Below are 57671 nucleotides of genomic sequence, written 5' to 3'. Positions count from 1 at the left end.
GCGCGTTCGGCCAGCTGGATCACCATCGTCTTGTTGGCCTGGTGCGGCACGATCAGGTCGACGCTCTCCATGAGCGAGCCGGCCCGGCCGTCCGGGTCGGGCAGCGCCGAGAGCTCCTCGATCATCTGCGCCAGGTACCGGCCGGCCAGGGCCTTCACCTGCGGCCCGAACACGGTGATGTTGTTGTCGAACTCCGGGTTGGGCCACAGGATCGAGTTGACCTCGCTGGCCGGCCCGCTGGCGTAGGTCTTCATGGTCAGCAGGTCGGGGTCGGCGCCCTCGGGGGCGGGGCCGACGACCATCCCGGCCGCGCCGTCCCCGAAGATCATCCGCGAGGTGCGGACGTTGCCGATCTTGTCGGAGAACTTCTCGACGCAGACCACGAGCACCGGCCGCTCGACCTCCTGCAGCAGCCGGGTGGCGTCGGCCAGGCCGTAGGGCATGCCCGCGCAGGCGGCGATGAGGTCGTAGGCCGCGGCGACCTGGTACATGCCCAGCTGGCCGCACAGGTACGTGGCCAGCGACGGGATGAGCCGGGAGCTGGTGCAGGTGCACACCAGGACCCCGCCGATCTCCTCCGGCTCGCGGCCGGCCTTGGCCAGGGCGGCCTCGGCGGCCTGCAGCGCCAGCTCCTCCACCGTCACCGAGCTGTAGCGGCGCTGCTCGATGCCGGTCTTCTGGCTGATCTCCTCCGCGCTCATCGGCGACCAGTTGTAGGCGGTGTTGCGGATCAGGTCGTCGTTGCTGCAGACCTGGTCGCCGTGCACCGCGGCCAGCGACTCCAGCCGCGGCATCACCCGGAAGTCGCGGCGGACGTCGATCTCGCGGAAGGGCCGCACCGGCTGCCGGGACTCCCGCGGCTGCGGTGCCGGGCGGCTCTGGGCGCCGTCGTCCAGCCGGCGGAGGAAGTCGCGCACCGCCTTGTCCCGGGGGGTGAAGACCACGACGTAGTCGTCGTCGGACAGCTGGCTGGCGTCGGCCAGCTCCACCTGGGTGCGATCCCACGGGTACTGGTTGTGCAGCACCATCGCCCAGCGGTGCAGCGCCTCCAGCTCGGGCACGTCCTCGTCGCAGTCGAGGATGTCCTGGTAGCCGTAGACCGGGTAGTCGGGGTCGTAGGAGGGCAGCCGGAAGGTGAGGCTGCCGGGCTTCTCCAGGAACTCCGCCACGGTCGGCTTGATCGCCGGCAGCGTCGTGGCGTGGTGCTTGCGGTTGCCGAAGACGTCGAACAGCACCCCGAAGATGCGGTCCTCGACCTCGGCGTCCCACTGCGCGGGCAGGGTCGCGTAGGCCTCCTGCACGGCGGCGACCTTGGTCTCCCCCTCCTCCCACGGCTCGACGACGGGGAGGAAGACGTCCTTGCGGTTGCGGGGGACGTCGGCCCAGCGGGTGGGCCGCTTCTCGTACATGGTGATCGAGAACCGGTTGGCCCAGAACAGGTTCAGGGCGAGGTCACGCATGAGCGCGTACCGCGTGGCGTAGCCGCCGGTCCGCACCTTGTCCAGGATGTCGGTCCCGCTCGGCGCCTTGGTCTCGAAGTCGCGCCGGATGACGCTGTCGAGCTGCTCCAGCGTCTCCACCGTCGAGAAGTCCAGCTCCGGGACGATGTTGGACGGGAACACCATGCGGCCGTGCCGGTTCAGGACGAACGCGTTCATGCCTGGTCCTCTCGGGGGCTACGGGGACGGCTGGGTGCCGGCGCGCTCCATCCCCCGCTCCACCGCCTCGATGAGGCGGGGGCGGAGCTCGGCGGCGGGGATGATCGCGTGCACGGAGCCCACCTGCTGGGCGCGCTCGATGTTGTGGATGGCCTCGAACTCGGCGGCGACCTCACCGAGCTTCTCGGAGCGGACCGCGGTGCGCAGCTCGGCCAGCTGCACCCGCAGGTGGGCGGCCTCCACGCCGTCGGCGGCGGCGATGGCGGCCTCGAGCTCGCGCACGCGGGGGTCCTTCGCGGTGCGCTGGTCGACGTCGCGGGTGAAGACGACCGCCGCCGCCGGCGCCCCGCCGAGCACCGAGGCGTAGGAGCCCTCGACGGCGAGGACCTCCATGTTGTCGTTGAGGACGCCGGAGAAGACCACGAAGGCGCCGCCGTGGTACCGGGAGACCACGCAGAAGACGATCGGGCCGTCGAAGTTGGTGATGGCCCGGCCGATCTCCGCGCCGTACTCCAGCTGCAGGTTGCGCAGCGACTCCGGGGAGCCGTCGAAGCCCGACAGGTTGGCCAGCACGACCAGTGGCCGGGTGCCGCTGGTGGCGTTGATCGCCCGCGCGGTCTTCTTCGACGACCGCGGGAACAGCGTGCCCGCCGTCCACTGGTCGGGCCCGTCGGCCGGGTAGCTGCCGCGCCGCGGGATGGGCCGGGACTCGATGCCCAGCAGCGTCACCGGGTGGCCACCGAGGTGCGCGTCGTAGACGACGGAGGTGTCGGCGTCGGCCATCCCGGCCCAGCGCTCCAGCGGCGGGTGGTCGGCGTCGGCCACCGCGCGCATGACCGTGCGGATGTCGAAGGCCTTCTTCCGGTCGGGGTTCGTCTCCGGCGAGAAGATGTCGCCGACCCGCGTGAAGTCGCTGGCCGGGTGGGTGTGCGGGAAGTCGCGCACGTCGCGGTCGCGCGGGTCGGTGGTGCGGGCCGGCCGCGGCCACCGCTCCCCCGGCGCCCGGTAGGTGTGCTCGTAGTGCTGGGTGAGCAGCTGGCAGGCGGCGGTGAGACTCGGCGCCCAGTACTGCGCCTGGCCGTTGGGGCCCATCACCCGGTCGTAGCCGCCGATGCCGAAGTTGTCCTCCGCCGACACCCCGCCGGAGTAGTCCAGGGAGTGCTTCCCGGTGAGCACCATCGCGCTGTCCGGCGTCATGACCAGGATGCCCTTGGTGTGCATGAGCATCGTGGCCTCGGCGTTCCAGTAGGGCTGGGCGCCGACGTTGATCCCGGCGACGACGACGTTGATCTCGCCGCCGGCCTGGGTGAACTCGATGATGCGGCGCAGTGCCCGGGAGACCCAGTCCATGTTCTCGGTGCCGCTGTCCATGGAGATGCGCGCGCCGGAGGACAGCGCGAACCACTCGACCGGCAGACCCTGCTCCTCGGCCAGGTCGAGGGCGGCCACGACGCGGGCGCACTCGGGCTCGGAGACGGTGCCCAGCTGCTTGGTGGGGTCGCCGAACAGGGCCACCCGGGTGACGCCCTCGGGGTAGCGCTCGGTGGGCGTGGTCACCACGCCGACGACCAGCCCGGCGCGGTTGCGGCCCGGCGGCCGCTGCACCGGCACCAGCCGGCCGCGGTCGTCCAGGTCGTGCTCGACGAAGCTGCCGTCGGGCCCGGCCAGGTACGGGGCCAGCTCGTAGGGGTAGGGAGCGCCGCGGGCCCGCGAGCTCAGCACCTTCTCGGTGTACTCGTCCAGCGGGCGCATGGGCTCGGTGGGGCGGTCGGTGACCTCCATGCGCACCCCAGTGCCGGGCCGGGCGGAGAAGCGCAGCGCCACGTCGCGGGGCGGGCGGCCCTGCTCCTCCTGCAGCCGGGCCAGCAGCACGATCTGGTCCAGCCCGGCGCCGACGGTCAGCGGCGCCGCGGTGCGGGCGAAGGCCGCCACCTGGGACAGCGGCACCTCGATCGACGGCCAGGCGTAGAGGTAGACCCGGTTGTGCTGCAGCGGCCGCCGGGAGCGGCGCAGGGACTGGGCCCGCCGCAGGCTGTCCAGGCACGAGGTCAGCTGCCGCTCGATCGTCGGGAAGCCCACGACCTCGCCGGCGTCGTCCCGGACCGGGGTGAGGTCCCGGACCTCGGCCATCGCGATGAACCGCTCGTCGTTCGGGTTCTCCCTGCCCGTGATGTGGAACAGGTAGGTGTCCTCGGCCGAGGGCGCCCGCTCGCCGTCGAAGTTCTTCAGCCGCCACAGGTTCAGCCGCTGGGCGGTCAGCGGGTGCAGGCCGCGGACGATCCGCTCCTCGGCCAGCCCGCCGCCGTCGGCGCCCTCCGGCGCCGGGCGGAAGGTGAACACCTCGACCTCGCCGTCGGGCGTGCACACGCTGACCGTCACCCGCCGGCCGCCCCGCAGCGCCGCGCTGCCGACGAGCTGCTCGCGCAGCCGCGCGGACACCTCGTCGTCGTCGGTGGGCCGGTCGGGCCAGGACAGGTACAGGTCGACGACCAGGCCGGCCGGGTCGGCGACGCCGGCGAACACCGGCTCCAGCGAGGCCAGGGCGGCGGGCAGGCCGCCGTCCTCGACCATGAGCGCGACCAGGTGCAGCCGGGAGCCGGCCAGGTCGTAGTCGGCGGTGACGCAGGAGCGCCCGTCGAGCAGCGTGCTGTGGACGTCCTGGAGGGCGCGGCTGCGGTAGTAGCGCCGGGTGAGCACCTCGAGCACCGGGTCGGGGACGGTCGTCTGCCGGCCGAAGCGCTGCGCCAGCAGGGTGATCAGCGGCTCGGGGCTGGCGACCAGCGCCTCCATGCGGTCCACACCGGCGCTCGGGTCACCCCGCTCGCCGGCCTCGTCGAGCTCGGTGAGCAGCCGCCGGGCCTCCTCGAGCACCTGCTGGCGGGCCTGCCGGACGACCGGCTCCTCGAAGTGCCGGTAGCGGACGGCGCGGGCCAGGTCGCCCACCGAGGGGTAGCGCAGCTGGGTGGCGACGACGAGGCGGTCGAGCACCTCGCCCACCTGCGACCGCACCGGGTCGGCGGGCAGCTCGGCGGTGAGCCAGCGGTCCAGCAGCGCGAGGACGGCGGGCAGCTGGTCGGCGACACGCTGCTGGCCGAGGAAGACCCGGTGCACCGCCTCCTGCAGCGCCGGCCCCGGCTCGAGGTCCTCGACCCCGTAGTGCCGCAGCGCCCGGGACAGCCGGTCGCGGAAGCTGTCCGGCAGGCCCTCCCGCTCGACGTCCAGCGAGTGCAGGTAGGCGTGGAAGTACTCGCGCGGGCTGTGGACCTGCTGGTCGGCCTCCTCCTCCTCGCTGGCCGGCCGGTTGCGGGAGAGCTCGGCCAGGTCGGCGAACGTGGTGAGCACGGCGAGCTCCCGCTGCACCAGCTCGGGGTCGTCGGCGGGCAGCTCGCCGCGGACCCGGCCGTACTCGGCGACCAGCGCCCGGGCGTGGGCGGCGCCGACGTCGTAACCGGTGAGCAGCGCCTGCATGCCGGCCAGCAGCGCCTCGGCGCGCTCGCGGGCGTCGGCGGCGGTGCCGGCCACCTCGCCGTCGGGCAGCTCCACCCGGTCGCCGGTGGCCTCCGCGGCGTCCCCGCCGGCCCGGTCCAGGCTCAGCAGCGCGGCGCCGGCGTCGACCTGGGCGTTGACCGCGGCGAGCACCTCGCGGACCCGCCCGGCGAAGGGCGCGCGCACCGCGGTCTCCATCTTCATGCTCTCGAGGACCACGATCGTCTGGCCGGCCTCGACCTCCTCGCCGGGCCGGGCGCGGACGGCGACGACCACCGCGGGGGCCGGGGCCCGCACGGTGCCGCCGGCGTCCCGGCTGACGCGGTGCGCGACGCCGTCGACCTCGACCAGGTGGGAGCCGGGTGCGGTGACCGCGACGATCGCGTACCGCCGGTCGCCGACGGCCAGCCGGCTCTCCAGCGGGCTGAGCCGGTCCAGCTCCACGTCGACCGACCGGCCGTCGAGCGTCACGCGGTAGCGGTCGGGACCGGTGCGGGCGACGGTGAGCCGGTAGACCTGGCCGCGGTAGCCGAGGTCCATGGGGCGGCCCACCCCGTGCGGTGCCCGGGGCCGGCCGCCCCGCGCCGAGGCCAGGAAGGCGCTGCGCTCCCAGGCCTCCTCCTCGTCGGCGACGTCGATGGCCACCTGTACCAGGGCCACCCACGCCGACGCGGCGTCGGGGACCCCGCCGCCGGTGCCGGCGCGGTCCAGCCAGGCGGTGTCGGCGGTGCCGGCGACGACCTCGGGCCGGTCGAGCAGGTCCAGCAGGAAGGACTTGGTGGTGGTGCCGCCGCGCAGCACGACGGTGGTCTCGCGCAGCGCGCAGCGCAGCCGGGCCAGCGCCTCGGGGCGGTCCCGGCCCCAGGCGATCACCTTGGCGACCATGGAGTCGTAGGCCGGCGGGATGACGTCGCCGACGCTCATCCCGGTGTCGACCCGCACGCCCGGGCCGGTGGGCAGCCGCATCAGCTCGACGCGTCCCGGGGCGGGGGCGAAACCGGCCTCGGCGTCCTCGGCGTTGAGCCGGGCCTCGATGGCGTGGCCCGACGCCGGGGGCGGCTCGCCCTCCAGCCGCCCGCCGGCGGCCACGTGCAGCTGCAGCTTGACGATGTCCAGGCCGGTGACCTCCTCGGTCACCGGGTGCTCGACCTGCAGGCGGGTGTTGACCTCGAGGAAGGTGAACAGCCGCTCGTCGGGCTGGTACAGGAACTCCACCGTGCCGGCGCCGACGTAGCCGGCGGCCTTGACCAGGGCGATCGCCGAGCCGCGCAGGGCGGCGTCCTGCTCCTCCGACAGCGCCGGGGAGCTGGACTCCTCGATCACCTTCTGGTTGCGCCGCTGCACCGAGCAGTCGCGGACCCCGGGCGCCCACACCGTGCCGTGCTGGTCGGCGATCACCTGGACCTCGACGTGCCGGCCGCCCTCGACCAGCCGCTCCATGAACACGACCGGGTCGCCGAAGGTGCGCTGCGCCTCGGCCTGGGTGCGGGTCAGCGCCTCCTCGAGCTCGGCCTCGCTGCGCACCACCCGGATGCCGCGGCCCCCGCCGCCGCTGCGGGCCTTGACGATCAGCGGGTAGCCGATGGTCTCGGCGTGCCGGCGGCCCTCGTCGAGGGTCTCCACCGCGCCGCCGCTCCACGGGGCCACGGGGACGCCGGCCTTCTCCGCCAGCACCTTGGCCTCGATCTTGGCCCCCAGCAGCCGCATGGCCTCCGGCGACGGCCCGATGAAGGTCACCCCGAGGTCGGCGCACAGCTCCGCGAAGGCGGGGTCCTCGGCGACGAAGCCCCAGCCCACCCACGCCGCGTCGGCCGCGCAGGCGCGTAGCGCGCGGGCCAGCTCGGCGTGGTCGAGGTAGGGGTTGGCCTCGCCGGTCTCCCGGAGCAGGACCGCCTCGTCGGCGGCGCGGACGAACGTGGCCCGCCGTTCGGCCTCGGTGTGCAGGGCGATGACGCGGGTCCGTGACCCGTGCTCGGCGTCGAGCTCGCGGACGGCGCGGATGAGCCGCATGGCGGGCTCGCCCCGGTTGACGACGGCGATGCGGCTGAACACCCTGCACCCCTCCCGGTTCGGATCGGTCGGCTCGCCTCTCCCGGGCGGCTACATGTCCAGGCCGCCGTTGACGCCCCAGGTCTGCCCGGTGATGTAGGAGGAGGCGTCGGCGGCGAGGAAGTGCACGACGCGGGCGATCTCCTCGGGGCGGCCCAGCCGGCCCAGCGGGATCTTCGCCTTGAGGCCGTCGAGGACCTTCTCCGGGACGGTGTCGAGCATCTCGGTGGCGATGTAGCCCGGGGTGACGGCGTTGACGGTGACACCGACGCCGTCGGTGATGCCCTTGCGCTGCAGCTGCATCGCCGCCTCGAGGGCGAGGGTCTTGGTGAGGCCGAGCAGGCCGGCCTTCGCCGAGGCGTAGTTGGCCTGGCCGATGCCGCCGGTCTCACCGATGACCGAGGAGATCATGACGATCCGGCCGCTGCCGCGCTCGAGCATGTGGGTCAGCGCGGCCTGGGAGAGGTAGAAGGCGCCGGAGAGGTTGACGTCGATGACCCGCCGCCAGTCGTCCGCGGTCATCTTCAGCGCCGTCTTGTCGGCGGTGATCCCGGCGTTGTTGACCAGGATGTCCAGCCGGCCGTGCTGTTCGATGACCTCGCCGATGGTGCGCTTGCAGTCGTCGGTGGAGCCGATGTCGCCCCGGTGGATCGTGGTGCGGGTGTCCGGGTAGGTCGCGCCGACGTCCTGGCAGAACTGCTCGGCGGCCTGCGTGTTGCCGCTGTAGCCGGCGGCGATGTCGGCGCCCTGGGAGGCCAGGCTGCGGCAGATGGCGGCACCGATGCCGCGGGTGCCGCCGGTCACGAAGGCCACCTTGCCGAGGAGCTTGTCGCCGGCTCGCGTCAACCGTTCCTGCGTCGCTGTCACGGAGTCCTCCTCGGCCGGGGGCGTGCCCCGTCGTTCCAGGTCGGAGACGGTCCGTGGGTGCGGGCCGTGGGCTCCGGCGTCGGTACGTCGGCAGCCTCCCGCGCCTCCCCGACGCCGTCAAACCGAGGTGTGATGTGCGTCTCAACCGGTGGACACCGGCTGGTCAGGAGGGTGCCGGAGGTGCCCTCGAACAGGGCCGCGGGGCGGTGGGGAGGTCCCCGCCGGGTTGCCGGACGGCCGGCCGTCGGGCTCACTGGGCAGGCCCCGCGCCCGCCGGACCTGGAGGACCGATGCACGCACCGCCCCCTGCCGCCCGACCTGCGCAGCAGCGGTCGTGAGCGGGGTGGCGGACCTCGAGTTCGGCCTCTTCGACTGGGTCGACGCGCGCCCGGGCCGCACGGTGGCCGAGACCTACGACGACCGGCTGCGGGTGCTGGCCGAGGCCGACCGCGGCGGGTTCAGCACCTACCACCTGGCCGAGCACCACGGGACGCCGCTCGGGCTGGCGCCGTCCCCGGCGGTGTTCCTGGCCGCCGCGGCGCGGGTGACCTCCCGGATCCGGCTGGCGCCGACGACGTTCATCGTGCCGCTGTACGACCCGCTGCGGCTGGTGCAGGAGATCTGCATGCTCGACCAGCTCAGCCACGGCCGCCTGGACGTCGGCGTGGGCAAGGGCTCCTCGCCGATCGAGGCGGCGATGTACGGGCTGACCCGGGAGGACACCGCGGCGCGGTTCGAGCAGGTGCTCCCGGCGGTGGTGGAGGCGCTGGAGACCGGGGTGTTCCGGCGGCCGGGCTCCGACGCCGCGCCGGTGGAGCTGCACGTGCCGGTGTACCAGCGGCCGCACCCGCCGTTGTGGTACCCGACGTCGAACGCCGACTCGATCCCGCGGCTGGGCGACGAGGGCTACGACGTCCTGTTCGGCTTCGCCTTCACCTCACCGCCCCTGGAGGTGGTGCGGGAGCAGAGCCGGGTCTTCGCCGCCCACCACCGTGCGTCGGCCGCCCGTGGCGGCTCGCGGTACGGCGTGCCCGGCCGTGAGCCGCGGTTCGGCGTGCTGCGGCACGTCCTGGTCGCACCGACCGACGACGCGGCGCTCGCCCTCGCCCGGCCGGCGTTCGCCGACCACCACCGCAGCTTCACCCACCTGTGGCGCCGGGCCGGCAACGAGCGGTTCAGCGGCCCGGTCGACTTCGACCGGCTGGTCGCGGAGCGGAAGCTCTTCGTCGGGTCGCCGGAGACGGTGACCGCGCAGGTGGCCGAGACGGTCACGACCGGGGAGGTCGACCACCTGGCCGGCGCCTTCGCGTGGGGCTCGCTGGAGCTCGCGCCGGTGCTGGAGTCGGTGCGACTGTTCCGCGACGAGGTGGTCCCCGCCGTCCGCGAGCTCGTCGGGGGCCGGCGGTCCGCGGTGGGCGCGCCGTGACGGTGCCGCAGAACACCGTCGAGCCGGGCACCGTGGTCCTGGTGACCGGGGGTGCCCGCGGGATCGGGGCCACGCTGGCCCGGTCGCTGGCGCGTCAGGGGGCGGCGGTGGTGGTCGCCGACGTGGCCGACGCCGGCCCGCTGGTGGCCGAGCTGCGCGCGGAGGGGCGGACGGTCGACGCGGTCCCGACCGACGTCGGCGACGAGGCGGCCTGGGCCCGGCTGGTCGAGGCGGCCGTGGCGCGGCACGGGCGGGTCGACGCGCTGGTGAACAACGCGGCGGTCTACCAGGGGCTGGGGGCGAAGGCGCCGTTCACCGAGATCACCGTGGCCGAGTGGGACCGGGTGATGACGGTCAACGCCCGCGGGGTGTGGCTGGGCATGCGCGCCGTGCACCCGGTGATGAAGGCGCAGGCGTACGGCCGGATCGTCAACATCGCCTCCTCGACGGTGCACATGGGCGTGCCGTACTTCGCGCACTACACCGCGTCGAAGGGCGCGGTCATCGCCGTGACCCGCAGCGTGGCCCGCGAGGTGGGCCGCGACGGCATCACGGTCAACGCGGTCTCACCGGGGCTGGTGGAGACCGAGGCGACGTTCGCGCTCAACGAGCCCGGCTACGTCGCGACGGCGGCGCAGGGGCGCGCGGTGCCGCGCGGCATGCTGCCCGACGACCTGTGCCCCGCGGTGTCGTTCCTCTGCTCCCGCGGCAGCGGCTTCGTCACCGGGCAGACGGTGGTCGTCGACGGCGGCGTCACCTTCCTCTGAGCCGCCGCTCAGGCGGGCGCCACCGGCAGCCGGCCGGTCGCCCGCTCCACCGTGCCGACGACCACCACCGCCACCACTACCGCGGCCAGCGCCCCGACCACCACCGCGGCCGGCAGGTCCAGGAGCGCGTCCAGGCCCGCGACGACGGCTCCGGCCAGCGGCCACCACCAGCCGCGGCGGGTCCGCCGGGACATCCCGGCGTCGGTGACGGTGACCGACAGCAGGTAGACCACCACGCCGCCGGCCAGGAGCAGCCGGGTGCCCGCGGGGACGTCGCCCTCGCCGCTCTGCACGACCGCGAGCTCCAGACCCGCGCCGACCGTGGCCAGGGCCAGGGTCAGGGGCAGCTGGGCGAAGACGTAGACGTCGTGGGCGTGGTCGCTGTTGGCCTCGCCGGCCTCGTCGAGCAGCCGCTTGGCACGGGCCCCGGCGAGGTCGAACCAGCTCCACCACAGCGCGGCGGCCAGCACGAAGCCCAGCACCGCGACCGGCACCGCGGACGACGACCAGTCCGCGTCGGTCAGCCCGTGGGCGATCGCGGCCACCGACTCGCCGAGCACCAGGATCACGAACAGGGCGAAGCGTTCGGGCAGGTGGTCCACGTGCAGCGGGACGTCGGCCGAGGAGCGCGTGGCCAGCAGCGGCACCAGCGCCTCGGCCAGCAGGGCGGCGGCCCACAACCCGTACGCCACCGGCTGCGGCACCAGCAGCGAGACCGCCCAGAGCACCGCGCCCGCGGCCGTCCCGGCCAGGTACAGCCGCGCGACCGGACGGGCCTCGGCCACGTGCCGGTACGCCCGGTGGTACTGGAGCAGCAGCATCGCCCGCAGCAGCAGCTGACAGCCCACGAAGACCGCGAACAGCTCCCCCGTCGCCCCGGTGGCCGACGCCGCCAGCCCGACGACGGCGGCCATGCTGCCCAGCTTGAGCAGCCGGTAGACGACGTCGTCGTGGTCGAACCGGTTCGCGTAGAGGGTCGAGCTGACCCACGCCCACCACACGGTGGTGAACAGGCCGGCGAACAGCAGCTCCCCGTGCCAGGTCACGTCCTCCCGGAGCGCGGTGGCCAGCTCGGCCACGACCAGGACGAAGGCGAGGTCGAAGAACAGCTCCAGGCGCGAAGCACTGCGGCCCTCGCCGGTCCGCAGCTCGGGCCGGCGCAGCGCGCCCGACCCGGTCAGCGCACGCCGCACGCGTCCGGCCACCCCGTCGTCGCCCACGGCTCTCCCCCGGTCGGGTGCGCCGGGGCTACCCCGTGCCGCCCTCGTCATGCCCGGCCCGCTGACGGTCGTCGGACGCCTCCTTGTCGAAGGCGACGTCGACGCGCTGGTGCCGCACCGCGCGCTGGGCGCGGGCCGCCTCGGCGAACACCCGCTCGTCGCCCTCGGTGAGGTCGTCGTGGTCGACGAAGGGGGTGAGCAGCGCCCGGGGGTGCAGGTGGTCGACCCGCACGACGTTGACCTCCGCGCACAGCACCAGCGCGGTGGCGGCCAGGTAGATGAACGCGACCAGGCCCAGGACGAGGGCGAACACCGCGTCGACGGCGTTGGCGTTGGCGACCACCCGCGCCACGTACACCCCGCCGAAGGACTGCAGCAGCTGCCACAGCACCGCGGCGGCCAGCGCGCCCGGCAGCACCTCGCGGGTGCTCAGCCGGCGCGCGGTGGTGATGCGGAAGCCGAGCACGAACACCGCGGCGTTGGCGAGCACCGAGGCCACGGTGACCAGCACGTGCACGGCCCCGCTGAACCCGCCGCCGTACGCCGCGGCGCCGCTGCCCAGCGCGGACAGGACCGTCGAGGCGAGCACCAGCACCCCGAGGGTGCACAGCAGCAGCAGGCTGCGGCCGCGGGAGGTGATCGGGTCGGGCCGGCTGTGCCGGGGCACGGCCCAGACGGTGTTCATCGTGTGCTGCATCGCCTGCCCGAGCCCCAGGGCGCCGTAGAGGGCGACCAGCCCGCCGACGACCACGCCGGTGAACCCGCCGCCGAGGGCCTCCGGCGTACCCAGCTGCGGCCCGATGACGGGGAACTCGGCCAGCGCGGAGTCCAGCAGCCGCCGCTGCAGCTCGGGGTCCCCGGCCAGGACCAGCCCCAGCACCGTGGCCAGGAGCAGCAGCACCGGGAACAGCGCGAGGAAGCCGTAGTAGGTGATGAGTGCGGCGAGGAAGTGCCCGTCGTCGTCGAAGTACTTGTAGACCACCGCGATCGGGAACCCCGCCGCGGGGTGCCGCCGCTGGAACCGGTCCACCCGTTCGGTGATCGTCATCGCGCACCCCTGTCGGCTCGGGTGCTCCACCTCTACCCCGTCCGGCCGGTGCCCGCGCGCGGACGGCGGGTAGGAAGGGGGGATGGCCGACGTCTTCCCCTCCCTCGCCGAGCTCGCCGCCGAGGAGCAGCAGCTGCAGTTCGCCGGCTTCACCAACGACGACGCGTGGGACCTCGGCGCCGCGCTCGTGGCGGCCGGCCGCCGGGACGCCGCGCCGATCGCGGTCGCCGTCGTCCGCAACGGCCACCGGCTGTTCTCCGCCGCGCTGACCGGGGCGACGCCGGACAACGACGAGTGGATCGCGCGCAAGACGCGGGTCGTGCACCGTTTCGGGCACAGCAGCCTCTACGTGCGGCAGGCCTCCATCGAGCGGGGGACGACGTTCGAGGACGAGTTCGGGCTGGACCCGGCCCGGTACGCCGCCCACGGCGGTGCCTTCCCCGTGCTCGTGCGGTCGGTGGGGCCCGTGGGCGCGGTCGTGGTCTCCGGGCTGCCCCAGGTCGAGGACCACCACATGGTCGTGGCCGCGATCCGGGCGCACCTGGCCCGCTGAGCGTCCACCGGTCACCACGCGACTCCGGGGGCCTGCCGCCCGGGGGCCGGCCCGGGCCGCACGGCCCCCGGGTCGCCGCTCAGCGGCTGCGGTAGAGCCGGGTGGTGACCGGCAGGAACACCGCGGCCAGGGCGGCGGCGACCGCGAGCGACACGCCGATCGCCACGCCGTCGGGCTGACCGGCCATCAGCGAGCGGGAGGCCGTCGCCAGCACCGAGATCGGGTTGACCTCGACGAACGCCTCCAGCGGCCCGGGCAGGGTGCGCGGGTCGACGAAGACGTTGGACAGGAACGTCAGCGGGAAGATGCCCATGAACCCGGCGTTCATGACCGCGTTCGGCGAGCGCATCAGCAGCCCGAGCGCCGAGAAGACCCACGACAGGCCGAACGAGAAGACGACGACCAGCGCGAGCGCGGCCACGGCGCCGAGCGGGCCCCCCTCGGGGCGGTAGCCGAGGAGGACGCCGACCCCGATGATCACGGTGCCGGCCACGACGTACCGGACGCTGTCGCCGAGCAGCGACCCGAGCAGCGGCGCCGGCCGCCAGATCGGCAGGGAGCGGAACCGGTCGACCACGCCCTTGGTGAGGTCGGTGTTGAGCGAGACGCCGGAGTAGACGGTGGTGAACAGCACCGACATCACCAGCAGGCCGGGCAGCGTGTAGTCCAGGTAGGCGCTGGTGGAGCCGGCGATGGCGCCGCCGAACAGGTACGTGAACATCAGCAGGAACATCACCGGGGTGACGGTCACGTCGAGCAGCTGCTCGGGGACGTGCTTGACCTTGAGCATGCCCCGCCAGCCGAAGGTCAGCGCCGCCGAGAGCGGCCCGGGGCGCGGCGGCCGGGCGGTGGTGGCGATGGCCCGGCGGACGGCGGCGGTGTCGGCCGAGTCGGGGACGACGGTGGTGGTCATGACGCACGCTCCTGGGCGGTGGTCGCGGGCTCCCGGTCGGCGTCCTCGGCGGCGTGGCCGGTGAGCGCGAGGAAGACCTCGTCGAGGCTGGGCTGGTCGAGGGAGAAGTCGGCGATGCCGACGCCGGCGCGGGCCAGCTCGGCCAGCCCGAGGGCGGCCGTGGCGGCGTCGCCGCAGGCCGCCGACAGCGCGACCGGGTCGTCCCCCGGCGTCACCGGGCCGACCGCCCGCTGCAGGACGGCCGCCGCCCCCGCGCGCTGGCCGGGGTCGTGCAGGCGCACGTGCAGGGCGCCGGTGCCGACCGAGGCCTTGAGCTGCCCGGGCGTGCCCTCGGCGATCACCCGCCCCCGGTCGATGACCGCCAGGCCGTCGGCGAGCTGGTCGGCCTCCTCCAGGTACTGGGTGCAGAGCAGGATCGTCGTCCCCTCGGCGACCAGGGCCCGCACGATCTCCCACACCTGGTTGCGCGAGCGCGGGTCCAGGCCCGTGGTGGGCTCGTCGAGGAACAGCAGCTGCGGCGTGACGACGAGGCTGGCCGCGATGTCCAGGCGGCGGCGCATCCCGCCGGAGTAGTGCTTGACCAGCCGGCCGGCGGCCTCGGCGATGCCGAACGCCTCCAGCAGCTCGTCGGCCCGGGCCCGGGCGGCGGCGCGCCGGTGGCCCAGCAGCCGCCCGAGGAGCACGAGGTTCTCCCGGCCGGTGAGCTCCTCGTCGACCGAGGCCAGCTGGCCGGTGAGGCTGACCAGCCCGCGGACGGCGTCGGCCTCGGTGACGACGTCGTGGCCGAGGACGCGGGCGCGGCCGGCGTCGGGCTCGATCAGCGTGGCCAGCACGCGGATCGTCGTCGTCTTCCCCGCCCCGTTGGGCCCGAGGACGCCGTAGACGGTGCCGGCCGGGACGGCGAGGTCGACGCCGGCCACCGCGCGGGTGGCCCCGAAGGACTTGGTGAGACCGGTGGCCTCGATGGCGAGTGCGGAGTGTGCGGTCATCGTGCTCCCTCAGCCGGGTGTGGGGCGCAGCGTCCCCGCTCCCTCTGACGGGATCGTCGCGCCCGGCTCATCGCCCGCCAACGGATTTCTCGGGCGGGCCCAGCGTCGGGGTTCGAGTGCACTGGAGGTCAAGGGGCCGCACGGGTCAGCGCCAGCGGTACTCCAGCTCCGGGCGGCCGGCGCCCCCGTACCGCGGCGCGCGGTCGACCAGGCCGGTGTCGGCGAGGTACTCCAGGTAGCGGCGGGCGGTGATCCGCGAGGCGCCGATCAGCTCCGCGGTCTCGGCCGCCGAGAGGCCCGCGGAGGTGCGGACGGCGGCCACGACGGCGTCCAGCGTCTCCCGGCCCATCCCCTTCGGCAGCGGTGCGGGCCGGGCCGGGCGGACGGCGCCGAGCACCCGGTCGACCTCGTCCTGGCCGGCGGCGTCCCCCGCGGCCGACAGCCGCGCGCGGTACTCGGCGTAGGCGGTCAGCCGCTCGCGCAGCGCGGGATAGGTGAACGGCTTGAGCAGGTAGCCGACGACGCCGTGCGCGGCCGCGGCGCGCACGGTGGCCAGTTCCCGGGCCGAGGTCACCGCGAGGACGTCGACCGGTGCGCCCGCCGCCCGGATCCGCCGGCACAGCTCGATGCCGTGGGTGTCGGGCAGGTTCATGTCCAGCAGCACGAGGTCGACCGGCACGCGGGCCAGCGCGTCGAGGGCGGCGGCCCCGGTACCGGCGACGGCCGCGGTGCCGAAGCCCGACGTCCGGTCCACGTAGGCCCGGTGCGCCTCGGCCGCGACCGGCTCGTCCTCGACGACGAGCACGCGGATGACCGGGCCGCTCACCGCGGCGCCCCGACGGGCACCTGCACCGGCAGGGAGACGAGGAACTGCGCGCCCGGGCCGGGGCGGACGGTCACCGAGCCGCCGTGCCGGCGCACCGCCTGCGCGACCAGGGCCAGACCCAGCCCGCGGCCGAGCCCGGCCGGCGCGGCGCTGGTCTCCTTGGTCGACCAGCCGCGCTCGAAGACCCGCGGCACGTCCTCCTCGGCCACCCCGGGGCCGGTGTCCTCCACCCGGATCTCCAGCCGGCCGCCGGTCACCTCCGCGGCCAGCTGCACCTCCCGGGGCGGGTCCCCCGCGAGGGCGGCGTCGATGGCGTTGTCGAGCAGGTTGCCCACGATGGTGACCAGGTCGCCGCCGGGCAGCCCGGTCTCCCCGACCGCCGTCGCCGGGTCGATCTCCAGCAGCACGCCGCGCTCGTGCGCGGTCGCGGCCTTGCCCAGGAGCAGCGCGGCCAGCACCGGGTCGCCGACGGCACCGACCACCCGGTCGGTCAGCTGCTGGGCCGAGGCGAGCTCGGCGGTGGCGAAGTCGACCGCCTCCTGGGTGCGGCCGAGCTCGACGAGGGAGACGGTGGTGTGCAGCCGGTTGGCGGCCTCGTGGGCCTGGGCCCGCAGCGACTCGGCGAAGGCGCGCACGCTGTCCAGCTCGCCGGTCAGCGCCTGCAGGTCGGTGTGGTCCCGCAGCGTGACCACCGTGCCGGCCGAGCGGTCACCGGCCCGGGGCGGCGCCTGGTTGACCACCAGCACCCGCGTGCCGGTCACGTGCACCTCGTCGACGACGGTGCGCTGCTGGGTCAGCACACCGGTCAGCTCCGCGGGCAGCCCGAGGTCGGCCACGTGCCGGCCGGCCGGGTCCTCGTCGAGGCCCAGCAGCCGCCGCGCCTCGTCGTTGACCAGCTGCACCCGCCCCTCGCCGTCCACCAGCAGCAGGCCCTCCCGGACCGCGTGCAGCACCGCGTGGTGGTACTCGACCATCCGCGCCAGCTGCGCCGGGCTGAGCCCGTGGGTCTGCCGCTGCAGCCGCCGGCTCAGCGCCCAGCTGCCGAGCCCGCCGACGGCCAGGGTGGCCAGCGCCGTCCCCGCGATGCCGGGGACGGCGGCGGCGAGGTCCTCCCCGATCGCGGCGACGGTGATGCCGGCCGACACCAGCGCGACGACGTCGCCGTCGGCGTCCACGACCGGGCCGGTGGCCCGCACCGAGGGGCCGAGGGTGCCGGTGTAGGTCTCGGTGAACGTCTCCCCGGCCAGCGCCGGGGCGATCGTGCCCCGGAAGGGGCGGCCGATCTGCTCCGGGTCGGGGTGCGTCCAGCGGGTCCGGTCGGGCGCGAGCACGGTGATGAACGAGGTGCCGGTGTCGGCGCGCACCTCCTCGACGAAGGGCTGCAGCACCGCGGTCGGGTCCGGACCGGTCACCGCCCCGAGCACCAGCGGCGAGTCGGCGAGGCTGGCCACGATCGCCGTCGTCTCCTGCTCGGCGGTCTCCTGCACGGCCTGGCGCGCGTCGAGGTAGGCCACGGCCGTCGCGGTCAGGACGACGACGCCGACGACCAGCGCCTGGAGCAGCAGCAGCCGGCGCGCCAGGCTCGCGTCGCGGCGGTGCGGCAGGAAGGCGGGCACGCGCCGAGTCTGCCGCCTGCGGCCGGGCGGGAGCAGGGCGCAGTGGCCGTCCCCGGGGCGCACCGCGAACGCAATGAACACATGGGTGACCGGGGTCACCACACCCGGGAGTGTGACTGGCGTCGCCCCCACCGGGGCACACCCCGACCCGGAACCGGGAGGCAGGTCGCCTCCGGCCGACGACAGGAGACGTCATGGCGTCAGGCACCGAGCACGCGCAGCCCCCGGGTACCGCCCGGCGGAAGGACCGCACGCACTGGCTCTACATCGCCGTGATCGGCGCGGTCCTCGCCGGCATCGCGGTCGGCTTCCTGTTCCCGGGGTTCGCGACCGAGCTCAAGTGGCTGGGCACCGCGTTCGTGGGCCTGATCAAGATGCTGATCGCGCCGGTCATCTTCTGCACGATCGTGCTGGGCATCGGCGCGATCCGGCAGGCGGCCAAGGTGGGCCGGATCGGCGGCCTGGCCCTGGGCTACTTCATCCTCATGTCGACCGTCGCCCTGGCGATCGGCCTGGTCGTCGGCAACGTCATCCACCCCGGCGACGGGCTGCAGCTGTCCGACGAGCTGGCCGGCCAGGGCGCCCAGCTGGCCGGCGAGGCGCACGAGAGCGGCGGCACCGTCGACTTCCTGCTCGGGCTCATCCCGACCACGCTGCTGTCGGCCCTGACCGCGGGGTCGGTGCTGCAGGCGCTGCTGGTGGCGCTGTTGGTCGGTTTCGCGATCCAGGCCATGGGCCGCTCGGGTGAGCCGCTGCTGCGCGGCATCGGGCACCTGCAGAAGCTGGTGTTCCGCATCCTCGCGATGGTCATGTGGCTGGCCCCGATCGGTGCCTTCGGCGCGATCGCGGCGGTGGTCGGCGAGACCGGCATCGACGCGCTGAAGAGCCTCGCGGTCATCATGATCGCCTTCTACGTGACCTGCGCGCTGTTCGTCTTCGTCGTCCTCGGGCTCATCCTGCGCCTGGTCGCCCGGGTCAACGTCTTCTCCCTGCTGAAGTACCTGGGCCGCGAGTTCCTGCTCATCGTCTCGACCTCGTCGTCGGAGACCGCGCTGCCCCGGCTGATCGCCAAGATGGAGCACGCCGGCGTCAGCCAGCCGGTCGCCGGGATCGTCGTCCCGACCGGCTACTCCTTCAACCTCGACGGCACCGCGATCTACCTGACGATGGCCTCGCTGTTCATCGCCGAGGCGCTGGGCGACCCGCTGAGCCTCGGCGAGCAGCTCGGGCTGCTGGTCTTCATGATCATCGCCTCGAAGGGCGCCGCCGGCGTCACCGGTGCCGGGCTGGCCACGCTGGCCGGTGGCCTGTCGGCGCACCGCCCCGACCTGCTCGACGGCGTCGGCCTGATCGTCGGCATCGACCGGTTCATGTCCGAGGCCCGCGCGGTGACCAACTTCGCCGGCAACGCGATCGCCACCGTCCTGGTCGCCACCTGGACCAAGGAGCTCGACCGCGAGCAGCTGTCGGCGGCGCTGTCGGGCCGCAGCCCCTTCGACGAGGAGACGATGCTCGACGACCACGGCTCCGACGACCTGCCGGAGTCCGGCACCAACGCCGGGCCGGGCCAGCGGGACGCCGGGTCCGCTCAGCGGGAGGTCGCCTCGGCCTCGGTGCACTGACCGACCGCACCCCGCGACGACGGAGCGCCCGGACCCCTCGTGGGTCCGGGCGCTCCGTCGTCGGCCGCAGGGGACGTCGCCCGGGTGGTCGACCTCCCCCGGCCCGCCGCCCGACCCCGCGCCGCCCCGGGTGCGCCGGTCCCCCCGGTGCGACAGTGGCGGCATGCACCTGGTCCTGGAGTACCGCCTGGCCGAGGACTACCTGGAGCGCCGGGCGGCGCTGCGCGACGAGCACCTCGCCCTGGCCCGCGCCGCCCACGAGCGGGGTGAGCTCCTGCTCGCCGGCGCGCTCCCGGACCCGTACGACCGGGCCCTGCTGGTGTGGACCGCGCCCCGCGAGGTGGTCGAGCGGTTCGCCGGGAGCGACCCCTACGTCGTGCAGGGCCTGGTGACGAGCTGGACCATCCGCCCCTGGCACGTGGTCGTCGGCGGCTGAGCGGGGGCCGGGGACGCAGGAGCGCTGCGTCCCCGGCCCCGGTGTGGGTCAGCGGCCGAGGATGCTCCGCAGCGCCGTCGACAGCCAGTCGCGCGCCTGCTCCGCCGAGGACGGCGCACCGAGCTGCCGCGCCCCGACGTAGAGGTCCGGCCGCACCAGCAGGACGCCGCCGTCCTCGATCTCGCGCAGCTCCGCCCACGTGCCGTACGGGTCCTCGACCGGCCGGCCGGGGCCGATGGACACGGGGGTGATGGTCAGCCCCAGCTCGGCGCCGACCTCCGCGGCCGCGGTCAGCCAGGCCTCGCCGCCGATCCCGGTGACGACGGCGAAGCGGCCACGCCCGACCAGGTCCAGCGTGGAGGTGCGCACCCCGCCGACGGTCACCCAGGTGTGCGGGATCTTCGCGCCGGGCCAGGTGGTGGCCTGGGCGTAGAGCACCGGGTCGCGGCGGTACTCGGGCATCGGCGTCCCGTCGGGGACGACCGCCGAGGAGGCGTAGCGCTGGTTGTGCTCGACCCCGTGCGCGTCGAACTCGTAGGCCTTGTAGGCGATCGCCTCGCGCAGCGCGGTCCGGATCTTCTCCCCCTCCGGCCCGGGTGACTTCCACAGCGACAGCTGCTGCTCCAGGTGGTCGGCCTCGGTGTGCTCGAGGTCGAGGGCGGACAGGATCTTGCCGGTGTCGGCGATGCTCTGGTTGGCCCGCTCGACGATCTGCCGGGCGATCGGCGCGCGCTCGGCGTCGTAGCTGTCCAGCAGCGACGGGTCCGCCGTCCCGGCCACGACGTGGGCCAGCTTCCAGGCCAGGTTGTAGCTGTCCTGGATGGAGGTGTTGGACCCCAGGCCGTTGGTCGGCGGGTGCCGGTGGATCGCGTCGCCGGCGCAGAAGACCCGGCCCTTGGCGATCGTCGTGGCGAAGTGGTGGTTGACCGTCCACGGCGAGCGGGACTTGACGTGCATCTCGAAGTCGTCGGTGCCGACCAGCGCCACGGCCAGCTCCCGGACCACCTCGTCGGTGAGCTCCGGCGGGCCGGCGGCGACCTCGTAGCCCCACATGAGCATCCACTCGTGCCAGGGCTTGATCATGCGCAGCACCCCGAGGCCGACGCCCTCCTTCTCCGCACCGGGCTGGAGCATCCAGTAGAGGACCGAGGGCCGGTGCGCCACGAACCGGGACAGGTCGGCCTCGAAGACGATGCTCAGCGCGCCGGCGACCGCGCCGGGGCCCTCGTAGGGCAGGTCGAGGTCGGCGGCGACCTTGCTGCGGGCGCCGTCGGCACCGATCAGGTACTTCGAGCGGATCGTGTACTCCACGCCGGAGAGCCGGTCGCGCACGGTCGTGGTCACGCCGTCGTCGTCCTGGACGTGGGAGACGTACTCGGTGTCGAAGCGGATCCGCGCGCCGCGCTCCTGGGCGGCCTGGACCAGGATCGGCTCGGTGATCGTCTGCGGGGCGTCGAGCATCGTCGTCGGGCTGGCCAGCTCGTAGTCGGCGTGCCGGACGGTGTCGGTGCCCCACGAGGGGATCCGCCCCAGCTCCTCGCCGGCCAGGCTGGTGCAGAACGTCGTGTTGCCCATGTACTGCCACGGCGTCGCCTCGCGCATGAGGCGCTCCTCGACGCCCATGTCGCGCATCGTCTCCATCGTGCGCTGGTTGGTGATGTGCGCCCGGGGGGTGTCCGACAGCCGCCCGTACTTGGTGACCAGCAGCGTGGAGGTGCCGTAGGTGGCCAGGAACAGGGCCGCCGACGCGCCGGCCGGCCCGGACCCGACCACGAGGACGTCGACCGCGACGGCCGCTCCTCCCGAGGTGGGGACCGTCGTCGCGGGTGAGCTCATGGACTGCCTCTTCTCGCACGGGGGATGACGCGGACACCTGTCCGCAGCACGGCCACCCGATTCCAGTCGGTACCGACCCGGTGTGTCAACCGTCACAGGCCCCCGCAGGGCCGGGCGTCCGACTGTTCACCTTTCGCACAGTCCGCCTCCGTGTGAGCTGGGACATACTCGCTGGGCCGCGGCCCGCCCGGAACGGCGGGCGCCCGGACACCGACAGGAGGTGGGCGTGTCGACCGTCGCCGCGTGGGACTCCTTCCAGGCCGGCGCCGAACCCGCCGGCGTCCGCACCGAGGTGCTGGCCTCGTGGCGGCGCTCCCGGTGGAGCGGGGTCGACCCCGGCCTCGACGTGCCCCCGCTGGGAGCGGCCGACGACGACTCGCCGTTCATCCGCGCCGCCGCGCCGGTGCTGCTGCGCATGGCCGACCTGCTCGCCGACAGCCGCACCTGCCTGGCGCTGGCCGACCCCGACGGGCACGTCGTCTGGCGGTGGGTGTCCGACCGCGTCCTGGGCGCCGAGTGCGACCGGTCGGGCATGCGCTTCGGCGCCACCTTCGACGAGGAGCGGGTCGGGACCTGCGGCATCGGCACCGCCCTGGAGACCGGCCGGATGGCGACCGTCCTCGGCAGCGAGCACTTCGTCGAGTCCTTCCACCGGTGGGCGTGCGTGGCGGTGCCGGTCGTGTCCCCGGTGAGCGGCCGCACGGTCGGCGCGGTCAACGTGACCAGCCGGGCCGCCGAGGCCGGGCCGTTCCTGCAGGTGGCCGCACGGTCGCTGGCCGACGGCGTCCGGACCGCGCTCGCCGAGGCCGCCACGGACGCCGAGCACCGGTTGCTGCGGGCCTTCCTCGCCGCCCGGGAGCGGACGACGGCGCCGGTGCTCACCCTCACCGCGGACCTGCTGCTGGCCGACGCCTCCGCCGCGGCCCTCGGCCTCGACCACGCCGCGGTCTGGGCCGCCGTGTCCGACGCCGGACCCGGCGCGTCGGCGGTGGCCCTCGGCGCGGGCGTCGTCGCCGACGTCGTCCCGGTGCGGCCCGGGTCCCTGCGCGACGGCGCCGTGCTGGTGCTCCGCGCGGCCGCCCCCGCCACACCCGTACCGCCGGCCGGGGGCGCCCCCGCCGGACGGCGGCTGACCCCGCTCGAGCAGGCCGAGTCCGACGTCATCGCCGCCACCCTGGCCGAGTGCGGCGGGAACAAGTCCGCCACCGCCGCGCGGCTCGGCATCTCCCGCGGGACCCTCTACCAGAAGCTGCGTCGCTACCGCCCGCTCACCACGTAGTCCCGATCCCGCAGCCGACCCCGGCTGCGTCCCCTGGTCCACCGCCGCACCCGGAGGAGATCCGCCCATGACCAAGATGCGCTTCGGCCTGTTCATGCCGCCGTTCAACAGCCCGCCCACCCAGAACGCGACGACCTCGCTGCAGCGCGACGTCGAGACCATCCAGCTGCTGGACCGGCTCGGGTTCGACGAGGCCTGGATCGGCGAGCACCACTCGGCGGCCACGGAGATCATCGCCGACCCGCTGACGTTCATCGCCCACGTCGGGGCGCTCACCCGGGACATCAAGCTGGGCACCGGCGTGGTCTCCATCCCGTACCACAACCCGCTGTGGGTCGCCGACCGCGCGATCCTGGTCGACCACCTGCTCCGCGGCCGGTTCATGCTCGGCGTGGGGCCCGGCTCGCTGCCCACCGACGCCGCGATGATCGGCCTCGAGCCCGCCCAGCTGCGCCCGGCGCTGCACGAGGACCTCGACGTGCTGCTGCGCCTGCTGACCACCGAGGAGCCGGTGACGGTGGAGACCGACCGGTACCGGCTGGTCGACGCCCGCTGCCAGCTGGCCCCCTACCAGGACCCGTGCTTCGAGGTCGCGGTCGCCGCCACCGCCTCGCCGACCGGGCCCACCCTCGCCGGCAAGTACGGGCTGGGCATGCTCTCGGTCGGCGCGACCACCAAGGAGGGCTTCGACGTCCTCGCCCACCACTGGAACGTGCTGGAGGCCGAGGCGGCCGCGGCCGGACGGCCCACCGACCGGTCCCGGTGGCGGCTGATGGGGCCGATGCACATCGCCGAGACCCGCGAGCAGGCCGTCGAGGACATCCGCTACGGCTTCGACGCCTTCGTCGACTACACCCAGAAGACCCTCGCCCTCCCGCCGGTCCGCATCCCCGGGGACACCTTCGACGAGCGGCTGGCCTGGCTCGACGAGAGCGGCTGGGGCGTGGTGGGCACGCCGGACGACGCGATCGCGCAGATCCAGCGCCTGGTCGACCAGTCCGACGGCGGGTTCGGCTGCTACATCCTGCTGCAGCACGACTGGGCCAACTGGCAGGCCACCCAGCGCAGCTTCGAGCTGTTCGCCCGCCACGTCATCCCGGCCTTCCAGCCCTCCCAGCGGCGGCTGCTGGCCGCGGAGTCCTGGGCCCGCGGCAAGCACGCCGAGCTCGACGCCAAGAACGGCGCCGCGATCCAGGCGGCGTCCGACCGGTACGCCCAGGAGCGGGCCGCCGCCGGTCAGGCCTGACCCGTGCGGGGTGCCGCCGGACGGGCTCCGGCGGCACCCCCTCCCGACCTCCCGAGGAGGCACCCGTGAAGGCAGCCCGCTTCCACGCCCGCGAGGACGTCCGGATCGAGGACGTCGAGGAGCCCTCGCCCGGGCCCGGCCAGGTCAAGCTGCGCAACGCCTACGCCGGCATCTGCGGCTCGGACCTGCACGTCTACTACACCCCGGAGAGCTCCGGCCTGGACTACACCACCCCGCACCCGCTGACCGGCTCGATGCCGCCCCAGGTGCTCGGCCACGAGTTCTCCGGCACCGTCGTGGAGCTCGGCGACGGCGTGGACGGCGTGACCGTCGGCGACCGGGTCGCGGTCTGGCCGGTCTACCACTGCGGGCGGTGCGCGGCCTGCCGCGCGGGCATGGTCAACACCTGCCGCAGCTTCGGCTTCCACGGCCTGACCAGTGACGGCGGTGGCATGGCCGAGTTCACGACGGTGCCCGCCACGATGCTGCACCGGTTGCCCGAACAGGTCGACCTGCGCATGGGGGCGCTCGTCGAGCCCATGGCGGTGGCCTGGCACGCCGTCGACACCAGCGGCATCCGCCCCGGACAGACGGCGCTGGTCGCCGGCGCGGGGCCGATCGGCATCGGTCTGTGGTTCGCGCTGCGCGCCCGCGGCGTCGAGACCGTGGTCGTCTCCGAGCCCAGTCCGTCCCGGCGCGCCGCGGTGGCCGGGCTCGGCGCGACGCACGTCGTCGACCCGACCGGCGGGGACCTCGCCGCGGCCGTCGCCGACGTCACCGGTGGCGACGGGGTGGACGTGGCGTTCGACGCGGCCGGCGCCGGGGCCGCGGTCGTGCAGGCGATCGGTCTGCTGGCTCCCGGCGGTCGGCTGGTCGTCGTCGCCCTGCACGAGAAGGGGTTCGAGTTCAACCCGACCGTGCTCGTGTTCGGCGAGACGTCGATGACCGGCGTGCTGGCCTACCTGCCGCGGGACTTCGACGCGGTCATCGCGGCGATGGCCGAGGGCCGCTACGACACCACCGGGTGGGTGGAGGAGATCGACGTGGACGACCTGGTCGGCGCCTTCGGCCGGCTGCGCACCGGATCGGGGATGAAGGTCCTCGTGCGGGTCTGACCCGCTCACCCGGGCGGGACGAGCCAGCGGGCCGCCTCGTCGGCGATCTCCGGGGGCACCGTGTGCCCCCCGGCGAACTCGCGGTACGTGACGTCGTGACCGGCGTCCCGCAGGGCGGGGACGATCCGGGCGCTGGTCCGCCGCAGCGGCAGGACGTCGTCGGCGACGCCGTGGGAGACGAAGACGGCCGGCCGGCCCGAGGGCCGCGCCGGGGGCACGAAGCCCGGTGAGAAGGCCACGACGCGGCGGAACAGCCCTCCGTTGGCCAGGCCGACCCCGAGGGCGTAGGAGGCCCCGTCGGAGAACCCGGCGACCGCCACGCGCCCCGGGTCGACCGGGCCCAGGGCGAGGACCCGCGCCAGCGCGCGGTCCAGGAGCTCGGTGTCGGCGCCGTAGCCCCCCTGCACGGCGTCCCAGGTCGCGCCGCGGGAGGCCGGGGCGAGGAGGACCAGACCCACCCGGTCGGCCTGCTGCCGCAGGAGGTGCAGCCCTGCGGCGGCGTCGCCGCCGGCGCCGTGCAGGGTCACCACCAGCGCCGCCGGTCTCCCTGGTGACAGGCCGGGCGGCACGTGCAGGAGCACCTCGCGGGGAGCCCCGAGTCCGAGCGGACGGGTGCCGGCGGCGGGGAACGACCCGGACGCCTCCGCCGCCGGCCGCGCCGACAGGACCGCGGCGCCGTCCGCGGGCGCGCCGACGTCGGCCGGGCCGCAGCCGGCCAGGAGCCCCCCGAGGGCGAGGCCGCCCCCGGCGGCGAGCACGCTGCGACGGGTCGGCACGGGGGTCCGGTACCCCGGCCGGACCGACCGGCCGCAGGACACCCGGTGTCACAGCCGCCGGACGTCGGCCTCCACGGCGTCGAAGGCCTTGCGTGCGGCGATGAGCACGGGGTCCCAGACCGGGGAGAACGGCGGGGCGTAGGAGAGGTCGAGGGAGAGGATCTCGTCGACGCCCATCTCGTTCCAGATGCAGATGGCGAGGGCGTCGATGCGCTTGGCCGACTCCGCCCGGCCGACGATCTGCGCCCCCAGCAGCCGTCCGCTGCGCCGTTCGGCGATCATCTTGACCCGGATGGGCTGGGCGCCGGGGAAGTAGCCGGCCTTCGTGGTGGAGTCGACGACGGCCGTGACGAAGGAGTAGCCGGCCGCGTCGGCCTCCTCCTCGGACAGGCCGGTGCGCGCCGCCTCCACGTCGCAGATCTTGGTGATCGCGGTGCCGATGACGCCGGGGAAGGTGGCGTACCCGCCGGCGATGTTGATGCCGGCCACCCGGCCCTGCTTGTTGGCGTGGGTGCCGAGCGCGACCACGACCCGCTGGCCGGAGAGCCGGTGGCGGGACTCCACGCAGTCCCCCGCCGCCCACACCCCCTCGACGTCGGTGCGCATGCGGGCGTCGACGGAGACCCCACCGGAGATGCCCAGGGGGATGCCGGCCTCCTGCGCCAGCCGGACCGCCGGCCGGACCCCCAGGCCCAGCACCACCAGGTCGGCGGGCAGCTCGCGGCCGCTCGCGGTGACCACGGCGCGCGCCCGGCCGTCGGCGCCGGTCTCGATCGCGGCGACCGGGTCGGAGAGGACCAGCTCGATCCCCTCCTGGCGCACCGCCTCGGCGATGAACTCCCCGACATCGGGGTCGAAGGTGCCCACCGGGGTGGCCGACCGGTCGACGACGGTGACGTCGAGGCCCCGCACCCGGCAGGCCTCGGCGATCTCCAGCCCGATGTAGCCGCCGCCCACCACGACCACCCGGCGGACGTCACCGGCGTCCAGCGCGGCGCGCAGCGCCACCCCGTCGTCGAGCACCTGCACGCCGTGCACACCGGGGGCGTCGATGCCGGGCACCGGCGGGCGCATCGGGACGCTGCCGGTCGCGTAGACCAGGTCGTCGAACGGCTCGACGCCCGACCCGCCGCCGGCCAGGTCGTGCCAGTGGACGACCCGGCGGTCCAGGTCGATCCCGACGACCTCCGTGCGCATCCGGACGTCGATGCCGGCGGCCCGGTGCTGCTCCGGCGTCCGGGCGACCAGCGCCGCCTCGGACTCCACCGCGCCGCTGATCCAGTACGGGATGCCGCACGCGGAGTACGACGTGGCCCGGCCCCGCTCGAACACGACGACGTCGAGGTCCGGCCGCCGCTTGCGCGCCTGCGACGCCGCGCTGGCGCCGGCGGCGTCCCCACCCACCACGACCACCCGCTTGCCCACGAGCGCACGGTAGGGGCAGCCGGGCCGCGGCGCCGGGTGTGCGACGCGATCGGAGGATCCGGGCCGGGGCGGGGGAACCGGGTGCCGGGTGGGTAGGGCACCCTGGGCGTGGGTGACGGGACCGACCCGTCGCGCCGGACGACGCAGGAGCAGGTACATGCCGCAGGGCACGGTGAAGTGGTTCAACGCCGACAAGGGCTTCGGGTTCATCGAGCCCGACGACGGCAGCCCGGACGTCTTCGTCCACTTCTCGGCGATCGCCGACACCGGTGGTTACCGCAGCCTGGACGAGGGTCAGCGGGTCGAGTTCGAGACCAGTCAGGGGCAGCGGGGGCCCCAGGCGGAAGGGGTCCGGCCGGTCGGCGGGGCGCCGGGCGGCCGCGGCGGGGACCGCGGCCGGGACGCCGGCTACCGGGACCGCGAGGGCGGCCGCGACCGCGGCCGGTCGCCGTCCCGGGGCGGGAGCCGCAGCACCGGCACGGTGTCGTGGTTCAACGCCGAGAAGGGCTTCGGCTTCATCACCCCCGACGACGGCAGCGCCGACGTGTTCGTGCACTTCTCCGCGATCGCCGACACCGGGGGCTACCGCAGCCTGGACGAGGGCCAGCGGGTCGAGTACGAGGCCACCCAGGGGCAGCGGGGTCCGCAGGCCGAGGACGTCCGCCCCGAGGGGGGCGGCGGACGCGGCCGTGACTCGGGGCCCCGCGACTCCGGCTACCGCGACTCGGGCTACCGCGACCAGGGCTACCGCGACCAGGGCTACCGGGACGCCGGTCCGCGCGGCGGCGGCCCCCGCGGCGGTGGCGGTGGTGGCGGCGGCCGGGCCCGCGGCACGGTGAAGTGGTTCAACGCCGAGAAGGGCTTCGGCTTCATCGAGCCCGACGACGGCGGCCCCGACGTCTTCGTGCACTTCTCCGCGATCGCCGACCAGGGCGGGTACCGCAGCCTCGACGAGGGGCAGCGCGTGGAGTACGAGGCCAGCCCCGGCCAGCGCGGCCCGCAGGCCGACTCCGTCCAGGGCATCTGACCCTCCGGCCCGGCGCGGCGGTCGGCCGCGCCGGGCCCCGGGGTCAGCCGGGGGCGCCACCGCCGGCTGACGGGGTGCCGGCCGCGTGCTGCGGAGGCGCACGCTGGAACAGGACGTAGAGGTACACCAGCGCCGGCACCAGCAGCACCGAGCCGGCCAGGAGCGCCACGAGCATCGCGACGAGGGTGGGCCGCCCGCCGGCGGCCTGCTCGATGGTCAGGTCCGGGACGAGCACGTACGGGTACTGGGCCACGGCCCAGCCCACCAGGATCGCGGTGACCGCCAGCGCCGACGCCGCCCGGGCCGGCACGTACCGCCGCGTGGCGAGCAGGCCCAGCGCGGCCAGCCCGGCCACCACCGACAGCGCCACCACGGGCAGGGCCCGGCCGGTCAGCCCCTCGAACAGCTGCGGCGCGTCGGCACGCAGCACGAACAGCCCGGCGATGCCGGCCGCGCCGGTGACGGCGGCGGTGCCCAGCGCGCGGGTCCGGAACTGCCGGACCAGGTCGTCGGCGCCCTCGCGCCGGGCGTCCGCGCAGAGGAAGACCGCCGCGAGGTGGGCGCAGACGAGGACCGCCAGCACGCCGCCGAGCGCCGACGTCGGGTTGAGCCAGCTGGTGAGGACGTCGCCGGCCGCGATGCCCGGCGGCACCCGCCCGGAGGCCACCCCGCCCACCACCGCCCCGAGGAAGTACGGCGTGGCCAGCGACGACAGCGCGAAGCAGGCCCCGAGGAAGCGGCGCAGGCCCAGGGTGGTCACGCTCTTGCGGAACGCGAAGGCCGCACCGCGGGCGATCATCCCGAACGCGGCGAGGGTCAGCGGGATGTAGAGGGTGGTCACCACGGCCGCGAACGCCCCGGGGAACGCCGTCCAGAGGACGACGAGCACGAAGATCAGCCAGACGTGGTTGGCCTCCCAGATCGGGGCGATGGACCGCTCGATCAGCCCCCGCTGCGGGCCGCCGCGCCGGGTGCCGCCGGCCAGCAGGTCCCAGATGCCGGCGCCGAAGTCCGCGCCGCCGAACACCCCGTAGGCGACGAGGCCGACGAACATGACGCTGAGCACCACCTCGGCCAGCGTCATCGCAGCGCCACCTCGCCCGCGTCGCGGTCCGGCGGCGGGGCGTCGCGCTCCTGCGGGGCCGGGGTCGCGGAGCTGCGCGCCAGGCGGCGCAGCACCACGACGGTGAGCGCGGTGAGCGCCACGTAGACGACCACCACGGCGTAGAAGCCGAGGTACAGGCCGGGCGCGGGGCTGACGGCGTCCGCGGTGCGCAGGATGCCGTACACCGTCCACGGCTGGCGGCCGACCTCGGTGGTGATCCAGCCGGCCTCCATGGCGACGACGGCCGCGACGCCGGAGACCGCCACCGCCCGCAGGAACCACGGCGTGCCGGGGAGGCGCCGGCGCCGCCACCACACGAGGCCGAACCACAGCGCCAGCAGCAGCAGCGCCGTGCCGAGGCCCACCATCGTGTCGAAGGCCAGGTGCACCACGTTCACCGGTGGCCGCTCGTCGGGCGGGAACTCGGCCAGGCCGGTCACCACCGCGTCGGGGTCGTGGTGGACGAGCAGGGACAGGCCGTTGGGGATCTCCAGCGCGTAGCGCATCTCGTCGTCGACGAAGACCCCGCCGATCGACAGGGGCGCGCCGGCGGTGGTCTCGTAGAGCCCCTCCATCGCGGCCAGCTTGGCCGGCTGGTTGTCGGCGACGGTGTTGGCGATCCAGTCACCGACGACCAGCTGCACCGGCGAGGCCACCGCCGCGAACGTCAGCGGCAGGAGCAGCCCGGCGCGGTGCCGGGCGTCGCGGCGGCCGCGGAGCATGCCGACGGCGTACACCGACGCCACGGTGAACCCGGTGACCATGTAGGCGGCCAGCAGCATGTGCACCACCTGCGGCCAGGTGGACGGGCCGAACATGGCCGCCCACGGCTGCGCGTCCACCACCCGGCCCTGCTCGTCGAGCCGGAACCCGGTGGGGTTGTTCATCCACGCGTTGGCGGCGACGACGAAGAACGCCCCGGCCATGCCGGACACGACCATCGGGAGGGCGCTGAGCATGTGCACCCGGGGCGGCAGCCGGTCCCAGCCGAACAGGTAGACGCCCACGAAGATCGCCTCGATGAAGAAGGCGAACCCCTCGAGCACGAAGGGGAAGCCGTAGACCTCGCCGAAGCGGTCCATGAGGCCCGGCCACAGGATGCCCATCTCGAACGACAGCAGGGTGCCCGACACCGCGCCGGCGGCGAACAGCACGCCCATCGCCTTGGCCCACGTCCGGGCCAGCCCGCTCAGGACGGCGTCCCCCCGCCGGTGGCCCAGCCACTCGGCGACGACGGTGATCAGCGGGAAGGCGACCCCGAAGCAGGCGAAGACGATGTGCCAGCCCAGCGACAGGGCCATCTGCATGCGCGCCGGGTAGAGGTTCTCGGCCGCGTCGGCCAGCAGTACCGAGGGGTCCACGCCACGGCTCCGCTCTGGTCGCCCCCGCCGCGGGGCGGGGGACGGGTACCCGCGCGGACGGCGTCCGCACCCCGCGCGCGGGAGGGCACACGCGGGGCGTCCCGGGTCTAGCGTCGGGTGATGACGATGCCACCGCCTCCCGCGCCCCAGCCACCCTCGCCGTCACCGTCGCCCGTGGACCCGGTCTCCCCACCCGGCCCCGCGCCGGTGCCGCAGCCCGGCCCCACGGACCCGACGGCACCCCCGCCGGAGCAGCCCCCGGCGGTCTGAGCGCGGCCGGCCGCGGCCCGCGCGGCGGCCGCCGGCCGCGTGCCGGGGGTCAGGTCCGCTGCCGGGGCGGCTCCGCCCCGGCCCGGGCGGCGGCCGCACCGGTGCTGCGGGGCTCGACGGGCAACCGGAAGGCCAGGACGACGAGCGCCACGGCGGCCAGCGACACCAGGCTGAGGGTGACCGTCTGCAGCACCTCGTCGCTGGTCGTCTCGAGGACGTGCACGTGCTGCTGGTGGTAGAGCTGGTGCGGCAGGTTGGCCACGACGGCGGCCAGGCCGGTGGCCCGGGCCAGCCACACGCCGCCGGTCAGCAGCGCCACCAGGGCCACCACGCCCACGGCCAGGTTGCCCTGCCCGACGTCGCGGAGCAGGTGCTCGTTGTACGGGCCGTCCACGTCGACCCAGTGCCGGCCGAAGCCGGGGAAGTCGCGGAAGAAGCTGGCCGGGGCGAGCACCTGCCACGCGCCGACGGCGAGACCGAAGAAGGCGAACCAGGCCAGCAGCCCGGCGACCGCGCGGCGCACGGGGCGTCACCCGCCCGGCGCGGCCGCCGCGGCGGTCCGCGCCCGGGCCCCGGGGGGTGCGTGCTCGGGCAGCACGCCGATGCCGATCACGCGGGCCGGCAGGCCCTGCAGCACGGGGTGCCGGGCGAGCACCCGCAGCACGCGGGGCGTGCCCACCGGCCGGTCGCCGGCCAGCACCCGCTGGAGGAAGCGGGCCTGGATCTGCCGCTGCAGGAACTGGGTGAGGACCGTCGGCAGCAGCCGCCGCAGCCGCACCCGGGCGAGGTCCCGGGGGCTCACCGCGCCGCGGCGCAGCGGGCCGGCGAGCAGGCGGGCCGCGGCGGCGGCGTCCTGGACGGCGAGGTTGATGCCCACCCCGCCGATCGGGGACATCGCGTGCGCGGCGTCCCCGACGAGCAGCAGCCCGGGCCGGTGCCAGCGCCGCGACCGGTCCACCCGCACGGTCAGCACCCGGACGTCGTCCCACCCGCGCAGTGCGGCCACCGCCGCGGGCATCGCCGGCAGCAGCGTGGCGAGGTCGGCGCGGAAGGCCTCGAACCCGGCCGCCTGCAGTCCGGCGAAGCCCCCCTTGGGCACGAGGTACGCCGACTGCCAGTAGTCCCCGCGGTCGAGCAGGATGAGCAGCCGGCCGCGGGTGACCCGGCCCGCGCCGCCGAACTGCGGGCCCCCGTCGCCGGGGAGCTTCGGCAGCCGGGTCCACAGCACGTCCATCGGTGCGCCGAACTCGCGCAGCCGCAGGCCGGCGGCCTCGCGCACGCGGGAGTGCCGGCCGTCGGCGGCCACGGTCAGCGTCGCGCGGACCTCGTGCTCCTCCCCGTCCGGGGTGCGGTACCGCACGCCGCGCACCGCGCCGTCCTCGCTCAGCAGCCCGACCACCTCGGCGTCCATGCGCAGGCCGAACGTGGGCAGCTCCCGCGCGCGGTCGGCGAGGAAGTCCAGCAGGTCCCACTGCGGCACGAACGCCACGAAGGGGAACCGGCCGGGCAGCCGGCCGAAGTCGGCGAGGACGAACGTGCCGTCGTCGGTGGTCACCCCGAGCCGGGTCACCTCCGAGTGCGGCAGCTGCAGGAACTCGTCGGCCAGGCCGAGCTCGTCGAGCAGGCGCAGCGTCGAGGGGTGCACGGTGTCACCGCGGAAGTCGCGCAGGAAGTCACCGTGCTTCTCCAGCACCAGGACCTCGACCCCCTGCCGCGCCAGCAGCAGGCCGAGCACCATCCCCGCCGGGCCGCCCCCGGCGATGCAGCAGGTCACCGACTCGACAGCCATCGCCGCCTCCCCTCGCCCCGACAGCGTCGACCCGCGACCGCCGCCGGGGCAAGGCTCAGCGGCCCGGCGGCAGGACCAGCCGGGTGCCCTCGGCACGGGTGAAGCTCGCCGCGTCGTCCGGGTCGCCCTCACCGGTCCAGCGGGCCACCCCGGGGTAGGCGTAGACCGGGCGGGCCGAGGCGACCGCGCCGTCCTCCGTCGTCCGGACCGCGCGGATCTCCTCCGGGGCGGTGCCCTGCTCCACCCACGCCACCAGGGCCTCGAACTGCCCGGTCGGCTGCGGCCCGGCCCCGCCGCCGCAGTGCCCGACGCCCGGTGCGAGGAACAGCCGCAGGACCTCGTCGGTGCGCTCGGCGCCCATCCGCGCCCGCACCCGCTCGTAGTAGTCGACGGTGCCCTGGAACGGGATGCCGAAGTCCGCCGCCCCGTGCCACAGCAGCGCCCTGCCACCGCGGTCGGCGAACGCCGACAGGTCCGGGTCGTCGGCGGCGAGGACGGCGGAGTACATCTCCACCGACCGGTCGAAGTGGGCCTCGAACGCCTCGCGGGTGAGGGTGCGCCAGTCCCAGGAGGGGTCCTGCTCGAGGAACAGGCCGATCCACCACAGGTCGAAGACGAACGGCTGCCCGACCAGCTCCCCGTCGACGACCGCGGTGTCGTGCAGCCCGGCGAACGGGGCACCCGGCGCCAGCCCGTACCAGAGGAACCCGCCGTCCCGGCGCCGCGGGCCCTCGCCGATCCGGCGGACGACCTCCACCTCCGCGGCGGTCAACCCGCCGTCCGGGGTGGGCAGTCCGACGAGCGCGTCGAAGTCCGGCCGGGCGGCCAGCGGGTCGCCGACCACCCGGTCGCGGACGCCGTCGCCGACCGTGTCGCACTGCTCCACGATCGCGTCCAGCGCCGCCGCGAACTTGGCCGCCGACACGAACGTCCCCGACTCGAGCATGACCAGCTGGCCCCAGATCTGGCCGACCTGCATCCGCGGCCAGTTGATGGCGGGGGCACCGGAGAGCACGCCGTCGTAGTCGGCCGGGTACCGCTGGGCCTCCATCAGCCCCTGCCGGCCGCCCGTGGAGCAGCCGGTGAAGTACGAGTAGGCGGGGCCCTCGCCGTAGTACGCGGTGACGACGGCCTTGGCCGCGACGGTCATGTCGTGGATGCCGACGTGGCCGAAGTCCCGGATGGCCTGCCAGTCCAGGCGCCCGCGGGCGTCGAGGGCGAAGGACGCGGTGGCGTCGGGGTGCCCGGCGTCGGTCGCGGCGCAGGCGTAGCCGGCGCGCAGCGGGTCGAGCAGGGACTCCGGCGAGCCGCCGAGGAAGCCGCCGCCCCCGACGCCCTGGAACCGCCCGTTCCAGTCCTCGGCGGGCAGGTGCACCCAGACGGTCACGCGGTCCCGCGCCGGAGGGTGGGTGACGGTCAGCTGCACGCGGCAGGAGGCGGGCGTCGTCGCGTCGCCGGGGTGGTCGACCACCGAGTCGACGGTCGTGTCGGGGAGCGACAGGGCGGCGAGACGGCGAGGGTCCCCGGAGGCCGGCATGCCCTCGACCCTGTCAGCGGCCCCGGACCGGCGTCACGCCGGCTTCCGCCCGCGGGAACGGTCAGCCGGAGGGCACCCGGGGCACGGGCCGCACCTCGCGGGCGCCGGAGAGCTCGTGCCCCGCGGCGCAGACCAGGGTCAGGTGCACGGGCTCGCCGCAGTCGCGGTGCCGCAGCTCCAGCGGGGGCTCGCCGTCCTCGGTGAGGTACCGGTCGCCCCACTCCATGAGCGCAACCAGCGCGGGGTACAGGTCGACGCCCTTGCGGGTCAGCCGGTACTCGTGCCGTTGCCGCTCCCCCTCGGCCTGGTACGGCACCCGGCGCAGCACCCCCTGGTCCACCAGCGTGGCCAGTCGGTCGGTGAGCACCGCGCGGGGGGCGCCCAGCACCCGCTGGAAGTCGGCGAACCGGCGCACGCCGAGGAACGCCTCGCGCAGCACCAGCAGGCTCCACTTCTCCCCGACGACGGCCAGCGTGCCGGCGACCGAGCACCGGGACCGGTCCCAGACGGCGTCGCTCACCACGTCAGGGTACCGCGCTGGGTTCACTTGACGAACTCACTCATGGGGAGCAGAGTTCGCTTCACGAACTCAGGAGGCCGGCATGGACATCCCCCTCCCCACCCGGCCGGTGCGCGCCGACGACGCGCCCCGGTTCTGCCGGCTGTGGAGCCGGCTGTCCCCCGAGACGGTCCACCGCCGCTTCCACGCCCCGCTGCACCGGCCGCCGTCCGACGCGCTGCCGCACCTGGTCGAGGTCGACCACGACCTGCGCGAGGCCCTCGTCGCCGTCGTCGGCGACGAGGTCGTCGGTGTGGCCCGGTACGACCGGTCGCCCACGGCACCGGCCACCGCCGAGGTCGCCGTCGTGGTCGAGGACGGGTGGCAGCGCGCCGGCGTCGGCCGCCAGCTGCTGCGCGACCTGCTGGACCTGGCCGCGCGCCGCGGCGTCACCACCGTCGTCGCGGACGTCCAGGCCGACAACGACCGCGTCGTCGGCCTGGTCCGGCGGCTGCTGCCCGGCGCCAGCCTCACCCCCGCGGACGGCGTGTACGCCGTCTCCGCTCCGCTCCCCCGCGTGCCGGCGCCGGCCGGCACCTGACCCGAGGAACCCGCCATGTCCCGTCTGCGCACCCGCCTGGCCGAGCACCGGCGGACCAGGGCCCTGCGGCGCGAGGAGCGCGCCTTCGCCCGGCTGCTCGACACCGCCCCGACGCCGGAGGCCGCGCACGAGCTGCGCTCGCTGGCCACCCGCCGCTGAGGCCGGCTCAGCCGGTGGCCGGCGGCCGCAGCTGTCGGTAGATCCGCGCGAGGTCGGGCAGCTGGTGGTGGGCGTTGAGCCCGCTCGGGTTCGGCACCACCCAGGTGACGGCGCCCCCCAGCCGCTCCTCCTGCCGCCCGGCCACCGCCCGGGGCCGGCCGAACGCCTGCCGCCAGGCGGTGATGCCCAGGACGGCGAGCACCCGCGGCCGGTGCCGGGACACGAGCTCGGCCAGCGCCGCCGCGCCCGCCCGCAACTCGTCGGGGCCCAGCTCCGCCGCGGTGCGGGTGGGCCGGTCGACCAGGTTGGTCACGCCCAGCCCGTGGCGCAGCAGCTCGCGGTCCTCCTCGGGGGCCAGCCGCCGCGGCGTCAGCCCCGCCAGGTGCAACGCGGGCCAGAACCGGTTGCCGGGTCGGGCGAAGTGGTGCCCGCGCGCGGCGGAGACCAACGACGGGTTGATGCCGCAGAACAGCACGTCCAGGTCGTCGGCCACCACGTCGGGGAGCGGCTTGGCCGGCACCCGGCGGAGCCTAGCCTCGGTCGGACCGGCCGCCGGCGGACCGGGGAGACTGGCCGGGCCCGTCCCCTCCCCCTGGAGCGCCATGTCCACGTCCGTCACCCGCGACCTCGTCTACGCCCGGCCCGACGGCGTACCGCTGCACCTGGACCTGTACGTCCCGGCCACCCCCCGGCCCGCGCCGGTGGTGGTCTACCTGCACGGTGGCGGCTGGCTGCGGGGCTCGCGCACCGACCGGGCGGCCGAGCGGCTGCAGCCGGTGGCCGCGTCCGGGGTGGCGGTCGCGGCGGTCCAGTACCGGCTCAGCGGGCAGGCGACCTTCCCCGCCCCGCTGGACGACGTCCGTGCCGCCGTCCGGTGGCTGCGGGCCGAGGGCCCGCGGTTCGGTGTCGACGCCGGCCGCGTCGGCGTGTGGGGCGCCTCCGCCGGCGGGCACCTGGCCGCGCTCGCCGCCCTGTGCCCGGACGCCCGGGACGCCGAGCTGGGCGACAGCTCCGTGCAGGCCGCGGTCCCCTGGTTCGCCACCACCGACCTGCTGGCACGCGCGACCGACGTCCCCGAGGGGCCGCTGCCGCCGTTCGTCAGCGGCCCGCCGCTGCAGCCGTCCTTCGAGGCCCGGCTGCTCGGGCTGCGCGATCCCTCCGACGACCCGGAGCGGGCCCGGGCCGCCAGCCCGCTGACCCACGTGCGGGCCGGCGCCCCGCCGTTCCTGGTCGTGCACGGGGACGCCGACGGCCTGGTGCCGGCCACGCACAGCCGGCGACTGGTGGCCGCGCTGCGCGACGCGGGGGTGCCGACGTCGTTCCACCTGCTCGGCGGGGCCAACCACGAGGACCCGGCCTTCGACGGCCCGGCCAGCCTCGGCGCGGTGAGCGGCTTCCTCCGCGCCACCCTCGCCCCGGGGGACTGACGCGGGGAGGGGACGCCGGCGGCGGCCGGCGTCCCCGCCCGACGCGGCGGCTACCCCGCGGACCCGAAGCTGTCGGCCCCGACGCGGACGACCTCGCCCCGGTCGGGCAGGCCGAGGAGGCCGGCGATGCCCCACGCCGAGGCGTAGAGGGTGCCGTCCTCGACCAGCAGGCCGGTCGGCATGGTCACCTGGGCGGTGGTGCGCTCGTGGCCGTCGACGCGGACGACCTCCCCGACCGTCGCCGGGTCGAAGTCCGGCGGTGGCGGGCCCTCCCCCATGGGGGCGCCCTCCAGCACGTTGGACACGTAGACGACGCCGTCGTCCACGGCGACACCGGTCGCGGAGGTGAGGCCGTCGATGACGTCCACCTGCTCGCCGCGGCGGTCCAGCACGTACACGCGGGCGGCGCCGGGCACCTCGGCGCCGAGCGTGCTGACGTAGACGGTCCCGTCGGGCCCCTGGGCCAGCCCGGTGGGCACCGGGTCGCAGCCCACCGTGCCGGGGTCGTTCGGGGCCTGCCCGCAGGCGGCGACCTCGTCGGGGCCCACGACCGGGGGCACGAAGAATGTGCTGACCTCCCCGTCGGACCGGTCCACCGCCAGGACGGCGTTGGCGCCGGCGTCGGCGACCAGGAGCCGCCCGCGCTGGGCGAGCACCGCGAAGGGGTTGGACAGCGCGTCCACCGGCACGCCGTCGACGAACTGCTCCTGACCGTCGGGGCTGGTGTCCAGCTCGTACCGGAGCAGGTCGACCTCGGACACGAGGTCCCCCTCGGTGTCGTACACGAGCACCCCGGGGCCGCCCTGGCCGATGGCCGGCGGCTGGGGCGGCGGTGCGGCGCCCCGTTCGGGTGCCGCGGCGCCCACGGCGACGTAGAGGCGCCCGTCCCGGTGGTCGGCCCCCTGCACGAACTGCAGGCCGGAGACGACCGTCTCCACCGTGCCGGTCCCCGGGTCGACCGTCGAGACCTCGCCGGAGTCGGACTCGGCGACCAGCAGCCGCCCGTCCTCGTACGCGCTCACCTGGCGCGGCCCGGACAGGCCGGACGCCACGGTCTCGATCCCGGCCTCCTGGGCACCGGCCACGCCGGCCGGGGTGGCGAGCAGCGCCACGGCGGCGGCACCGACGACGGTGCTCCGACAGGTCCTCATGGGTCCCCCTCCACTCGTGGGCGCAGGGGACGCCAGGCCCGCGCCGGACGCCGCGGAACGGCGCGTTCCGGGAACCGCTGCCCCGGGCGCGTGCCGTCGCCGGTGGTGGTCGCAGCGGGTCGTCGGGGTCCGCGGCCGCCGCCTCTCCCGCGTCTCAAGGTGAGACGATCCGGCTGCCGATCTCCCCTAGCGTCGCCCCGGGACGACCCGCGTGCTCCGAGGGCGGGCGACCGGACGACCAGGAGGCGGACGCAGTGCAGCTGGGCATCGGGATCAACCTCGGCTTCGGGAAGCTCGACCCCGACCTCACCGACCAGGAGATGTACGCCGGCGAGGTCGACCTCGCCGTCCGGGCGGAGACGCTGGGCTACGACGCGGTCTGGGCCGTCGAGCACCACTTCGAGGACTACTCGCTGTGCCCGGACAACCTGCTGCTGCTGGCCCACGTCGCCGGCCGCACCCAGCAGATCAAGCTGGGCACCGGTGCGGTGATCGTGCCCTGGAACGACCCGCTGCGGGTGGCCGAGAAGGCGCTCATGCTCGACACCCTCTCCGACGGGCGGCTGCTGCTGGGCCTGGGCCGCGGGCTGTCCCGCAGGGAGTACGTGCCCTTCCGCGTCCCGCTGGACGAGACCCGCGACCGCTTCGACGAGGCCGCCCCGATGATCTTCGAGGCGCTGGAGACCGGCGTCATCGAGGGCGAGGGCCCCTTCTACCCGCAGCCGCGCGCCGAGCTGCGCCCGCGGCCGCGCGCCTCCTTCCGCGGCCGCCGCTACGTCGTCGCCGGCTCGCCGGACTCGCTGGTCATGGCCGCGCGGCTCGAGGCGCAGATGATGTCGTTCATCGTCCGGCCGGTGCCCGCGCTCATGCCGAACTTCACCCGCTACCGCGAGCTGTTCGAGGCCGAGCACGGCCGGGTGGCCCCGCCGATCTCGCTGAACGTCAACATGTACTGCCACGAGGACGACGAGCTGGCGCGCGAGCGGCACTTCCGGTACGTGAACCGCTTCTTCATGTCCAACGTCGACCACTACGAGATGGCCGGCACGCACTTCGCCACCACCAAGGGCCACGAGCGGTACGCCGAGAGCGCGGCGTACTTCCGCGAGATCGGGCTGGAGAAGGCGGCGGACGACTACGCGGCGACGGCGCTGTGGGGCAGCCCCGAGCGGGTCCTCGGCCAGATCGAGGCGATCCGCGACGTCCTCGGGGACTACGAGCTGGTCGTCGCGCCGTGCTTCGGCGGCATGCCCTACGAGCAGGCGCAGGCCAGCCTGGAGCTGTTCGCCCGCGAGGTCATGCCGAAGGCGCGCGGCATGCGGCGCGCCCCCGTCGCCGAGGCGGCCTGACCCGGTGACGGCGTCCCCCTCCCCCGGCGGTCCGCGGGTGCCGCGGACCGCCGCGGAGTGGGACGCCGTCCGCGCGGCCAAGGCCGACCTGCTGGCCCGCGACCCGTTCACCCTGCGCCCCGCCGACGCCCCCGGCGTCCGCCCCGAGGTCGTGCGGTCGTGGCGCCGCTCGCTGCTGGCCGGGGTCGACCCGGCGGCCACCCGCTTCCCCGTCGACGAGGGCCCCGCCCCCGGCACGCGGCTGGCCGCGGTGGCCCAGCCGATCCTCGACCGGCTCGCCGACCAGATCTCCGACCTGGGCTCCTGGGGGTTCCTCACCGACCGCGCCTGCCGGCTGCTCACCACCGTCGTCGGCGAGCTGCCGCCGCCGGGCCGCTTCCAGGAGATGGACCTGCGGCCGGGCACCGTCTTCGCCGAGGACGTCATCGGCACCAACGGTCTGGGGTGCGCGCACGAGGAGCAGCGGCCGTTCCTCATCTCCGGCACCGAGCACTTCCGCACCGACAGCGAGGTGCTCACCACCACCGGCGTGATCATCCGGGACCCGTTCACGCGGCGGTACGTGGGCACGCTGGGGGTGCACTGCCGGCGGGAGTACGCCTCCGCCGCGGTGCTCCCGCTGGTCGTCGAGCTCGGCCGCTCCATCGAGGCGCAGCTGCTGGCCAGCCGCAGCGACGGCGAGCGCGAGTTCTTCGACGCCTACCTGCGCGTCGCGCGGCGCAGCCGGGGCGCCGTCGTCGGCGTGACCTCGCGGCTGTGCGTGGTGGGCACCCGCGCCCGCGAGCTGGTGCACGAGGCCGACGAGGAGCTGTTGCGCCGCCTCGCCGAGGAGACCGGACCGGCCGGCCGCACCGTGCGGCGCCGCTTGGCCGGCGGGACCACCGTCGAGGTCTCCGTGCTGCCGGTGGCCCAGCCGCGCGGGGAGTACGCCGCCGTGCTGGTCCTCGAGCCGGTCGGCGCGCCGTCGGACCGGGTGCCCGACGGGCCCGCCCGGGAGCCGGCACCGGCCGACGTCCCGGGCCGGCTGGCCCGCGCGCTCGCCGCCGGCACGCCGGTGCTGCTCACCGGCGAGCGCGGCACCGGCAAGCGGCACGAGGCGCGGACGGCACTGCGCGCGGCCGGGGGGGACGTCGTGGAGCTCGACGGTGCCCTGGCCGTCCTGGACCCCGACGCCTGGCTGCGCGCCCTGGTCGCCGCGGCGGACGGCGGGCGGCCGGTGCTGCTCGGCCACGTGACCGACCTGCCCGCCGCCCTGGCCCCCGCGGTCGCCGACCTGGTCGCGCGGGCGCGCGGTCCCCTCGTCGGCACCGCCCCCGAGGACCGCGAGGGCGGCGCGGTGCGGCTGCGCGAGGCGTTCCCCGTCGTCCTCACCGTGCCGCCCCTGCGCGACCGGCCCGGGGAGTTCGCCGGGCTGTGCCGGGCGCTGCTGGCGTCCCTGGCCGAGCGGGACGGCGGGCCGGCGACGCTGGCACCGCGGGCCGAGGCGGCCCTGCTCGCCGGCGACTGGCCGGGCAACGTGCGCCAGCTGCTCCAGGTGCTGGCCACCGCCCGCGTGCGCGCCGCCGGGCCGGAGGTCGGCCTGGAGGACCTGCCCGCCCACCACCGCCGGGCCCCGGCCGGGCGGCCGCTCGGGGAGCTCGAGCGGCTGGAGCGCCAGGCGCTGGCCGTGGCCCTGCGCGAGGCCGGCGGCGACCGCAACGCCGTCGCCGCCCGGCTCGGGATCTCCCGGGCCACCGTCTACCGCAAGCTCAAGCGCTACCAGCTGCACTGACCCCCAGGAGAGGACGACGCGTGACCCGCACCGTGGAGTTCGCCGGCACGACCGCCGTGGTGACCGGGGGCGCCTCCGGCATCGGCCGGGGCCTGGCCCGGGCGTTCCTCGACGCCGGCTGCTCGGTGGTGATCGCCGACGTCGACGAGGCCGCGCTGGCCGCCACCGCCCGGGAGCTGGGGGTCCTCGGCGTCCGCACCGACGTGACCGACCCCGACAGCGTCGCCGCCCTCGCCGACCGGGCCGTGGCCGAGTACGGGGAGGTGCACGTGGTGTGCAACAACGCCGGGGTGGGGCCGTTCGGGCCGGTCGCCCGGCTGGGCCTCCAGGACTGGCGGTGGGTGCTCGACGTCAACCTCTACGGGGTCGTGCACGGCATCCAGGCGTTCCTGCCGGTGCTGGAGCGCAACCCCGACTGGGGGCACATCGTCAACACCTCGTCCCTGTCGGTGCTGGTCACGCCCCCGGACGTGGCGCCCTACGTGGCGAGCAAGGCCGCCGTGCTGGGCATCAGCGAGGTGCTGGCCGGCGAGCTGGCCGCCGCCGGCTCCCGCGTCGGCGTCACCGCCCTGCTGCCCGGCGCGGTGCACAGCAACATCAAGGCCAGCCTGCGGACCCGGCCGGCGACCGAGGGCAGCGGGCTCTACGACGTCGACCTGGAGGAGACCGGCCGGCTGCGGTTCATCGAGCCCGAGGAGGTCGGGGCCATGGTGGTCGAGGCGGTCCGTGCCGGCGAGCTCTACGTCGTCACCCACGGGGAGTTCCGGGACCGGGCCGCCGAGCGCGCCGCGCGCCTGCAGGCCGCCTTCCCGCCGGCGCCGGTGCCCGCCGCCGGCTGAGCGCAGCCAGACTGGACGGCGTGCGGGAGGACGACGACGCGGCGTTCGCCCGGTTCGTCGCCGCGCGACGGCCGGGGCTGCTGGCCGACGCGCTGCGGCTGACCGGTGACGCCGACCGCGCGGAGGAGGCCGTCCAGGTCGCGCTGACCCGGGTGCGGCTGCGCTGGGGCCGCGGCGACCCGTCGGCGACCGCGGCGGCGGGCGTGGCCGACGCCGCCGGAGGCGGCCAGGTCCTGGAGTCCCTGGACACGGCGCCGTCCGCCCCGGCCGCGTGGCGGCGCGACGCCGCCGCCGCGGTGGCCGACGTCCGCCGCCGGGTGCGCCGCACCCGCCGGTGGCGGGCCGGCGCCGCCGGGCTCGCGGTCCTGGCCGCGGCGGCGCTCGCCGTCCCGCTGACCCGGCCCGGCGACGTGCCCGGGCCGCCGCCCGCGGCGCAGGCGCAGGAGAGCGCCGTCCTCACCGGCCCGACCCGCGGGACGCTGGCCGGGGACCGTGCCTTCCTGGACTCGGTCCGGCGGGCCGGGTGGGGGCCGGTCGCGGCCGCCCCGGTGGCCGAGCGCACGGTGGTCCTGGCCACCGACACCCCGGCCGGCCGGGTGGTGCTGGTGACCGGCACCGTGGACGAGGACCTGCGCGGCGTGTGGCTGACCGGTCCGGTCGGGGCCGCGCCGGGGCAGCTGCAGCTGCACGTCCCGCGCCGGCCGCTGGGCCCGCAGCGGCCGGCCTCGCTGCTGCTCGGCGGGCCGGGCACCGCCACCCTGGTGGTGGTCTCCGGCCGCGGCGACGTGGTCGAGGTCTCCCCGCGGCTGCAGGTCGGCCCGCGCGGCACCGTGGGCCGGGTCTACGACCCGGTGCCCGCATCCGACGGCGTGGCGGTGACCGCGGTGCCGACGACGTCCGGCGGCAGCGGGGCCAGCATCCGGGTGCTCCGCGGCGGCGTCGTCGTCGACCGCGCCGCGCCGGGGCTGGACCTCGCGGCGCGCGAGCCCGCCCCCGACCTGCCGGTGCTCGAGCCGCTGCGTCCGGTCGAGACCGCACCGGCGCCCCGGGTCGTCGCCGAGGCGCTCACCGGGCTCGCCGTCCCGCTCGGCGTCGAGCCGCCGGACCTGCTGCCGGACCTGCTGTGGTCCGGCGCGCTGCCCCTGGACGGGGTGCCCGGGTCGGTGGCGGTCCTGGTCGCCCGCAGCCCGGGCGGCGGGCTGGTGGTGACGACGTGGGCCGCTCAGGTGGGGCCCACCGGGGGCGGGCGGGCGGTGCCGTGCGGCGTGCACACCCCGCCGGGCACCGCGCCGGTCGCCGGTCTGGTGGTCGCCCGGGTGTGCGACTTCTCCTCCCCCGAGACCGAGCCCTCGGACGCCGGCCGGTGGCTGGTGGTCACCGCGCCCCCGGACGCCGCGGCCGCCGCCGTCCTCGACGACCGGGGCGGGGTGGTCGCGACGGTCGCGCTGACCGGCGGGAGCGTGGTGGTGCCGCTGCCCGAGGGCGCCGACACCGTGCGCACCCTGGACGCCCGGGGCCGGGCGGTGACCGAGGTGCCGGTCGCCGCGGCACCGGTCGCGCCCTTCGGCGACTACGGCAGCGGCCCCGTGCGCTGAGCCCCGCCCCGCGGCGGCACGGGCACCGTCTGCAGGTCGGCGGCGACCACCAGCTCGCCGTCGAACACCGCGGCCGCCTCCTCCCGGAACCGCTCCGGGTCGCGGTAGCGCTGGGAGAAGTGCGTGAGCACCAGCGTCCGGACCCCGCACCCGGCCGCGACGGTGGCGGCCTGCCGGGCGGTCAGGTGGCCGTAGGCGGTGGCCAGCTCGGCGTCCTCGGTCAGGAAGGTGGACTCGACCACCAGCAGGTCCACGCCGTCGGCCAGGGCCCAGACGGCGTCGCACAGCCGGGTGTCCATGACGAACGCGAACCGCTGGCCGGGCCGGGGGGCGCTGACGTCGGCCAGCCGCACGGTCCGGCCGCCGACGTCGAGGACGCCGGCGCGCTGCAGCCGGCCCACCTCGGGCCCGGCGACCCCGGCGGCGGCCAGGGCATCGGGCAGCATCCGGCGGCCGTCGGGCTCGACCAGCCGGTAGCCGAAGGCCTCGACCGGGTGGTCGAGGCGGCGGGCCGACAGGGTCCAGGACGGGCCCGCCGCGACCGGCCCGTCGGCGGTGAGGGGCTGCGCGCGCAGGTCGAGGACGTCGTGGAACACCGAGGCGGCCCGCAGCCGGGCGAAGTACTCCGCGCCGGACGCCGGGAAGTGCGCCGGCACCGGGTGCGGCACGCGGTCCAGGCTCATCCGCTGGACGACGCCCGGCAGGCCGAGGCAGTGGTCGCCGTGGAAGTGGGTCAGGCAGATGCGGGTGATCGCGCTGCTGGGGACGCCGGCCAGCAGCAGTTGCCGCTGCGTGCCCTCCCCGGGGTCGAACAGCAGGCCCTCGCCGTCCCAGCGCAGCAGGTAGCCGTTGTGGTTGCGCTCCCGGGTCGGCGCCTGGCTGGCGGTGCCGAGGACCACCAGCTCGCGGGCCGTCACGGCGGCGACGGTAGCGCCGCCGCCGGACGGCCGCCGCTCAGCTGTCGTGCAGGACGACCCCGCGGACGATCCTGCCCTCGTCGAGGTCCTGGTAGCCCTGGTTGATCTCGTCGAGGGTGTACCGGCGGGTGATCAGCTCCTCCAGCTTCAGCCGGCCGGCGCGGTAGAGGTCCAGCAGCCGCGGGATGTCGTACAGCGGGTTGCTCATGCCGAAGATGTGGCCCTGGATGTTCCGCTGGTAGCCGACCACCATGCCGTTGGCCCGCAGCCGGATCTGCTCGTCGTCCTGCCGGCCCACGGAGGTGAGCGTCACCTGGCCGCCCTTGCCGACGATCGCCGCGGCCGCGCCGACCACGTCGGAGGTGAGCACGCCGACGGTGCAGATGGCGTGGTCGGCGAGCTGGCCGCGGGTCATGTCGACGACGGCCTCGCGCGCCTGGCCGGCGTCGGCGAACACGTGGGTCGCGCCGAACTCCAGCGCCTTCTCGCGCTTGAAAGCGACCGGGTCGACGACGACGAGGTTCTTCGCCCCGGCGTAGGCCGCGCCCTGGACGGCGTTCATGCCGACCCCGCCGGCGCCGAAGACGACCACGGTGTCCCCGGCCCGGACCTTGGCCACGTTGACCGAGGAGCCCCAGCCGGTGGGGACGCCGCAGCCGACCAGCGCGGCCACCTCGAAGGGGATGTCCTCGTCGACGCGGACGCAGGAGGCCTCGTTGACCACGGCGCGCTGGCTGAAGGTGCCGAGCATGCAGAACCCGCCGAGGTCGTCGCCCTCGTCGTCGTGGAACCGGAAGGTGCCGTCCCCGAGCTTGCCGGTGGCCATCTCCGCGCCCCGGTCGCACAGGTTCTGCCGGCCGGTCGAGCAGTACCGGCAGACCCCGCAGGCCGGGATGAAGGAGCAGACGACGTGGTCGCCGACGGCCACGCGGGTCACCCGCTCCCCGACCGCCTCCACGACCCCGGCGCCCTCGTGCCCGCCGACCATCGGCAGCCGGGCGACGCTGTCGCCGGTGCGCAGGTGCTCGTCGGAGTGGCACATGCCGGAGGCGACGAAGCGGATGCGGACCTCGTCGGCCTGCGGCTCGTCGAGCTCCAGCTCGGTGACCACCCAGGGCTTGCCGGGCTCCCGGATGATCGCGGCGCGTGTCCTCATGCTGTCCACTCCTGGTCTCGTCGGTGGGGCCCGGCTGCCGGGGGCGGCGCGGGATCGGTCGGGCTGCCGGCGGGCGGCGCCGGACGGGGGCTCGGGACGGCCGTGGCGGCGGCGAGGGCGGGCAGGTTGGCGTGCACCCGGCGCAGCAGGGACAGCAGCTGGGCCACCTCGGCGTCGTCCAACCCGGTGAGCAGGAGCCGCTCCCGCTGCAGGGCCACGGGCACCACCCGCTTGTGCAGCTGCACGCCGGCCTCGGTGAGGTAGAGCCGCCGGAAGCCGGGGGTGGCCTCCACGCCGACCAGGCCGCGGTCGACCAGCGTCCGGACGCTGCGGCTCACCACGGACTTGTCGACCTTGAGCTCGTTGCTCACCGTCTGGGCCGTGCAGCCGGGCTCGAGGGCGAGGTGGGAGAGGACGCGCCAGTCGTTGACGCCGATGCCGAACTCGCGCAGGTAGACCTGGGAGGTCGACGAGGAGAGGACGTTGGCGATCACCGCGAGGTGGTAGGGGGCGTAGCGCTCGCGGTCGATGCGCTGCGGGACCGGCCGGCGCCGCAGCCGCTGCCCGGGACGGGCGACGGGGGCGTCGGGCTCGCGCATCGGGGCCTGCTCTCGGGGCGGGGGATCCTGCTCGGCGGTGGCCCCACCGTGGCGTGGGTCACTCCGGCTGTCAAGGTCGAGTTGCGGTCGCAACCGTCGGCCGGACTGCGGAAGAGCGCCTTGACTGCCCGTCGTCCCCGACCCAGGGTTGCGGGGTCAACGGCAGCGTCCTCCGGGACGGCGGCGGCAGGAGGCGGAACGCGATGGACGCGACGGGAACCGGTGGAGCGCGGGTCGTCGCCCCCGGCCGGGTGGCGGTGGTGACCGGCGCGGCCAGCGGCATCGGGCTGGGCCTGGCCCGCCGGTTCGCCACCGAGGGCATGAGCGTGGTGATGGCCGACGTCGAGGAGCCGGCGCTCGCCGCGGCGGCCGCCGACGTGGGCGGCACCGGGGCGCCGGTGCTCCCGGTGGTCACCGACGTCGCCGACGCGGCCTCGGTCGAGGCGCTGCGCGACGCCGCCCTGTCCGCGTTCGGGGCGGTGCACCTGGTCTGCAACAACGCCGGTGTCGGTGGCTCCCAGGACCCGCTGTGGGAGGTGCCGCTCGGCGACCTCGAGTGGGTCTTCGGCGTGAACCTGTGGGGCGTGGTGCACGGGATCCGGGCGTTCCTGCCGGTCCTCCAGCAGCAGGACGCCGCGCACGTGGTGAACACCAGCTCCGTGTTCGGGCTGTTCGCCGGCTCGCTGGGCGCCTACGGGGCGTCCAAGCACGCGGTCGTGGCGCTCACCGAGTCGCTGCACGCCCAGCTGCGGGAGGCGGGCTCGCACGTCGGCGTCACGCTGCTGTGCCCGAGCGCCGTCCGCACCAACTTCGACACCTCCTCCCGCAACCGGCCGGCGTCGGCGGGCCCGGCGACCGACACCGGCGCGGTCACCCGCGCGGCCCGCGCCGAGCTGCACGCGCGCTCCGCGCCGCCGCGGGAGCCCGAGGAGGTGGCCGAGCTGGTGGTGGACGCCATCCGCACCGGCCGCTTCTACGTGCTCACCAACTCCGCCCGGGACGCCGCGATCCGCGGGCGGGCCGAGGAGGTCATCGCCGGCGGGCCGCCCACTCCCCCGCTCTCCTGGTGACCGCGCGCTCCCGCTGACCCCGCGGCCGGTCAGCCGCCCGACCGGCCGCGGTACCGCTGGACCAGGACCGGCACGACCTCTGCACCGGCGGTGCCGGCCGCGGCCCAGCCGAGCACGACCAGCCACGACAGCGGGTCCAGCGGGGTGCACCCGAAGAACCGGCTGACCCCGGGCGTGGAGACGACGCCGACGAGCACCGCCAGCGAGCCCGCGGCGGTGGCCAGCACCAGCGGGCTGCGGCGTCCGGCCCAGGCGGTCTGGCCGAGCTGGGTGGTGATGAGCGCGGCCAGCCCCATGGTGCCGGCGCGGCCGGCCGGCCCGGTCAGCCGCCCGGCGGCCCAGGCCCCGGTCGCCCCGGCCGCGGTCGCCGCGCCCCGCACCAGCACCATCCGGCGCACGCCGGCGGAGAAGCCACGCTGCGGCCCCGCGCGCAGCACCGCCTCCAGCGGGTGCCCGGCCAGCGGCCCGTCGGACTGCTCGAGGACCGCCGACCGCGGGGCGGCGACGGCGACCGCCAGGGCGGGGAACATGTCGGTGAGCAGGTTGACCAGCAGCAGCTGGCGGGTGCCCAGCGGCGCCCGGCCGCCGAACGCCGTGCCCAGGACGGTGAAGGTCACCTCGCCGGCGTTGCCGCCGACCAGGATGGAGACCGCGTCCCGCACCCGCAGCCACATGGCCCGGCCCTCGCCGATGGCGTCGACCAGCCGGGTCAGGTCCAGGTCGGTGAGGACGAGGTCGGCCGCGGCGCGGGCCGCCGGGGACTCCGCGCCGGAGACGCCGACGCCGACGTCGGCCAGCCGGATCGCGGCGGCGTCGTTCACGCCGTCCCCGGTCATGGCGAGGGTGGCACCGGCCCGGCGCAGCGCACCGACCAGCGACACCTTCTGCTCGGGCGACAGGCGGGCGAAGACGGTGCCCTCGCGCACCATGCGGGCGCGCTCGGCGTCGGAGGCCCGGGCCAGCTGGGCGCCGGTGACCACCCGGTCGGCGCCGGGGACGCCGGCCTGCGCGGCGATCGCGCCCGCGGTCTCGGGGTGGTCGCCGGTGGCCAGGACCACCCGGACACCGGCGGCGCGCAGCTGCTCGATCGCGGCCACCGACGAGGTCCGCAGGGTGTCGGCCAGGCCGACCAGCCCGCGCAGGCGCAGGTCCTGGGCGGCGGCGTCCAGGTCGTCGGGGACGCCGTCGACGTCCCGGTCGGCGACGGCGAGCACCCGCAGCCCGTCGGCGGCCAGCTCCTGCACCGCCGCCCGCACGTCCGGCGCCCCGGCACAGCGGGCCGCGACCACCTCCGGCGCACCCTTGACCACCAGCCGCCCGTCGCGGACCCCGGCCGAGAACCCGCGCTCGGCGGCGAAGGGCACGCAGGCGTCGCACTCCCCCTCGCCGGCCAGCCCGCGCTCGGTGGCCGCCTCGACGACCGCGCGGTCGGTCTCGTGCGCCTGCGCGTCGCCGTTGGCCACGCTGGCCGCGGCCAGCCGCAGGACGTCGTCCTCACCGGTGTCGTCGTCCACCGGGTGCAGCCGGGCCACCCGCAGCCGGTTCTCGGTGAGGGTGCCGGTCTTGTCGAAGCAGACGGTGTCCACCCGGCCGAGCGCCTCCAGCACGCGGGCGCTGCGGACGACGGCGCCGCGGCGGGACAGCCGGCGGGCGGCGGCCTGCTGCGCCACCGTGGCGACCAGCGGCAGCCCCTCCGGGACGGCGGCGACCGCGACGGCGACCCCGGCCCGGACCGCCTCCCGCAGCGGGCGCCGCCACAGCACGCCGAGCGCGGTGACCGCGGCCCCGCCGGCGAGGGTCAGCGGCAGCACCGCCCGCGTGAGCTCGGCGAGCCGGGCCTGCACGCCGGCCGGGGGCGCGGCGCCGCCGGCGGCACGGGCGGCGCGCCCGGCCTGGGTGGCCGGCCCGACGGCGACGACGACCGCCCGGCCGCTGCCGGCCACCACGGTGGTGCCGTCGAAGAGCATGCAGGTCCGGTCGGCGACGTCGGCGCCGGGCGTGGCCGGGACGGACTTGGCCACCGGCAGCGACTCGCCGGTCAGGTTGGACTCGTCGACCTCCAGGTCGGTGGCCTCCAGCAGCCGGGCGTCGGCGGCCACGACGTCACCGGCGCCGACGCGGACGACGTCGCCGACCCGCAGGGCACCACCGGGGACGTCCTCGCTGCCGCCGTCGGTCTCGCGGTGCACCGTCACGTCCTGCTCCAGCAGCAGCGCCTCCAGCGCGGCCTCCGCCCTCAGCCGCTGCAACCCGCTGACCAGGGCGTTCATGACGGTGACGCCACCGACCAGCAGGGCGTCGGTGTTCTCCCCGAGCGCGGCGGTCGCGGCGGCGCCGGTGGCCAGCACGGGAGTGAGCGGATCGGCGAGCTCGGCGGCGACGGTGCGCACGAACCGGGCGGGCAGCCGGATGACGGCGAGGTCGCCCACCACGCGGGCGGCCACGGCCAGGCGGCCGGGGGGCTGGTCGTCCGGGCGGGGCAGGCCGGACACGCGGGCGAGCACGTCGTCGGGGTCCAGCGCGTGCCAGGGGGTGTGCACCGCCGGGGGCGGCCCGGGACGGCGGGCGGCCCGGACGGCGGTCCACGCGCCGTCGACCAGGGCCGCGGTGCTGGCCGTCTTCCCGGGGGTGGTGGCCTTGGCCTGCCCGTACCGGGCGCTGCCGACCGCGGCGAGCAGCCCGCCGAGCACGTTGCCGGTGACCGCGGTGGTCACCGACCGGCGGCTCACCGCGCGGGCCGGGACGGTGGCGTCGACGAGGGCGCAGGCGTCGACCAGGCCCGCCCGGGTGACCAGGTCCGCGCCCCACGGGGGGGCGCAGCCGGGCAGCACGGGGGCGACGGCGACGTCGGCGGCCATGAGCGCGGGGCCGTCGGCGGCGGAGACCAGCAGCACGGCCCGCCCGTCGGCCTGCAGCCGCCGCACCGTCTCGACCAGCGGCTCGCGGGCGGGCGCCACCTCGTCGGCGGCCCCGGCGAGGTCGCGGGTGCCGACGTGCGGGGTGAGCACCAGCCGGTGACCGGCCCGGTTGGCGGCGGACAGCAGCGCCTCGGCGTGCGGGTCGGGCTCGGGGGCGACGGTCACCTCGCCGACCCGGCGGCGGCCCTCGAGCAGGCTGCGCACCTCCCCGCCCTCGGCGCCGGGAGCGCTGCGGGCCGGCCCGAGCCGGAGCCGGTCGTCGCTCCCGCCGCGGGCACCGAGGAGCCGGACCGCGGCGGTCCACACCCCGGCGTCGTCCCAGCCGTCGGCGGTGGCGCGCGCCTCGATGACCACCGGCGGGCCGGTGCACAGCGTGGCGCCGTCGACGACGACGGTGTCGACCCGGTCGAGCCGCCGATAGGCCGCGCCGTCCATGGGGAGCACACCGCGCCGGCACATGAGCAGGTCGAGGGTGGCGGCGAAGGACTCCCGGCCGAGGCCGGCGGCCTTCGGGTTCTGCGCCTTGAGCATGTCCGCCGAGCGGCCGGGGTTGCCGGTGAGCGGCAGCAGGCCGAGGGTGGCCCCGAGGGCGACCTGCTCCACGCGGGCGCGGTAGGTCTCGACCGGACCGGGCGGCAGGGGCACCGGGCGCGGGCCGGGTGGCTGCAGCGGCTGGCCGTCGTCGTCCGGCTCGGGCCCGCACAGCTCCGGCTCCCGCCGCTGCCAGACCTGGCGCCGGGCCCGCATCTCCACCGCCTGCTGCAGCGCGGCGGCGGCGTTGAGCGCGGGGATGGTGGGGCTCTGGGTCAGCGCGTGCAGCAGCGCACTGGTGCCGTTGAACAGCAGGTCGGTGCCGATGACGCCGATCCGCGCCTCCAGCCCGTTGCGGATCCACCGCTGGCTGTCGAGCAGGGCGATGGTGAGCGTGGCGTGCCGGGACAGCGCCGGCACCGGCAGCGCCTTGCCGAGGTAGGCGACGCCGACCGCCGTGACGTCGACGACGGCCGCCACCACGGCGCTCAGCAGCGGTTCGAGGTCGGCGGGGTGCTCGACCGACTGCGGGAACACCTGCCGTCCGCCGCGCGCCTGCTCGATCGCGGTGACCGCGCCGACGACGTCCTCGACGCGCACCCGCCGGTCGTCGACGGCGACCAGCACCCGGCCGACGACGTCGTTGACCGTCGCCCACTGGACGCCCTCCAGCCGCTCCAGCTGGTGGCGCAGGGCCCGGCGGACCTCCGGCTGGTCCTCCGCGGAGGGGGCGGCGACCTCGACCTGGACGTGCCCGTGGTCGGCCCACACGCGCCGGGTGTGCCGCGACCGCGGCGGCTCCACCATCCCCTTCACGGCGCCGACCAGGGAGTGCAGGTGGCCGTCGGGGATCGGGTCGGCGCCGGTCAGCACCGTGCCGACGGCCCGGGTGACGGGGACCGCCGCGGCCCGGGCCAGGTGCAGCGACCCGTCGGCGACCGCCGAGCCGGCCCCGGCGGCGACCCCGGCGGCGGCGCGGGCCACCCGGGCCGTCGCGCGCGCCGGCTCGGCGAGCAGCCCGGCGGTGACCACCGCCGGGGCGGCGGCCAGCACCGCGCCGGCCGCGGCGAGACGGACGGCGGTCTCCGCCGCACCGCGCGCTGCCTGGATCCGGCGCAGCAGGGCCATCGGCACCCCTCGAACGGTGGTCCCGGAACGGTACGCCGCCGGAACCGGATCGGCCCGTCCGCGAGGGTCCCGCGCACGGTGTGACGCACGTTACTTTCTGCTCAGTCGACCGACACCCAGGAGGATCCATGGACAGGCTGCGCTTCGGCACCTTCCTCGCCCCGTTCCACCCCGCCGGCGAGAACCCGACCCTCGCGTTGCAGCGGGACCTGGAGCTGGTCGAGCACCTGGACCGGCTCGGCTACGACGAGGCCTGGATCGGCGAGCACCACTCGGCCGGCACCGAGATCATCGCCTCGCCGGAGATCTTCATCGCCGCGGCCGCCGAGCGGACCCGCCACATCAAGCTCGGCACCGGCGTCACCTCGATCGCGTACCACAACCCGCTGTGGGTGGCCGAGCGCATGGTGCTGCTGGACCACCTGACCCGCGGCCGGGCGATGCTGGGCTGCGGCCCCGGCTCCCTGCCCACCGACTCGATGATGCTCGGGCTCAACCCCACCGAGACCCGCGAGCTGCTCGAGGTCGACCTCGACATCATCATGCGGCTGCTGCGCGGCGAGACGGTCACCCAGCAGACCCGCACGCACAACCTGGTCGACGCCCGGCTGCACCTGCGGCCCTACACCGAGCCGCACTTCGAGGTGGCGGTCGCGGCCGTCGCCTCCCCCACCGGACCGCGGATGGCCGGCCGGCACGGGATCGGGCTGCTGTCGATCGGCGCCACCCTGTCCAAGGAGGGCTTCGACGCCCTGGCCCACCACTGGAACGTCGTCCAGGAGCGGGCGGCCCACTTCGGCCAGTCGGTGTCCCGCCGGGACTGGCGGCTGGTCGGGCTCATGCACATCGCCGAGACCCGCGAGCAGGCCTATGCCGACGTCCAGTACGGCATCGAGACGTGGTTCCGGTACTTCCAGAAGACCGCCGCGTTCCCGCAGATGGCCGTCGAGGGCGGCGACGCCAAGGAGATGATCGACTTCATCAACGAGGCCGGCATCGGGGCGATCGGCACCGTCGAGGACGCCCGCGCGCAGGTGCAGCGGCTGTGGGACCAGTCCGGCGGCTTCGGCTGCATGCTGCTGCTGGGCCACGAGTGGGCCAACCCGCAGGCGACCCGGCGCTCGTGGGAGCTGATCGCCCAGCACGTCATGCCGCACTTCCAGGGCGGCGAGGTCAGCCACGCCCAGCAGACGCTGGGCTGGAAGGAGTTCGCCGGCGGCAAGCGCGAGGACTACGCCGCCCAGCAGATGCAGGCGGTGGCCACGATGACCGAGCGGTACGAGAAGGAGAAGGCCGAGGGCTAGGACGCCGTCCCCCGCCGGCCCCGCACGCGGGGCCGGCGGGTCCAGCCGGTCTCCTTCCGCGGTGCGGGCGCGGCCGCGTCGGGGGTCGGGGACGGCGGGACGTCGTCGTCCACGACGAGCTCGTGGCGGCGCCGTGGGTCCCCACCACCGCCAGGGCGGCGGCCACCACGGCGACGGCGCTGTCCGCGCCCATGGGCCCGGACGGCGCCGTCCCGCCGGGCCGCACGCGCGGGTCGCCGTCCACGCGGCGCGAGTCGGCCCCCTCCGGCCAGGATGGGGGCATGACGAGCCGGGACGACGACGTGCAGGCGGTGCTCGCAGCGGAGGACCGCCGCTACCGGGCGATGGTGGACGGCGACCTCGCCGCGCTGGACGAGCTGCTCGCGCCCGGGGCGAGCTACGCGCACTCCAGCGGCGTCCGGGACACCAAGGAGGAGTACCTGGCCAAGCTGCGCTCCCGCTACTACGTCTACCGGACGGTCGAGCACCCGGTGGAGCGGGTGGAGGTGGCCGGGGACGCCGCGATCGTGGTGGGCCGGATGACCGCCGACGTCGACGTCGACGGGGTGCCCAAGACGATCGACGCCCTGGCGCTGGCGGTGTGGACCCGCGCCGGGGGCGACTGGCGGATGCTGGCCTACGCGCCGACCCGGCTGCCGGACTGAGCTCAGCCCACCCGGAAGAAGTCGAAGACCACCGCCGCCGGGTGGCGGACGCCGGAGCCGACGAACACGTGTGAGGTCAGCACCGCCAGGCGCGGCGCGGAGGTCTCGAACCGCGGGGTGGAGCGGAAGTAGATCCGGGACGGGTCGACCGGGAGGTCCTGGCGCAGCCGGGCGATGTCCTCCGCGGAGCCGGTGCGCAGGCCGGTGTTCTCGACGTAGACCCGCTCCCCCTCGTCGGTCTCGATGACGTAGCGGGCCTCGGCGACGGTCTCGGTCTCGGTGCGGATCACCTGGAAGTCCGCGCCGCCGGGCAGCACCCGGCCGGTCAGCAGCGGCCCCGACACGGTGCCGCCGGTGATCGGGACGACCCGCCGGTGCCCGGCCGGCGTCGGCCCGATCTCGACCGGCCGGTCGACGGTCACCTCGAGGTGCAGGACGTGCTCGAGCGGGGGCGGGACGACGGTCATGCCGTCACCCTGCCAAGACGCGTGGAGCCGGGCACGCGGGGCGTCGCACCCCCGGTCCGACGCGGACGACCACCCCGAGGCCCTGTCGGCGTGGTCGTCGCCGCGCCGGCGGCGCGGCCGGTCAGGAGCGCAGGTGGTCGACCAGGGCGTCGGCGACGGCCCCCATCCCGGCGGCGTTGGGGTGGTAGGGCACGAGCCCGCCGGCCAGCAGGTCGCCGAACGCCCAGCCGGTCACCCACGGCTCGGGCGCGCAGACGTGGTGGTCGCGGCTGAGCGCCGACGCCGCGAGCAGCTCCACGCCCGTCGCCTGCGCGGCCGTGGCGGTGGCCTCGGCCAGCCGCTCGGCCACCGACCGGCAGAAGGCGAGGTCGTCGTCGGTCATCGGCAGGTCCGGGCACGGCCCGTCCGGCGGCAGGACGGTCAGGTAGTCCACCAAGACGACGCGGGCGCGCGGTGCCCGGTCGCGCACGGCGGTCACCATGCCGGCCAGCTTCCCGGGCAGCCGCGTCAGCGCCGTCTCGACGGCCCCACGGTCGACCGGCACCCCGAGGAACGCCCGCAACGCGTTCGGCGCGGCCTCCGGCGCCACCCGGGAGGAGCTGCGCAGCAGGGTCAGCAGGTACTCGACGTCGTTGCCGCCGGCGGTCACCGTCACGAGCTCGGCGGTGGCGTCGACGGCTCCGATCTGGGGCGGCACGCTGCCGCCGGCCAGCAGGAGCTGGGCGGCACCGACGACGTCGTCGACCGTGGCCCCGCCGCAGGAGACGTCCACGAGGTCCAGGCCCAGCCGGTCGGCGACCAGGCGCGGGTAGTTCGCGCCCGACCGGGCGCAGCCCGCGTCGAGGACCGGCTCGACGCCGGGCCCGGAGGCGAACGAGCTGCCCAGCGCGACGTACCGGGTCACGGCCGGCCCACCCGCTCGGCGCGGGCCGCGGCCGCGCGGGCCACCAGGCGCTCCAGCTCGCCGGCCGGGACGGCGGCGCCCAGGTCGGCGACGAACCGGTGCATCGGCATCGACCCGACCATCCGCAGCATGCCGAGCCCGGCCTCGGTGGACGGCGGGGGCAGGTCGGGCAGCCACACCGCGAAGCCCTCTGCCAGCTCGGCCCCCACGACCGGGTGGCCGAGCCACTCCTGCACCGACGAGTCCAGCGTGAGCGCGGGCAGCAGCTCGTCGCCGGCCAGCGTCACCGTCGCCGAGGCCAGGACGTCGACGGCGCTGGCGCAGACCTGCACCGCGTACTCGCCGGGCGCCACCACCCAGTCGCCCTCGCGGACGTCCCAGTAGGCGAAGGCGCGGCGGTCCAGGTCGAGGGTGACCGTGCGCCGTTCGCCGGGCGCGAGCAGGACGGAGGTGAACGCGCGCAGCTCCCGGGCCGGACGGCGGACCGGTCCGGCCGACGTCGCCACGTACACCTGCACCACGTGCCGGCCGGCGCGGTCGCCGGTGTCGGCCACGGTCACCGACAGCCGGACGGTGTCGTCGCCGGTGGCCACGACCTGCAGGTCACCCGTCGTGAACGTCGTGTAGCTCAGCCCGTGCCCGAAGGGGTACCGCACCGGCCGGTCCAGCGTGGTGAACCCGCGGTAGCCGACCATGACGCCCTCGCCGTACCGGACGTGACCCTGCTCCCCCGGGAAGTTCAGGGCGCTCGGGACGTCCGCCAGACGCAGCGGGATGGTCTCGGCGAGGTGGCCCGAGGGGTTCGCGACCCCGTACAGCAGGTCGGCCAGCGCGCCGCCGCCGGCCTGGCCGAGCAGGAAGCCCTCCAGCACGGCGTCCACCTCGTCGTGCCAGCCCTCCAGCGAGACCACCCCGCCGTGGGAGAGGACGACGACCGTGCGGGGCGCCACCGCGGCGACGGCCCGGATGAGCTCGACCTGGCCGGCGGGCAGGTCGAGGGACTCCCGGTCGAAGCCCTCGGACTCCTCGGCCTCCCCGAGCCCGGCGAACACGACGGTGACCTCGGCGGACCGGGCGAGCGCGACCGCCTCCTCCCGCAGCGCGGCGGCGTCCCCCGCCCCGTCGAGGGCGAACCCGGGGGCGAAGGGCACCTCGACGCCGGCCAGCTCCTGGACGGCGTCCAGCGCGGCCTCGACCCGGGTGGCGTGGACGTGCGAGCTGCCGCCGCCCTGGAACCGCGGCGTCCGGGCGAACTCCCCGACGACGGCGACCCGCGTGCCCGGCGCGAGCGGCAGGGTGCCGCGCTCGTTGCGCAGCAGGACGGCGCACCGCGCGGCCAGCTCCCGGGCCAGCGCGTGGTGGCCGTCGACGTCGAACCCGTCGGTGACCGGACCGGCGAACCGAGCGAGGGCCGCCACCCGGGCGGCGCTCGTGTCGACGGCGGACTCGTCGAGCTCGCCGTCCCGCACCGCCTCGACCACCCGGCGGTCCCCGGCGCCCCGGTCGCCGGGCATCTGCAGGTCCAGCCCGGCGGCGAGGGCGGCGACGCGGTCGTCGACCGCACCCCAGTCGGAGACGACGACGCCCTCGAAGCCCCACTGCTCGCGGAGCACCCCGGTCAGCAGGTCGCGGTGCTGGGAGGCGTAGACGCCGTTGACCCGGTTGTAGGCGCACATGACCGTGGCCGGCCGCGCCTCGGTGACGACCCGCTCGAAGGCCGGCAGGTAGACCTCCCGCAGCGTCCGCTCGTCGACGTCGGCGCTGATCTGCATCCGGTCGGTCTCCTGGTTGTTCGCGGCGAAGTGCTTGACCGACGCGCCGACGCCCTCGCCCTGCTGGCCCCGGACGTGGGCCGCCCCGAGCACGCCGGCCAGCAGCGGGTCCTCCGCGTAGTACTCGAAGTTCCGGCCGCACAGCGGCGAGCGCTTCATGTTCACGCCCGGGCCGAGGACGACGTGCACCCCGAGCGCCCGCGCCTCCCGCCCGATCGCGGCCCCGATCCGCTCGGCGACCTCCGGGTCCCAGCTCGAGCCCACGGCGACCGCCGGCGGGAAGCAGGTGGCCGGGACGTTGCGGTGGATGCCGATCGTGTCGAAGGCGCCCTCCTGGCGGCGGACGCCGTGCGGCCCGTCGGTGAGCACGATCGACGGCAGGCCGGCCGCCTCCACCGGTTCCGTGGTCCAGGAGTCGCGGCCGGAGAGGAGGGCGGCCCGCTGCTCGAGGGTCAGGCCGGCGGGCAGTGCGGGGACGTCGGTCACGGACGCGAGCATGCCCACCGCCGCCGGGGGGGGGGGGGGGGGGGGGGGGGCGCGCCCCCGGCGGCCCCCCCCGCGCCCCCCCCCCCCGCCCCCCGCCCCCCCGGCGCCCCCCCCCACGACC

At 75.9% G+C, this 57671-nt stretch carries 46 protein-coding genes (1 of these 46 running past the window's edge); 19 read left to right on the top strand and 27 right to left on the bottom strand.

Translation table 11 applies throughout. From position 1 onward, the window contains the following. The 3 genes in view from ACI79E_RS14250 to fabG are tightly spaced (at most 48 nt apart) and all read right to left on the bottom strand, a layout consistent with a single transcriptional unit that may run on beyond the window. Positions 1 to 1658, bottom strand: partial view of a 3-oxoacyl-ACP synthase III family protein gene (locus tag ACI79E_RS14250; protein ID WP_456933210.1) — the 5' portion only. The gene continues 313 nt to the left of window position 1, outside the view; 1658 of the gene's 1971 nt are visible here — the first part of the coding sequence; it begins with the start codon at positions 1656 to 1658; the stop codon falls past the left edge of the window. 18 nt (positions 1659 to 1676) lie between these two features. Next, positions 1677 to 7196 (bottom strand): ATP-binding protein, encoded by a 5520-nt coding sequence (locus ACI79E_RS14245; protein ID WP_456933209.1) that lies wholly within the window; start codon positions 7194 to 7196, stop codon positions 1677 to 1679. A 48-nt stretch (positions 7197 to 7244) separates the two neighbouring features. Beyond that, positions 7245 to 8060, bottom strand: a complete 816-nt coding sequence (gene fabG, locus ACI79E_RS14240) for a 3-oxoacyl-ACP reductase FabG (protein WP_456933208.1) — start codon at positions 8058 to 8060, stop codon at positions 7245 to 7247. Positions 8061 to 8394: 334 nt separating this feature from the next. Between fabG and ACI79E_RS14235 the strand changes: the two genes are divergently transcribed. Next, positions 8395 to 9486: an LLM class flavin-dependent oxidoreductase gene (locus tag ACI79E_RS14235; RefSeq protein WP_456933207.1), complete on the top strand. Its 1092-nt coding sequence runs from the start codon at positions 8395 to 8397 to the stop codon at positions 9484 to 9486. Continuing rightward, positions 9483 to 10253, top strand: a complete 771-nt coding sequence (locus ACI79E_RS14230) for an SDR family NAD(P)-dependent oxidoreductase (RefSeq protein WP_456933206.1) — start codon at positions 9483 to 9485, stop codon at positions 10251 to 10253. The genes ACI79E_RS14235 and ACI79E_RS14230 overlap by 4 nt, the downstream gene beginning before the upstream one ends. Before the next feature lie 8 nt (positions 10254 to 10261). Here the strand turns inward: ACI79E_RS14230 and ACI79E_RS14225 are convergent, their stop codons facing one another. Then, complete coding sequence (locus tag ACI79E_RS14225) at positions 10262 to 11473, bottom strand: low temperature requirement protein A (RefSeq protein WP_456933205.1); 1212 nt, start codon at positions 11471 to 11473, stop codon at positions 10262 to 10264. Between the two features lie 28 nt (positions 11474 to 11501). Continuing rightward, positions 11502 to 12521: a YihY/virulence factor BrkB family protein gene (locus tag ACI79E_RS14220; protein WP_456933204.1), complete on the bottom strand. Its 1020-nt coding sequence runs from the start codon at positions 12519 to 12521 to the stop codon at positions 11502 to 11504. Between the two features lie 82 nt (positions 12522 to 12603). On the opposite strand from ACI79E_RS14220, the gene ACI79E_RS14215 reads away from it, so the two are divergent. After that, positions 12604 to 13074, top strand: a complete 471-nt coding sequence (locus ACI79E_RS14215; protein ID WP_456933203.1) for a heme-degrading domain-containing protein — start codon at positions 12604 to 12606, stop codon at positions 13072 to 13074. Positions 13075 to 13153: 79 nt separating this feature from the next. Here ACI79E_RS14215 and ACI79E_RS14210 read toward each other — a convergent pair whose 3' ends face one another. From ACI79E_RS14210 to ACI79E_RS14195, 4 genes are all read right to left on the bottom strand, one after another. After that, a complete protein-coding gene (locus tag ACI79E_RS14210) occupies positions 13154 to 13987 on the bottom strand; it encodes an ABC transporter permease (protein WP_456933202.1) in 834 nt (277 codons plus the stop codon). Then, complete coding sequence (locus ACI79E_RS14205; protein WP_456933201.1) at positions 13984 to 14976, bottom strand: ATP-binding cassette domain-containing protein; 993 nt, start codon at positions 14974 to 14976, stop codon at positions 13984 to 13986. Before ACI79E_RS14205 ends, ACI79E_RS14210 begins: the two co-directional genes overlap by 4 nt. A gap of 145 nt (positions 14977 to 15121) precedes the next feature. Next, a complete protein-coding gene (locus ACI79E_RS14200) occupies positions 15122 to 15802 on the bottom strand; it encodes a response regulator (RefSeq protein WP_456933200.1) in 681 nt (226 codons plus the stop codon). Then, positions 15799 to 17418, bottom strand: coding sequence for a sensor histidine kinase (locus ACI79E_RS14195; protein ID WP_456933199.1), 1620 nt, complete (start codon positions 17416 to 17418; stop codon positions 15799 to 15801). Before ACI79E_RS14195 ends, ACI79E_RS14200 begins: the two co-directional genes overlap by 4 nt. Positions 17419 to 17612: 194 nt before the next feature. Here ACI79E_RS14195 and ACI79E_RS14190 point away from each other — a divergent pair, with 194 nt between their 5' ends. Beyond that, on the top strand, positions 17613 to 19040 hold the full coding sequence (locus ACI79E_RS14190; protein ID WP_456933198.1) for a cation:dicarboxylate symporter family transporter: 1428 nt from the start codon (positions 17613 to 17615) through the stop codon (positions 19038 to 19040). Positions 19041 to 19203: 163 nt separating this feature from the next. Then, positions 19204 to 19476, top strand: coding sequence for a YciI-like protein (locus ACI79E_RS14185; RefSeq protein WP_456933197.1), 273 nt, complete (start codon positions 19204 to 19206; stop codon positions 19474 to 19476). 48 nt (positions 19477 to 19524) lie between these two features. Here the strand turns inward: ACI79E_RS14185 and ACI79E_RS14180 are convergent, their stop codons facing one another. Then, entirely contained in the window at positions 19525 to 21312 is a 1788-nt protein-coding gene (locus tag ACI79E_RS14180) for an FAD-dependent oxidoreductase (protein ID WP_456933196.1), read from the bottom strand. Between the two features lie 226 nt (positions 21313 to 21538). Between ACI79E_RS14180 and ACI79E_RS14175 the strand changes: the two genes are divergently transcribed. The 3 genes from ACI79E_RS14175 to ACI79E_RS14165 all read left to right on the top strand — a co-directional run bounded on the left by ACI79E_RS14175 (position 21539) and on the right by ACI79E_RS14165 (position 24952). After that, positions 21539 to 22591, top strand: a complete 1053-nt coding sequence (locus ACI79E_RS14175) for a helix-turn-helix domain-containing protein (RefSeq protein WP_456933195.1) — start codon at positions 21539 to 21541, stop codon at positions 22589 to 22591. 67 nt (positions 22592 to 22658) lie between these two features. Continuing rightward, complete coding sequence (locus tag ACI79E_RS14170) at positions 22659 to 23837, top strand: LLM class flavin-dependent oxidoreductase (RefSeq protein WP_456933194.1); 1179 nt, start codon at positions 22659 to 22661, stop codon at positions 23835 to 23837. Positions 23838 to 23902: 65 nt separating this feature from the next. Beyond that, on the top strand, positions 23903 to 24952 hold the full coding sequence (locus ACI79E_RS14165) for a 2,3-butanediol dehydrogenase (RefSeq protein ID WP_456933193.1): 1050 nt from the start codon (positions 23903 to 23905) through the stop codon (positions 24950 to 24952). 5 nt (positions 24953 to 24957) lie between these two features. Here ACI79E_RS14165 and ACI79E_RS14160 read toward each other — a convergent pair whose 3' ends face one another. Both ACI79E_RS14160 and ACI79E_RS14155 read right to left on the bottom strand, forming a co-directional pair. Next, positions 24958 to 25728: an alpha/beta hydrolase gene (locus ACI79E_RS14160; protein WP_456933192.1), complete on the bottom strand. Its 771-nt coding sequence runs from the start codon at positions 25726 to 25728 to the stop codon at positions 24958 to 24960. A gap of 48 nt (positions 25729 to 25776) precedes the next feature. Further along, on the bottom strand, positions 25777 to 27153 hold the full coding sequence (locus ACI79E_RS14155; RefSeq protein ID WP_456933191.1) for an FAD-dependent oxidoreductase: 1377 nt from the start codon (positions 27151 to 27153) through the stop codon (positions 25777 to 25779). Between the two features lie 157 nt (positions 27154 to 27310). Here ACI79E_RS14155 and ACI79E_RS14150 point away from each other — a divergent pair, with 157 nt between their 5' ends. Beyond that, a complete protein-coding gene (locus ACI79E_RS14150; RefSeq protein ID WP_456933190.1) occupies positions 27311 to 28180 on the top strand; it encodes a cold-shock protein in 870 nt (289 codons plus the stop codon). Between the two features lie 43 nt (positions 28181 to 28223). Here the strand turns inward: ACI79E_RS14150 and ACI79E_RS14145 are convergent, their stop codons facing one another. The 6 genes from ACI79E_RS14145 to ACI79E_RS14120 form a co-directional block, all read right to left on the bottom strand. After that, positions 28224 to 29264: a cytochrome d ubiquinol oxidase subunit II gene (locus ACI79E_RS14145; protein WP_456933189.1), complete on the bottom strand. Its 1041-nt coding sequence runs from the start codon at positions 29262 to 29264 to the stop codon at positions 28224 to 28226. Further along, positions 29261 to 30646: a cytochrome ubiquinol oxidase subunit I gene (locus ACI79E_RS14140; RefSeq protein WP_456933188.1), complete on the bottom strand. Its 1386-nt coding sequence runs from the start codon at positions 30644 to 30646 to the stop codon at positions 29261 to 29263. Before ACI79E_RS14140 ends, ACI79E_RS14145 begins: the two co-directional genes overlap by 4 nt. Before the next feature lie 319 nt (positions 30647 to 30965). Then, the gene (locus tag ACI79E_RS14135; protein WP_456933187.1) at positions 30966 to 31439 is read right to left on the bottom strand and encodes a hypothetical protein; all 474 of its coding nucleotides are present in this window, start codon (positions 31437 to 31439) and stop codon (positions 30966 to 30968) included. Between the two features lie 6 nt (positions 31440 to 31445). Beyond that, positions 31446 to 32705, bottom strand: a complete 1260-nt coding sequence (locus tag ACI79E_RS14130) for an FAD-dependent oxidoreductase (protein WP_456933186.1) — start codon at positions 32703 to 32705, stop codon at positions 31446 to 31448. Between the two features lie 55 nt (positions 32706 to 32760). Continuing rightward, positions 32761 to 34242 carry a tannase/feruloyl esterase family alpha/beta hydrolase gene (locus ACI79E_RS14125; protein ID WP_456933185.1) on the bottom strand — a complete coding sequence of 494 codons (1482 nt, stop codon included), beginning with the start codon at positions 34240 to 34242 and terminating at the stop codon, positions 32761 to 32763. Positions 34243 to 34303: 61 nt separating this feature from the next. Beyond that, positions 34304 to 34762, bottom strand: coding sequence for a winged helix-turn-helix transcriptional regulator (locus ACI79E_RS14120; RefSeq protein ID WP_456933184.1), 459 nt, complete (start codon positions 34760 to 34762; stop codon positions 34304 to 34306). Between the two features lie 82 nt (positions 34763 to 34844). On the opposite strand from ACI79E_RS14120, the gene ACI79E_RS14115 reads away from it, so the two are divergent. Continuing rightward, a complete protein-coding gene (locus ACI79E_RS14115) occupies positions 34845 to 35342 on the top strand; it encodes an N-acetyltransferase family protein (protein ID WP_456933183.1) in 498 nt (165 codons plus the stop codon). A 15-nt stretch (positions 35343 to 35357) separates the two neighbouring features. Beyond that, complete coding sequence (locus tag ACI79E_RS14110; protein WP_456933182.1) at positions 35358 to 35501, top strand: hypothetical protein; 144 nt, start codon at positions 35358 to 35360, stop codon at positions 35499 to 35501. A 7-nt stretch (positions 35502 to 35508) separates the two neighbouring features. Here ACI79E_RS14110 and mug read toward each other — a convergent pair whose 3' ends face one another. Beyond that, positions 35509 to 36021 carry a G/U mismatch-specific DNA glycosylase gene (gene mug / locus ACI79E_RS14105; RefSeq protein ID WP_456933181.1) on the bottom strand — a complete coding sequence of 171 codons (513 nt, stop codon included), beginning with the start codon at positions 36019 to 36021 and terminating at the stop codon, positions 35509 to 35511. Positions 36022 to 36103: 82 nt separating this feature from the next. Here mug and ACI79E_RS14100 point away from each other — a divergent pair, with 82 nt between their 5' ends. After that, entirely contained in the window at positions 36104 to 36928 is an 825-nt protein-coding gene (locus ACI79E_RS14100) for an alpha/beta hydrolase fold domain-containing protein (RefSeq protein ID WP_456933180.1), read from the top strand. Between the two features lie 50 nt (positions 36929 to 36978). Here ACI79E_RS14100 and ACI79E_RS14095 read toward each other — a convergent pair whose 3' ends face one another. Beyond that, positions 36979 to 38079: a ScyD/ScyE family protein gene (locus tag ACI79E_RS14095; RefSeq protein ID WP_456933179.1), complete on the bottom strand. Its 1101-nt coding sequence runs from the start codon at positions 38077 to 38079 to the stop codon at positions 36979 to 36981. Positions 38080 to 38333: 254 nt separating this feature from the next. Here ACI79E_RS14095 and ACI79E_RS14090 point away from each other — a divergent pair, with 254 nt between their 5' ends. From ACI79E_RS14090 to ACI79E_RS14075, 4 genes are read left to right on the top strand one after another with little or no spacing between them, the layout of a single operon-like run. Then, entirely contained in the window at positions 38334 to 39428 is a 1095-nt protein-coding gene (locus tag ACI79E_RS14090) for an LLM class flavin-dependent oxidoreductase (protein WP_456933178.1), read from the top strand. Positions 39429 to 39432: 4 nt separating this feature from the next. Continuing rightward, on the top strand, positions 39433 to 41199 hold the full coding sequence (locus tag ACI79E_RS14085; protein WP_456933177.1) for a sigma-54-dependent Fis family transcriptional regulator: 1767 nt from the start codon (positions 39433 to 39435) through the stop codon (positions 41197 to 41199). Between the two features lie 20 nt (positions 41200 to 41219). Continuing rightward, positions 41220 to 42038: an SDR family NAD(P)-dependent oxidoreductase gene (locus tag ACI79E_RS14080; RefSeq protein ID WP_456933176.1), complete on the top strand. Its 819-nt coding sequence runs from the start codon at positions 41220 to 41222 to the stop codon at positions 42036 to 42038. A 20-nt stretch (positions 42039 to 42058) separates the two neighbouring features. Further along, positions 42059 to 43633: a hypothetical protein gene (locus ACI79E_RS14075; protein WP_456933175.1), complete on the top strand. Its 1575-nt coding sequence runs from the start codon at positions 42059 to 42061 to the stop codon at positions 43631 to 43633. Here ACI79E_RS14075 and ACI79E_RS14070 read toward each other — a convergent pair. The 3 genes from ACI79E_RS14070 to ACI79E_RS14060 are packed head-to-tail and all read right to left on the bottom strand — an operon-like array spanning position 43609 to position 46305. Continuing rightward, positions 43609 to 44550, bottom strand: coding sequence for a ribonuclease Z (locus ACI79E_RS14070; RefSeq protein WP_456933174.1), 942 nt, complete (start codon positions 44548 to 44550; stop codon positions 43609 to 43611). The genes ACI79E_RS14075 and ACI79E_RS14070 overlap by 25 nt on opposite strands. A 37-nt stretch (positions 44551 to 44587) precedes the next feature. Continuing rightward, positions 44588 to 45706 carry an NDMA-dependent alcohol dehydrogenase gene (locus ACI79E_RS14065; protein ID WP_456933173.1) on the bottom strand — a complete coding sequence of 373 codons (1119 nt, stop codon included), beginning with the start codon at positions 45704 to 45706 and terminating at the stop codon, positions 44588 to 44590. Next, on the bottom strand, positions 45703 to 46305 hold the full coding sequence (locus ACI79E_RS14060; protein WP_456933172.1) for a MarR family winged helix-turn-helix transcriptional regulator: 603 nt from the start codon (positions 46303 to 46305) through the stop codon (positions 45703 to 45705). The genes ACI79E_RS14065 and ACI79E_RS14060 overlap by 4 nt, the downstream gene beginning before the upstream one ends. Positions 46306 to 46508: 203 nt before the next feature. Here ACI79E_RS14060 and ACI79E_RS14055 point away from each other — a divergent pair, with 203 nt between their 5' ends. Continuing rightward, a complete protein-coding gene (locus tag ACI79E_RS14055) occupies positions 46509 to 47375 on the top strand; it encodes an SDR family NAD(P)-dependent oxidoreductase (RefSeq protein ID WP_456933171.1) in 867 nt (288 codons plus the stop codon). 29 nt (positions 47376 to 47404) lie between these two features. On the opposite strand, the gene ACI79E_RS14050 is transcribed toward ACI79E_RS14055, so the two are convergent. Further along, positions 47405 to 51952, bottom strand: a complete 4548-nt coding sequence (locus ACI79E_RS14050; protein WP_456933258.1) for an HAD-IC family P-type ATPase — start codon at positions 51950 to 51952, stop codon at positions 47405 to 47407. A 128-nt stretch (positions 51953 to 52080) separates the two neighbouring features. On the opposite strand from ACI79E_RS14050, the gene ACI79E_RS14045 reads away from it, so the two are divergent. Then, positions 52081 to 53256: an LLM class flavin-dependent oxidoreductase gene (locus ACI79E_RS14045; protein ID WP_456933170.1), complete on the top strand. Its 1176-nt coding sequence runs from the start codon at positions 52081 to 52083 to the stop codon at positions 53254 to 53256. A gap of 281 nt (positions 53257 to 53537) precedes the next feature. Continuing rightward, the gene (locus ACI79E_RS14040; RefSeq protein WP_456933169.1) at positions 53538 to 53921 is read left to right on the top strand and encodes a nuclear transport factor 2 family protein; all 384 of its coding nucleotides are present in this window, start codon (positions 53538 to 53540) and stop codon (positions 53919 to 53921) included. Between the two features lie 2 nt (positions 53922 to 53923). Here the strand turns inward: ACI79E_RS14040 and ACI79E_RS14035 are convergent, their stop codons facing one another. The 3 genes from ACI79E_RS14035 to ACI79E_RS14025 form a co-directional block, all read right to left on the bottom strand. Then, on the bottom strand, positions 53924 to 54388 hold the full coding sequence (locus ACI79E_RS14035; protein ID WP_456933168.1) for a DUF3237 domain-containing protein: 465 nt from the start codon (positions 54386 to 54388) through the stop codon (positions 53924 to 53926). Positions 54389 to 54509: 121 nt separating this feature from the next. After that, a complete protein-coding gene (locus tag ACI79E_RS14030) occupies positions 54510 to 55292 on the bottom strand; it encodes an SGNH/GDSL hydrolase family protein (RefSeq protein ID WP_456933167.1) in 783 nt (260 codons plus the stop codon). Beyond that, complete coding sequence (locus ACI79E_RS14025) at positions 55289 to 57550, bottom strand: glycoside hydrolase family 3 C-terminal domain-containing protein (protein ID WP_456933166.1); 2262 nt, start codon at positions 57548 to 57550, stop codon at positions 55289 to 55291. The genes ACI79E_RS14030 and ACI79E_RS14025 overlap by 4 nt, the downstream gene beginning before the upstream one ends. Between the last annotated feature and the right edge of the window lie 121 nt (positions 57551 to 57671).

This window comes from Geodermatophilus sp. SYSU D00079, assembly GCF_054050635.1.
The sequence above is the reverse complement of the archived record's forward strand: the minus strand, read 5'-3'. Positions and strand labels throughout refer to the sequence as shown.

Coding starts and splice junctions, on each gene's coding strand:
- ACI79E_RS14220 (WP_456933204.1), bottom strand. CDS start 12,521: ATGACGATCACCGAACGGGTGGACCGGTTCCAGCGGCGGCACCCCGCG.
- ACI79E_RS14215 (WP_456933203.1), top strand. CDS start 12,604: ATGGCCGACGTCTTCCCCTCCCTCGCCGAGCTCGCCGCCGAGGAGCAG.
- ACI79E_RS14210 (WP_456933202.1), bottom strand. CDS start 13,987: ATGACCACCACCGTCGTCCCCGACTCGGCCGACACCGCCGCCGTCCGC.
- ACI79E_RS14205 (WP_456933201.1), bottom strand. CDS start 14,976: ATGACCGCACACTCCGCACTCGCCATCGAGGCCACCGGTCTCACCAAG.
- ACI79E_RS14190 (WP_456933198.1), top strand. CDS start 17,613: ATGGCGTCAGGCACCGAGCACGCGCAGCCCCCGGGTACCGCCCGGCGG.
- ACI79E_RS14185 (WP_456933197.1), top strand. CDS start 19,204: ATGCACCTGGTCCTGGAGTACCGCCTGGCCGAGGACTACCTGGAGCGC.
- ACI79E_RS14180 (WP_456933196.1), bottom strand. CDS start 21,312: ATGAGCTCACCCGCGACGACGGTCCCCACCTCGGGAGGAGCGGCCGTC.
- ACI79E_RS14170 (WP_456933194.1), top strand. CDS start 22,659: ATGACCAAGATGCGCTTCGGCCTGTTCATGCCGCCGTTCAACAGCCCG.
- ACI79E_RS14150 (WP_456933190.1), top strand. CDS start 27,311: ATGCCGCAGGGCACGGTGAAGTGGTTCAACGCCGACAAGGGCTTCGGG.
- ACI79E_RS14145 (WP_456933189.1), bottom strand. CDS start 29,264: ATGACGCTGGCCGAGGTGGTGCTCAGCGTCATGTTCGTCGGCCTCGTC.
- ACI79E_RS14130 (WP_456933186.1), bottom strand. CDS start 32,705: ATGGCTGTCGAGTCGGTGACCTGCTGCATCGCCGGGGGCGGCCCGGCG.
- ACI79E_RS14125 (WP_456933185.1), bottom strand. CDS start 34,242: ATGCCGGCCTCCGGGGACCCTCGCCGTCTCGCCGCCCTGTCGCTCCCC.
- ACI79E_RS14115 (WP_456933183.1), top strand. CDS start 34,845: ATGGACATCCCCCTCCCCACCCGGCCGGTGCGCGCCGACGACGCGCCC.
- ACI79E_RS14110 (WP_456933182.1), top strand. CDS start 35,358: ATGTCCCGTCTGCGCACCCGCCTGGCCGAGCACCGGCGGACCAGGGCC.
- ACI79E_RS14100 (WP_456933180.1), top strand. CDS start 36,104: ATGTCCACGTCCGTCACCCGCGACCTCGTCTACGCCCGGCCCGACGGC.
- ACI79E_RS14095 (WP_456933179.1), bottom strand. CDS start 38,079: ATGAGGACCTGTCGGAGCACCGTCGTCGGTGCCGCCGCCGTGGCGCTG.
- ACI79E_RS14065 (WP_456933173.1), bottom strand. CDS start 45,706: ATGAGGACACGCGCCGCGATCATCCGGGAGCCCGGCAAGCCCTGGGTG.
- ACI79E_RS14060 (WP_456933172.1), bottom strand. CDS start 46,305: ATGCGCGAGCCCGACGCCCCCGTCGCCCGTCCCGGGCAGCGGCTGCGG.
- ACI79E_RS14055 (WP_456933171.1), top strand. CDS start 46,509: ATGGACGCGACGGGAACCGGTGGAGCGCGGGTCGTCGCCCCCGGCCGG.
- ACI79E_RS14050 (WP_456933258.1), bottom strand. CDS start 51,952: ATGGCCCTGCTGCGCCGGATCCAGGCAGCGCGCGGTGCGGCGGAGACC.
- ACI79E_RS14045 (WP_456933170.1), top strand. CDS start 52,081: ATGGACAGGCTGCGCTTCGGCACCTTCCTCGCCCCGTTCCACCCCGCC.
- ACI79E_RS14040 (WP_456933169.1), top strand. CDS start 53,538: ATGACGAGCCGGGACGACGACGTGCAGGCGGTGCTCGCAGCGGAGGAC.
- ACI79E_RS14035 (WP_456933168.1), bottom strand. CDS start 54,388: ATGACCGTCGTCCCGCCCCCGCTCGAGCACGTCCTGCACCTCGAGGTG.